The organism is Mesorhizobium sp. YM1C-6-2, from assembly GCF_003666685.1.
Lineage (GTDB): Bacteria > Pseudomonadota > Alphaproteobacteria > Rhizobiales > Rhizobiaceae > Mesorhizobium_K.
In genome coordinates this window covers 1-45,193 of record NZ_RCIZ01000018.1, presented here as the reverse complement: position 1 = coordinate 45,193, position 45,193 = coordinate 1, and the positions used below count along the sequence as shown (strand labels likewise).

49 protein-coding genes and 1 pseudogene are annotated in these 45,193 nt (G+C 62.2%); 35 read left to right on the top strand and 15 right to left on the bottom strand.

The window, feature by feature from the left end; translation table 11 throughout:
• Positions 1-207: hypothetical protein (locus D8676_RS27570; protein ID WP_210210765.1), on the top strand; the 207-nt coding region annotated here is incomplete at its 5' end.
• 71 nt (positions 208-278) lie between these two features.
• Here D8676_RS27570 and D8676_RS25670 read toward each other — a convergent pair.
• The 3 genes and pseudogenes from D8676_RS25670 to D8676_RS25660 all read right to left on the bottom strand — a co-directional run bounded on the left by D8676_RS25670 (position 279) and on the right by D8676_RS25660 (position 3,938).
• On the bottom strand, positions 279-1,706 hold the full coding sequence (locus tag D8676_RS25670) for an arylsulfatase (protein ID WP_121583944.1): 1,428 nt from the start codon (positions 1,704-1,706) through the stop codon (positions 279-281).
• 163 nt (positions 1,707-1,869) lie between these two features.
• A pseudogene (locus tag D8676_RS25665) lies at positions 1,870-2,051 on the bottom strand (amino acid ABC transporter substrate-binding protein); the annotation flags it as partial.
• Between the two features lie 177 nt (positions 2,052-2,228).
• Positions 2,229-3,938: an arylsulfatase gene (locus D8676_RS25660; protein WP_281034300.1), complete on the bottom strand. Its 1,710-nt coding sequence runs from the start codon at positions 3,936-3,938 to the stop codon at positions 2,229-2,231.
• Between the two features lie 1,022 nt (positions 3,939-4,960).
• On the opposite strand from D8676_RS25660, the gene D8676_RS25655 reads away from it, so the two are divergent.
• The 6 genes from D8676_RS25655 to D8676_RS25630 all read left to right on the top strand — a co-directional run bounded on the left by D8676_RS25655 (position 4,961) and on the right by D8676_RS25630 (position 8,914).
• Positions 4,961-5,410, top strand: a complete 450-nt coding sequence (locus tag D8676_RS25655; RefSeq protein ID WP_121583943.1) for a DNA polymerase III subunit chi — start codon at positions 4,961-4,963, stop codon at positions 5,408-5,410.
• 31 nt (positions 5,411-5,441) lie between these two features.
• On the top strand, positions 5,442-6,071 hold the full coding sequence (locus D8676_RS25650) for a hypothetical protein (RefSeq protein ID WP_121583942.1): 630 nt from the start codon (positions 5,442-5,444) through the stop codon (positions 6,069-6,071).
• Positions 6,068-6,928 carry a 23S rRNA (adenine(2030)-N(6))-methyltransferase RlmJ gene (locus D8676_RS25645; RefSeq protein ID WP_121583941.1) on the top strand — a complete coding sequence of 287 codons (861 nt, stop codon included), beginning with the start codon at positions 6,068-6,070 and terminating at the stop codon, positions 6,926-6,928. Before D8676_RS25650 ends, D8676_RS25645 begins: the two co-directional genes overlap by 4 nt.
• A 62-nt stretch (positions 6,929-6,990) precedes the next feature.
• Positions 6,991-7,446 (top strand): hypothetical protein, encoded by a 456-nt coding sequence (locus D8676_RS25640; protein ID WP_121583940.1) that lies wholly within the window; start codon positions 6,991-6,993, stop codon positions 7,444-7,446.
• Between the two features lie 8 nt (positions 7,447-7,454).
• Positions 7,455-8,222: a ribonuclease T2 gene (locus tag D8676_RS25635; protein ID WP_121583939.1), complete on the top strand. Its 768-nt coding sequence runs from the start codon at positions 7,455-7,457 to the stop codon at positions 8,220-8,222.
• Between the two features lie 95 nt (positions 8,223-8,317).
• Positions 8,318-8,914 carry a glutathione S-transferase family protein gene (locus tag D8676_RS25630; protein WP_121583938.1) on the top strand — a complete coding sequence of 199 codons (597 nt, stop codon included), beginning with the start codon at positions 8,318-8,320 and terminating at the stop codon, positions 8,912-8,914.
• 72 nt (positions 8,915-8,986) lie between these two features.
• Here the strand turns inward: D8676_RS25630 and D8676_RS25625 are convergent, their stop codons facing one another.
• Positions 8,987-9,661, bottom strand: coding sequence for an outer membrane protein (locus tag D8676_RS25625; RefSeq protein WP_121583937.1), 675 nt, complete (start codon positions 9,659-9,661; stop codon positions 8,987-8,989).
• A 402-nt stretch (positions 9,662-10,063) separates the two neighbouring features.
• Between D8676_RS25625 and D8676_RS25620 the strand changes: the two genes are divergently transcribed.
• From D8676_RS25620 to D8676_RS25595, 6 genes are all read left to right on the top strand, one after another.
• Entirely contained in the window at positions 10,064-10,828 is a 765-nt protein-coding gene (locus tag D8676_RS25620) for an SDR family oxidoreductase (RefSeq protein WP_121583947.1), read from the top strand.
• Positions 10,825-12,894 carry an excinuclease ABC subunit UvrC gene (gene uvrC, locus D8676_RS25615; protein ID WP_121583936.1) on the top strand — a complete coding sequence of 690 codons (2,070 nt, stop codon included), beginning with the start codon at positions 10,825-10,827 and terminating at the stop codon, positions 12,892-12,894. Before D8676_RS25620 ends, uvrC begins: the two co-directional genes overlap by 4 nt.
• Positions 12,895-12,992: 98 nt before the next feature.
• A complete protein-coding gene (gene pgsA, locus D8676_RS25610) occupies positions 12,993-13,583 on the top strand; it encodes a CDP-diacylglycerol--glycerol-3-phosphate 3-phosphatidyltransferase (RefSeq protein ID WP_121583935.1) in 591 nt (196 codons plus the stop codon).
• Between the two features lies 1 nt (position 13,584).
• Complete coding sequence (gene moaD / locus D8676_RS25605) at positions 13,585-13,839, top strand: molybdopterin converting factor subunit 1 (RefSeq protein WP_121583934.1); 255 nt, start codon at positions 13,585-13,587, stop codon at positions 13,837-13,839.
• Positions 13,840-13,844: 5 nt separating this feature from the next.
• Positions 13,845-14,312, top strand: a complete 468-nt coding sequence (locus D8676_RS25600) for a molybdenum cofactor biosynthesis protein MoaE (protein WP_121583933.1) — start codon at positions 13,845-13,847, stop codon at positions 14,310-14,312.
• Between the two features lie 71 nt (positions 14,313-14,383).
• On the top strand, positions 14,384-15,154 hold the full coding sequence (locus tag D8676_RS25595; RefSeq protein WP_121583932.1) for a YbaY family lipoprotein: 771 nt from the start codon (positions 14,384-14,386) through the stop codon (positions 15,152-15,154).
• 105 nt (positions 15,155-15,259) lie between these two features.
• Here D8676_RS25595 and ndk read toward each other — a convergent pair whose 3' ends face one another.
• Positions 15,260-15,682 carry a nucleoside-diphosphate kinase gene (gene ndk / locus D8676_RS25590; RefSeq protein ID WP_121583931.1) on the bottom strand — a complete coding sequence of 141 codons (423 nt, stop codon included), beginning with the start codon at positions 15,680-15,682 and terminating at the stop codon, positions 15,260-15,262.
• Between the two features lie 223 nt (positions 15,683-15,905).
• On the opposite strand from ndk, the gene D8676_RS25585 reads away from it, so the two are divergent.
• Genes D8676_RS25585 through D8676_RS25570 form a run of 4 tightly spaced genes read left to right on the top strand, consistent with a single transcriptional unit; the run spans position 15,906 to position 19,605 of the window.
• The gene (locus D8676_RS25585) at positions 15,906-16,418 is read left to right on the top strand and encodes a DinB family protein (protein WP_121583930.1); all 513 of its coding nucleotides are present in this window, start codon (positions 15,906-15,908) and stop codon (positions 16,416-16,418) included.
• 49 nt (positions 16,419-16,467) lie between these two features.
• Positions 16,468-18,345: an ABC-F family ATP-binding cassette domain-containing protein gene (locus D8676_RS25580; RefSeq protein WP_121583929.1), complete on the top strand. Its 1,878-nt coding sequence runs from the start codon at positions 16,468-16,470 to the stop codon at positions 18,343-18,345.
• Positions 18,346-18,388: 43 nt separating this feature from the next.
• The gene (locus D8676_RS25575; protein WP_121583928.1) at positions 18,389-19,204 is read left to right on the top strand and encodes an alpha/beta hydrolase; all 816 of its coding nucleotides are present in this window, start codon (positions 18,389-18,391) and stop codon (positions 19,202-19,204) included.
• 47 nt (positions 19,205-19,251) lie between these two features.
• Positions 19,252-19,605, top strand: coding sequence for a DUF2200 domain-containing protein (locus D8676_RS25570; protein ID WP_121583927.1), 354 nt, complete (start codon positions 19,252-19,254; stop codon positions 19,603-19,605).
• Between the two features lie 12 nt (positions 19,606-19,617).
• On the opposite strand, the gene D8676_RS25565 is transcribed toward D8676_RS25570, so the two are convergent.
• Positions 19,618-22,230, bottom strand: a complete 2,613-nt coding sequence (locus D8676_RS25565; RefSeq protein WP_121583926.1) for an adenylate/guanylate cyclase domain-containing protein — start codon at positions 22,228-22,230, stop codon at positions 19,618-19,620.
• 109 nt (positions 22,231-22,339) lie between these two features.
• A complete protein-coding gene (locus tag D8676_RS27515; RefSeq protein WP_183097251.1) occupies positions 22,340-22,513 on the bottom strand; it encodes an aroma-sacti cluster domain-containing protein in 174 nt (57 codons plus the stop codon).
• Between the two features lie 141 nt (positions 22,514-22,654).
• Here D8676_RS27515 and D8676_RS25560 point away from each other — a divergent pair, with 141 nt between their 5' ends.
• On the top strand, positions 22,655-23,329 hold the full coding sequence (locus D8676_RS25560) for an iron-containing redox enzyme family protein (protein WP_121583925.1): 675 nt from the start codon (positions 22,655-22,657) through the stop codon (positions 23,327-23,329).
• Positions 23,330-23,471: 142 nt separating this feature from the next.
• Entirely contained in the window at positions 23,472-25,601 is a 2,130-nt protein-coding gene (locus D8676_RS25555; protein WP_121583924.1) for a molybdopterin oxidoreductase family protein, read from the top strand.
• A gap of 14 nt (positions 25,602-25,615) precedes the next feature.
• Here D8676_RS25555 and D8676_RS25550 read toward each other — a convergent pair whose 3' ends face one another.
• The 5 genes from D8676_RS25550 to purM all read right to left on the bottom strand — a co-directional run bounded on the left by D8676_RS25550 (position 25,616) and on the right by purM (position 28,925).
• Entirely contained in the window at positions 25,616-26,074 is a 459-nt protein-coding gene (locus tag D8676_RS25550) for a DUF1801 domain-containing protein (RefSeq protein WP_245427165.1), read from the bottom strand.
• A 109-nt stretch (positions 26,075-26,183) separates the two neighbouring features.
• On the bottom strand, positions 26,184-26,477 hold the full coding sequence (locus D8676_RS25545; protein ID WP_147448267.1) for a hypothetical protein: 294 nt from the start codon (positions 26,475-26,477) through the stop codon (positions 26,184-26,186).
• Entirely contained in the window at positions 26,459-26,986 is a 528-nt protein-coding gene (locus D8676_RS25540; RefSeq protein ID WP_121583921.1) for a hypothetical protein, read from the bottom strand. The genes D8676_RS25545 and D8676_RS25540 overlap by 19 nt, the downstream gene beginning before the upstream one ends.
• Before the next feature lie 179 nt (positions 26,987-27,165).
• Positions 27,166-27,870, bottom strand: a complete 705-nt coding sequence (gene purN, locus D8676_RS25535; protein WP_121583920.1) for a phosphoribosylglycinamide formyltransferase — start codon at positions 27,868-27,870, stop codon at positions 27,166-27,168.
• Complete coding sequence (gene purM / locus D8676_RS25530; protein ID WP_121583919.1) at positions 27,867-28,925, bottom strand: phosphoribosylformylglycinamidine cyclo-ligase; 1,059 nt, start codon at positions 28,923-28,925, stop codon at positions 27,867-27,869. Before purM ends, purN begins: the two co-directional genes overlap by 4 nt.
• 174 nt (positions 28,926-29,099) lie before the next feature.
• On the opposite strand from purM, the gene D8676_RS25525 reads away from it, so the two are divergent.
• Genes D8676_RS25525 through hdaA form a run of 3 tightly spaced genes read left to right on the top strand, consistent with a single transcriptional unit; the run spans position 29,100 to position 31,532 of the window.
• Positions 29,100-29,657: a CDP-alcohol phosphatidyltransferase family protein gene (locus D8676_RS25525; protein WP_121583946.1), complete on the top strand. Its 558-nt coding sequence runs from the start codon at positions 29,100-29,102 to the stop codon at positions 29,655-29,657.
• Positions 29,629-30,813, top strand: a complete 1,185-nt coding sequence (locus D8676_RS25520) for an AI-2E family transporter (protein ID WP_121583918.1) — start codon at positions 29,629-29,631, stop codon at positions 30,811-30,813. The genes D8676_RS25525 and D8676_RS25520 overlap by 29 nt, the downstream gene beginning before the upstream one ends.
• Positions 30,814-30,818: 5 nt before the next feature.
• On the top strand, positions 30,819-31,532 hold the full coding sequence (gene hdaA, locus D8676_RS25515; RefSeq protein WP_121583917.1) for a DnaA regulatory inactivator HdaA: 714 nt from the start codon (positions 30,819-30,821) through the stop codon (positions 31,530-31,532).
• Positions 31,533-31,637: 105 nt separating this feature from the next.
• On the opposite strand, the gene D8676_RS27510 is transcribed toward hdaA, so the two are convergent.
• On the bottom strand, positions 31,638-32,483 hold the full coding sequence (locus tag D8676_RS27510; RefSeq protein WP_245427163.1) for a hypothetical protein: 846 nt from the start codon (positions 32,481-32,483) through the stop codon (positions 31,638-31,640).
• Positions 32,484-33,021: 538 nt separating this feature from the next.
• Here D8676_RS27510 and D8676_RS25500 point away from each other — a divergent pair.
• From D8676_RS25500 to D8676_RS25465, 9 genes are all read left to right on the top strand, one after another.
• A complete protein-coding gene (locus tag D8676_RS25500; protein WP_147448265.1) occupies positions 33,022-33,285 on the top strand; it encodes a hypothetical protein in 264 nt (87 codons plus the stop codon).
• Complete coding sequence (locus D8676_RS25495) at positions 33,266-35,137, top strand: AAA family ATPase (RefSeq protein ID WP_121583913.1); 1,872 nt, start codon at positions 33,266-33,268, stop codon at positions 35,135-35,137. Before D8676_RS25500 ends, D8676_RS25495 begins: the two co-directional genes overlap by 20 nt.
• Before the next feature lie 1,013 nt (positions 35,138-36,150).
• Positions 36,151-37,077 (top strand): hypothetical protein, encoded by a 927-nt coding sequence (locus D8676_RS25490; protein WP_121583912.1) that lies wholly within the window; start codon positions 36,151-36,153, stop codon positions 37,075-37,077.
• A gap of 408 nt (positions 37,078-37,485) precedes the next feature.
• Entirely contained in the window at positions 37,486-37,866 is a 381-nt protein-coding gene (locus D8676_RS25485) for a hypothetical protein (RefSeq protein ID WP_121583911.1), read from the top strand.
• Entirely contained in the window at positions 37,866-38,501 is a 636-nt protein-coding gene (locus D8676_RS25480; protein ID WP_121583910.1) for a hypothetical protein, read from the top strand. The genes D8676_RS25485 and D8676_RS25480 overlap by 1 nt, the downstream gene beginning before the upstream one ends.
• Positions 38,491-38,667, top strand: a complete 177-nt coding sequence (locus D8676_RS27505; protein WP_183097249.1) for a hypothetical protein — start codon at positions 38,491-38,493, stop codon at positions 38,665-38,667. Before D8676_RS25480 ends, D8676_RS27505 begins: the two co-directional genes overlap by 11 nt.
• Positions 38,660-39,181 (top strand): HK97 family phage prohead protease, encoded by a 522-nt coding sequence (locus tag D8676_RS25475; protein ID WP_121583909.1) that lies wholly within the window; start codon positions 38,660-38,662, stop codon positions 39,179-39,181. The genes D8676_RS27505 and D8676_RS25475 overlap by 8 nt, the downstream gene beginning before the upstream one ends.
• A gap of 113 nt (positions 39,182-39,294) precedes the next feature.
• Entirely contained in the window at positions 39,295-39,651 is a 357-nt protein-coding gene (locus tag D8676_RS25470) for a P27 family phage terminase small subunit (RefSeq protein ID WP_121583945.1), read from the top strand.
• The gene (locus D8676_RS25465; RefSeq protein WP_121583908.1) at positions 39,652-40,017 is read left to right on the top strand and encodes a hypothetical protein; all 366 of its coding nucleotides are present in this window, start codon (positions 39,652-39,654) and stop codon (positions 40,015-40,017) included.
• Here D8676_RS25465 and D8676_RS25460 read toward each other — a convergent pair.
• The gene (locus tag D8676_RS25460) at positions 40,014-40,937 is read right to left on the bottom strand and encodes a hypothetical protein (RefSeq protein WP_147448264.1); all 924 of its coding nucleotides are present in this window, start codon (positions 40,935-40,937) and stop codon (positions 40,014-40,016) included. The two genes, D8676_RS25465 and D8676_RS25460, sit on opposite strands and share 4 nt — an antisense overlap.
• Positions 40,938-41,036: 99 nt before the next feature.
• Here D8676_RS25460 and D8676_RS27500 point away from each other — a divergent pair, with 99 nt between their 5' ends.
• The 4 genes from D8676_RS27500 (at position 41,037) to D8676_RS27120 (ending at position 44,836) form a co-directional block, all read left to right on the top strand.
• On the top strand, positions 41,037-41,237 hold the full coding sequence (locus D8676_RS27500; protein WP_183097248.1) for a hypothetical protein: 201 nt from the start codon (positions 41,037-41,039) through the stop codon (positions 41,235-41,237).
• On the top strand, positions 41,227-43,446 hold the full coding sequence (locus D8676_RS25455) for a tape measure protein (protein WP_183097247.1): 2,220 nt from the start codon (positions 41,227-41,229) through the stop codon (positions 43,444-43,446). Before D8676_RS27500 ends, D8676_RS25455 begins: the two co-directional genes overlap by 11 nt.
• A gap of 88 nt (positions 43,447-43,534) precedes the next feature.
• The gene (locus D8676_RS25450; RefSeq protein WP_121583905.1) at positions 43,535-44,071 is read left to right on the top strand and encodes a hypothetical protein; all 537 of its coding nucleotides are present in this window, start codon (positions 43,535-43,537) and stop codon (positions 44,069-44,071) included.
• Between the two features lie 3 nt (positions 44,072-44,074).
• On the top strand, positions 44,075-44,836 hold the full coding sequence (locus D8676_RS27120; RefSeq protein ID WP_147448263.1) for a hypothetical protein: 762 nt from the start codon (positions 44,075-44,077) through the stop codon (positions 44,834-44,836).
• Between the two features lie 168 nt (positions 44,837-45,004).
• On the opposite strand, the gene D8676_RS27565 is transcribed toward D8676_RS27120, so the two are convergent.
• Positions 45,005-45,193, bottom strand: a 189-nt coding sequence (locus tag D8676_RS27565) for a hypothetical protein (protein ID WP_210210764.1), incomplete at its 5' end; no start/stop codon positions are given.

Below are 45,193 nucleotides of genomic sequence, written 5' to 3'. Positions count from 1 at the left end.
CTGGCCGGGCAGCACGGCAAGCGCCTGCACGGCGCCGCCGATGAGGATCGAGGCGAGGATGGATGTGAGCCGGTTCATGGGAGTTTTCCGTTGTTTTCGCGTGGGGAGGAAGATGCCCGCAAATCTAGGACGGCCGGCGCGGCGAACAAGGATCGGGGTTGGGAGCATTCAGCAGGAGGTCGGAAATTTATTCCAGAAATTCCCTGAGACGAGAACAAAGCTTCCAATGTCTTCGCGCGATGACCCCCACGCCGCTCTCAGCCTTTCCTCGGCGGGTCTTACTTCGGAGGGGTATATGGATCAGGCGTGCCGGGCGCGATTGGCGGATGGAGGCTCAAGCTCTTTTCAAAGTCCGCCACGATCTCCATGGCAGGCCCGCCTATCCATCCGTCAGGCGACAGCGTGGCTCCGTATTCTTCCTTTGGATCGCTGATGAGATCGAAGATCAACGGCACGCCAAGCTTGGTCGGCGGCGACCACCAATCCCGCTCCTCTCCATAGAACGCCAGTTTCCAGTTCTTCCATTTGACCGCCTCCATGCGGTCGGCGACGTATACTGGGAACCCCTCGCGCGCGGAGTGGTCGGATTTTCCGAGCAGAAACTCGCTTTGGTCCAAGCCGTCGATTGCTCGATCCTGGGGTATTGTCGCACCGGAGAATTTGGCGAACGTGGTGAAGGTATCGACCGAATGAACGATTTCATTGCTGACGCGGTTTGCCGGAACGTGGCCGGTCCAGCGAATGATGAAGGGCGTGCAGAGCGAGCCTTCCATATGTGTGAAATAGTACCCCCGCCAAGGACCGGACGTACCTTGAGACGGGAATGTCGGATCGGGGCCATTGTCGCTTGTGAACACAACAATGGTGTCGTCGCTGGCCCCTAATTTCTCGACCGCATCGACCAACTTGCCAACATTCGCATCCATTTCGGCGAGGCAGTCTGCAAAATCTCCGTATCCGGTGCTGCCTGCGAATTCGGGGCTGGGCAGGGCAGGGAAGTGTACCAAAGTGAATGGCACATAAGCATAGAACGGCTTGTCCGCCTCGACCGAGCGCTTCATGAAATCAATCGTTCGCTCGACTATCTTCCCGTCGATCAAGCGACGTTGCTCAAGGTCGTAGACTTCGAGGTCGCTACTTTTCTCGCCCTTTCGCCCTTCCATGATGTGCATGAAGGGAACTCCAGCGGCCTTTGCGCCGGGTTGCGAGGGATACATCGCCTCATCGGTGGTACGCGGAATGCCATACCATTCGTCGAAGCCTTGAGCGTTTGGAAGCCGTCCCTGCGAGCTGCCGAGATGCCACTTTCCGAAGGCACCTGTGGAATAGCCTGCATCCGACAAGGTCTCTGCCAGCGTCACTTCCCACTGGGTCAATCCGTCCAGTTGCCCCGGCAGCGGCACGGAATGAGTGCCGGAGCGAATTGCGAACCTGCCGGTCAGAAAGGCGGATCGGCTTGGCGTGCATTGGGCTTCGACATTGAAGTTGGTGAGGCGCGTGCCTTCAGTGGCGAGCTTGTCGATACGCGGTGTCGGTGCGCCTCGCATGATGCCGCCGCCATAGACGCCCGGCTCGCCATAACCAAGATTGTCGGCAAGGACAAAAAGTATGTTGGGCTGGACATCCTGAGCCCATCCAGAACTCGTAAAGGACAGCGCGCTCGCCAATACGACGCCTATCGTGCCAATCCGAACATTGTTCTTCATGATCCGCCTCCCTGACCACAAGGTCGCGTCGCGGGTAAGTTTGGCTTACCAGCCGCAAGATGTCATCCGGCCTTGAGCGGCATCGTCGCCATTCGTGAACAAGTTTTTCTGCACCTCATGTCGTGAGGTCGGGCGCGACGAAAGGCCGGTATTTTTCGCCCACGACCAGCTCGCCGCTGGGGTCATGGTAGGTGAAGGGCGCGTAGGTGCCCTCGGTGCCGATCTTGATCACCCCGGCCGCCTTGATGGCGTCGAGGTTTTCGCCCACTGGCCGGGCAGCACGGCAAGCGCCTGCACGGCGCCGCCGATGAGGATCGAGGCGAGGATGGATGTGAGCCGGTTCATGGGAGTTTTCCGTTGTTTTCGCCTCGGGAGGAAGATGCCCGCTAATCTAGGACGGCCTTCGAGGCCGGGTCGTTCCGGGATGGCAGCGGATCGGATTGGGCGCGAGCGACGGCCGGGGTAAGGGCGGCCGTCAACAGAACCGGACGCCCCCGTGGCGGGGCGTCCGGCATTGGCGGGTCAGTCGCTACCTGTCTTCATCTGCCGGACCTGCGCCATCACCTGCTCCAGATTGTAGCTTGCAGGGTCCTGAAGCGGCGGGTAGGCGATGTAGGTCTCGAGATGCTTCAGCCACAATTGCTGGCCGATGGGCAGGATGTTCCAGTCATAGACATAGGCGGTGGACGGTGACGCGATGGCGCCGCCCATACCGAAGAGCGTCTTGATCTGCTGACCGACCGAGGTCTCGAATGGATCGCGCTTGATGTTGACGACCTGCGTCCACGAATACGGCATCACCCCGGCGATGAAGCCGGCCGGATCGTCGGACACCATGGCGAAATACATCTTCCAGTTCTTGTAGCGGACCGCTGAGGGCTCCTTGCCGGAGTAGTACAGGAAGGAGTCGCGCGCGGATGGTGCTTTGCCCTCCAGGAACTCGCGCTGGTCGATTCCGTCGAGCGTGGTCTTGACGATCCCCGGGTAGGTGCCGGACTCGATCTTCTTTTTGAGTTCGTCGCCCTTCGGGCCACCGGCGATGTCCACGAGCGTCGGCAACCAGTCGAGCGCCGAGAACATATCGTTGACGACGGTGCCGGGTTCGATATGCCCTGGCCAGCGCACGACGAGCGGTGCACGCATGCCGCCTTCCCAGGTGCTGAGCTTTCCGCCCTTGAACGGGGTGGTGCCGCCGTCCGGGAACGTGATTGTCTCGGCGCCATTGTCGGTGGTGAAGACGACGATGGTGTTGTCGAGTTCTCCCATCTCCTCGAGCTTCTTCAACACGTAGCCGATGTTGTCGTCCATCTGCTTCATGCCGGCTTCGTTGATGCCCCAGTCCTTGCCGCCCGGCTCGCCGACCATGTTCAGATATTTGTCCGGCAGCACCGTGGTGATGTGCATGCGGGCCGGGTTGTACCAGACGAAGAACGGCTTCTTGGTCTTCTCCGGGTCGTTCCGGTCGAGGAAGTCGATGACCTTGGCGGAGATTTCCTCGTCAATGGTCTTTGATCGCTCCAGCGTCAGCGGACCCTCATCCTTGCAGGATTGATTTGCCGGGGATCCGTCGGACGACTCGCAGGCGAGCATCGGACGCGGTGGCGTCAGGCAGGTCGTGGCCTTCGGATCCACGGCCGCCGGGTCTTCCGCTATGCCGGGGATCGGCGTGTTCCTGCAAGGTGGCGCGATCCCCTGCTCGGTCGGGGTCTTGTTGATGTCGGGGAAGCTCACCCCCTGCATGGCGTCGAGGTGATAGAGGTAGCCCCAGAATTCCTGGAATCCGTGGGCCGTCGGCAGGGATTCGGTGGTGTCTCCGAGATGATTCTTGCCGAACTCACCCGTAGAGTAGCCGAGATCATACAGGAACTTGGCGAGGTGAGGCGTGCCGGCCCGCAGGTAGGACGGGCTTCCGGGAATTTCCGGCAGGACCATGCCGACGCGCACCGGCTGCATGCCTGTAATGAAGGCGGTCCGCCCAGCCGTGCAACTCTGCTCGGCATAGTAGGTCATGAATTTCGCACCTTCGTTGCCGATGCGATCTATGTTGGGCGTCTCGCCGACCATCAGGCCTTGGTGATAGATGCTCGGCTGCATCCAGCCGATGTCGTCGCCCATGATGAACAGGATGTTGGGCTTTTGCGTCTCCTGGGCCTGTGCGGGCGACTGCGCGCCCCACAGAACCGTTGCGGCGGCCAGGATTCCAATGCTGCAGTCAAGGATTCTGCGACTCATTTTCACCTCCTCCGGTTGCTTCTGGATAGCCGCCGCCCGAGTTGGAAACTTCCGAGTCTGCGCGCACGCCTGATAGCCAGGCGCCGCGCTCTAGATGACGTTACGGTAGCACCGGCCGGGTCGCGGTGATATTGGCCTTTGGGGAACTTTATTCACTCGCCCAAACAGCCCGCATCGTCTTCCCGTTGTTCTCGCTGGGAACCCGGCCGAAGGCCAGTAGGGCTGGCCGAACGCGATGCCATGGCCGCGTGAATGAATTTTGTTCGCTCATTCGCAACTGGCGATTTTTTCGCCCCGCCAACCTATGGGGCAAGCCACTGAAGTTGCTTTCTCTTCTACGGACCGACGACACCATGCCGGTCGTCTTTCCGTAAAAACTTTTCGCAACTGCACTCACCCGCTCCGGCTCTCCGCGATACTTGGCGCATCGCTCTCGCGGGAACCTGGTGCGCACCGGGTGTCAGGGAGGGCGGCGGTGACCTCCCACCCGTGGAAGCGGTTCCACGGTCCCGAGGGCGCCCGACAGGCCGGCATGCCCGGCGGAGACGGCCAGATTAGCGGCCGGCTCCGCGACGGAGGCAGACGGAGCACCGTACGTCCCGGACCACTGGAGTATCTCGTGGCCGACAGTGACGTGTGCCCGGCCGAAAGCGGCGACAGCCACCGGACGGGGGCGGAGGCCCAAAGCCTTCCGTCGCCTGACGCCAGGGGGTCAGGCTGGGTCGACAAGACCACCCATTACAAAATTTAGACTGGGGGTCACGACCCTCCCGTCTTCCCGACTTTCTTTCAACGGCCAGATCGGAAACGAGGCGTGGCGACGACGAAGCGCGTGGGTGGAGCGCTTCGCCTCTCCCCGTTCACGGGGAGAGGATGCCGGCAGGCAGGTGAGGGGCAGCACAAACTTGTCAGAACGAAGCGCCGCCCCTCATCCGCCCCTTCGGGCACCTTCTCCCCGTGAACGGGGAGAAGGAAAGAAGCCACCCTTCCGCTCTCCCGCAAACATGCTTAAACACAGCCCGATGGCCGAAGTGCTCTTCTACCACCTGACCGAATCCACGCTGGAGGACGCGCTGCCGGGCCTCCTGGAGCGCAGTCTCGGGCGTGGCTGGCGCGCCGTCGTGCAATCGGGCACCGACGAGCGGCGCGACGCGCTCGACCAGCATCTGTGGACCTTTCGCGACGATTCCTTCCTCGCCCATGGCAGCGACCGCGACCCGCACGCCGCCGACCAGCCGGTGCTCCTCACCACCACCGACGCCAATCCCAACGGCGCGCAGATCCGCTTCCTCGTCGACGGCGCATCGCCGCCCGACCTTTCCGCCTATGAGCGCGCGGTGTTCCTCTTCGACGGCCACGACGCCGGCCAGGTCGAGGCGGCGCGTGGGCACTGGAAGACGATGAAGGCGGGCGGCCACGCCGTCACCTATTGGCAGCAGACGCCGGACCGGCGTTGGGAGCGCAAGGCGTGACGCGCCGGATGCGAGCGGACGGGAACTGACCATGCGGACGATCTTTCTCGTGATCCTGCTCGCCGGCGCCGCCATGGGGTTCGGCTATCCCTGGTATGTCACCAATTTCTCCGGCGACGAGATGGGGACCTGGCGGGTCAGCGACGGCGGCGCCTTCCGGCCGATCACCGTCGCGCTGTCCTCCGCCGACGAGCCGGTGCGTGTGCTGGTCGACATGACGGCCGTGGCGCCGCCCGAATTCGCGCGCGGCCGCACCGCGCTGACCCTCACCGCCTCGACCGGCGGCCGCACCGTGCTCGCCGAGACGCTGTCGTTCAACGAGGCCAAGCCGCAGGAGCGGAGCCCGCAGCTCCGCGAAAAGATCTATCGCGACGAGGCCGGCGTCATCACCGGCATCGAGAAGGGCGACTACACCTTCGTCGTCGGGCCGGGCGACGCCGAGGGCATCCAGATCCGCTCGGTCGACCTGACCCTGCGCCGGGGCGCCGGCGCGCTCGACCCGCGCCTGCAGCCGGTCGGCTTCGCCCTGACAGCCATCGGCTTCATCGGCCTGGTGCTGTCGATGCGGCGGCGCAAACGCGATCGCAAGCCGGATGCCGAGCCGGCGCGGCCGCGCTGGGGCAGGGACGCCCGTCCCGATGGGGGCCGTCCCGAGCAATGAACTACCGCCACGCCTACCACGCCGGCAATTTCGCCGACGTCGCCAAGCACGCGGCGCTGTCGCGGCTGGTCGAATATCTGAAGCTGAAGGACAAGGCGTTCCGCGTCGTCGACACCCATGCCGGCATCGGCCTCTACGACCTCTCCTCGGAAGAGGCGCAGAAGACGGGCGAATGGCAGGGCGGCATCGGCCGGCTGCTGCAGGCGAAGCTTTCGCCGGAGGCCGAGGCGCTGCTCGCGCCCTACCTTGCGGCCGTGGCGGCAGAAAACCCTGACGGAGGCGTCGCGCGTTATCCGGGGTCGCCGTTGATCGTGCGTCATCTCCTGCGGCCGCAGGACCGCCTCAGCGCCATCGAGCTCCATCCACAGGATTTCCAGCGGCTGAAAACGTTCTTCGCCGGCGACTTCCAGGTTCGCGCCATCGAGCTCGACGGCTGGCTGGCGCTCGGTGCGCATCTGCCGCCCAAGGAGAAACGCGGGCTGGTGCTGGTCGATCCGCCCTTTGAGCAGGCTGGCGAGTTCGAGCGGCTGGTCGACGGGCTCGTGCGCGCCCACCTGCGCTGGCCGGGCGGCATCTATGCGCTCTGGTACCCGATCAAGGACCGCGCCGCCGTAAAGGATTTCCGCGAGAGCCTGAAGGCGTCGGGCATCCCGAAGATCCTCGACGTCGCCTTCGAGGTCCGCCGTCCCTCGCGCGAGGCGCGCTTCGACGGCAGCGGGCTCGTTGTCGTCAACCCGCCCTTCGTCTTCGAGAAGGAGATGCGCGTCATCCTTCCCGAACTCCACAAGGCGCTCGCCGAGGAGCCGCAGGCGCGCTGGTCGCTGGACTGGCTGGCGGGGGAGGCCGCGCCCGCTTGACCGCGCCCTTCGCAGAAACGATTATGCGCAAGGCTCAACGCCAAAGCCCAGGAGAGGCTCACATGCACCGCTTCGCCCGCCGCGTCACCCGTCCCGTTCTCGCCGCGCTGCTTGGCCTCGCGGCCGCCGTCGGGGTTACGCCCGCCGTCCAGGCGGCCGACCTCGGCGTCTATTCCGGCTACAGCGATTCGGGCGCCTGTTCGCAAAGCTGGGTGCTCGGCAGGATCACCAGCCGCTTCGCCTACCAGGTCCGCCATGTGCCGAACCTGCCGCTGGTGGCGATCAGCGATTTCCAGAACATCCGCGAGAATCGTTATCTGCCCGCGCAGGAAAACTGGCCGATCGGCCGCACCTATTGCGGCGCGCAGGTCATCCTCTCCGACGGCAACGCCCGCGACATCTGGTACCTCATCGAGGAAGGCCAGGGCTTTGCCGGCGTCGGCAACAATGTCGAGTTCTGCGTCTCCGGCTTCGACCGCTGGTTCGTCTACAACGGCGCCTGCCGGGTCCTTCGCTGATCGCTGGCATGCGGCGCAGCCGGGCCGGGCTCGCGGCGCTCGCGCTGGTTCTCCTCGCCGGCTGCAGCCAGGAGGCGGAACAACCCTCCGACACAAAGCCGCCGACGCCCATCGCGCAGACCGCGCCGTCCGATGCGCCGGCCGGACGGTCTGAAAGGCAACCGGCCCCGTCACGGCTGCCGATCGGCCAAGGCTTCGATTTCTACGTGCTCTCGCTGTCCTGGTCGCCGAGCTACTGCGAAGCGGAAGGCGAGGACGCGAACCGGCAGCAATGCGCCACCGATAGGCCCTATGCCTTCGTCGTGCACGGGCTCTGGCCGCAATTCGAGCGCGGCTTTCCGGAACGCTGCCGCACCGACGAGCCGGACGTATCCAACGCGACGTTGCGCACGCTCTACGACATCATGCCGTCCGCCGGCCTCATCCGCCACCAGTGGCGAAAGCACGGTTCCTGCGCGGGTCTCGATCAGGACGACTATTTCGCGGTGTTGCGCGCCGCCCGCGAGACGGTCAGCATTCCCCCGGAATTCCGCCGTCTCGACGCCTACAGGACGCTCGATCCGGATGACGCCGAGAGAGCCTTTCTGAAGGCCAATCCGTCGCTTCCGGGCGATGCCGTCGCCGTCACCTGCGACCGGCGCTATCTGCGCGAGGTCCGCATCTGCATGACCAAGGATCTGGAGTTCCGCTCCTGTCCGGAGGTCGACCGGCGCGACTGCCGGCTTTCCAAGGTCGTCATGCCGCCGGTGCGGGCAGGCAAGGGGCGGGGCGGATAGTTGCCTGGCGGATAGATTCTCCGCGGCTGGCCTTTGCCTGTTGTCCGCCAGTGCTTAACGTCCGCGCCGTCGCAAACCATTCTCTGGAAAGTCAGATGGCAAAAGTCCTCGTCGCGCCCGCTTCGCCCTACAGCTGCAAGGTCCGCATGGCGGCGGCCTATCTGGATATTCCGCTGGAAGCGGTCCTGGTGGAGACGTCGAGCCCGACGGAAGAATTCCTCAAGGCCAACCCGCTCGGCAAGATTCCGGTGCTGATCGCCGATGACGGCGAGACGATCTTCGACAGCCGGGCGATCACGCAGTACCTGAACCGGCAGTCCGGTAACAAGCTCTTCCCGCGCAATCCGGCCAAGCGCACTGATGCCGAGCGGCTCGAGGCATTGGCGGACGGCATCGCGGATTGTGCGCTGGCCCATGTCTACGAGCGCCGTTCGCGGCCGGAGGAGATCGTCCATCTGCCCTGGCTCGACAAGCAGTGGGGCAAGGTGACGAATGCGCTCGACGCGCTCAACGCCAATCCGCCGAAGCTCGGCAAGAAGATCACCGGAGGGCAGATCGCGCTGCGCTCGGTGCTCGGCTATCTGGACCTTCGCTTTGCCGGAAAGTGGGAGAAGGGCCGCAGTCGGCTGAAGCGCTGGGCCGCGCGCTTCGACGAGAAATTCCCGGAACTGAAGGCCCTGCTGCCGGCCTGATCGACACGTCGCTACCGCCAAAACAAAACCGGGCGCCGAGGCGCCCGGTTTGCCGTAAGAGGATTGTGCCGATCAGAACTTCATGCCGAGGCCGAAGGTGACACGGTGGTCCTTGTCGTCGACGTCGGCCGATCCGCCGGCGGTCGTGAAGGTATCGCTGCCGAAGTCGGTGTAGCGGTACTCGACGCGACCGAACACGTGCTCGGTGACCATGATGTCGGCACCGGCGCCGGCCGTCCAGCCGATCATCGTGTTGCTGTCGCTGACGCCGCCGCCCGAGACCTCGAGGTCCTTGGCTGCGCCACCGGCGGTGGCATAGAGCAGGACGTTCGGCGACACGACATAACCGAGACGCGCGCGCAGCGAGCCTTCGACCCCGGACTCGGAGGTCAGGCCGGCATTGCTGCCTTCTTCCCAGCTATAGCCGATGTCGGCTTCCGCGCCGGCCACGATGTTGCCGGACTGCCAGTTGTAACCGGCGAAACCGCCGAGCAGGAAGCCATCGGTGCCGATCGTGTTCGTTCCGATCGGCGCGTCGACTTCGGTTTCACCGGAGAAGCCGTAGCCCAGCGAAACACCGGCATAGGGGCCGGACCAGGTGTTGAGCGGCGGCTCTTCCATCGGGACGGCGGGCGCCGGCGGCGCTTCCATCACGACGTCTGCCGCGAACGCTGGGACGGTGCCGAGAAGGGCCACCAGCCCAAGCGCCGCCACGGCCGGCCGAGCGATTTTGACGTTGTTCTTCATTGTTTACTCCATGACCACGAGACACGTGGGTTCGATAAGCTGTCCCGACCCGCCGGGGGGAAGAACGGACCGGTCGCCTGACGGTTCCGAATGTCATGCCGAAATGTGGCCCGAACGAACCTGAAATGGGGTCTTTGGCCGGCGCCAATGAGGCTGAACCTTGACGTGTCCTTCTCGCAACAGCCTGTGTCAGGAGAGTTCGTGCCGTGATGCCGCAGGCCGCTTGGTGCAAGGCGTTGCGCACTCTATATCAGCTTGGCCTGTGGCAGCGCGCCGCAGCCCTTGACGGCGCGATTTCGGGCAATCGGTCACAAAGTCGTCAAAAGGGAAAACGGACTTTTAATATGCGGCTGCCGCATTCGCGATCCAGCTGCCGAAAACGGAAGCTGCAAGGATTCGATGATGACGGGAGCCGCTCGCACGGCATTGGTGACAGGCGGAGCGAAACGTATCGGCCGGGCGATCGTGGAAGACCTTGCTGCACATGGCTTTGCGGTTGCCATCCATTGCAACCGGTCTGGCGGGGAGGCGGGCTCGCTCGCCGAGGAAATTCGTGGCGCGGGAGGGCGCGCAGTTGTTGTCGAGGCCGATCTCACCGATGCAACGGCCACCGCCGCACTGATCGCCGAGGCGTCGAAGTCGCTCGGGCCCATCGGGCTGCTGGTCAACAATGCATCGATCTTCCGCGACGATTCCGTCCGGGATTTCGATCCCGCCGTCGCGGATCGCCATTTCGCCATCCACGTCACCGCGCCGGCGATCCTGGCGCGGCGCTTCGCGGAGGCGCTGCCGGCCGGGGAGGAAGGGCTGATCGTCAACATTATCGACCAGCGCGTCTGGCGCCTGACGCCGCGCCATTTCTCCTACACGCTTTCGAAATCCGCGCTCTGGGCGGCGACAAGGACGATGGCGCAGGCGCTGGCACCGCGCATACGCGTCAACGCGATCGGTCCCGGCCCCACCCTGGCCAGTACGGTGCAGGGGGCGCATGATTTCAGGGCGCAGATCGACGGACTGATCCTCGTGCGGGGACCGGAACTCTCCGAATTCGGCGCAACCATCCGCTATCTTTGGGACGCGCGCTCGGTAACCGGGCAGATGATCGCTCTCGACGGCGGCCAGCACCTTGCATGGCAGACGCCCGATGTGACAGGCATGGTGGAATGAGTCCGCGAAGAGACATACCGGGACACGGCGACAGCACGAAGGCGGCGGACGATATTGCGGGTTTCGTCCCCGGCGACGAGGCAGACGACGAAGACGCGATTGTCGATGAGCCTGAAGCAGCGCCGGCGTCCAGCGTAGACCTGCCCTTCACGTCGATCGACTGGACGGCACATGCCGGCGATGCCGACGGCAAGGTGGGAGCCGAGGTGATCCAGACGCTGGTCAGGCGGCTGCCCAACGCGCCTGGCGTCTATCGCATGATGAATGCCGCCGGCGACGTGCTCTATGTCGGCAAGGCGCGCAGCCTGAAGAAGCGCGTGACCAACTACGCCAACGGCCGCTTCCACACCAACCGTATCGGCCGCATGGTGCGCGAGACGGCGACGATGGAGTTCGTCGTCACCCGCACCGAAATCGAGGCGCTGCTGCTCGAAGCCAACCTGATCAAGCGGTTGCGGCCTCGTTTCAACGTGCTTTTGCGGGACGACAAGTCGTTCCCCTACATCGTGCTGACCGGCGACCATCCTTCGCCCGGCATCTTCAAGCATCGCGGCGCGCGCTCGCGCAAGGGCGATTATTTCGGGCCCTTCGCCTCGGCCGGCGCGGTCGGCCGCACCATCAACTCGCTGCAGCGCGCCTTCCTGCTCAGGACGTGCACGGACTCGGTCTTCGAAAGCCGGACCCGGCCTTGCCTTCTCTACCAGATCAAGCGCTGTTCGGGGCCGTGCACCGGCGAGATCTCCGCGGAGGACTATGCCGAACTGGTGACGGAGGCGAAGGATTTCCTTTCGGGCCGCAGCCAGAAGGTGAAGACCGAGATTTCCGAGCAGATGCAGGAAGCAGCCGAAGAGCTCGATTTCGAGCGCGCCGCGGTCTATCGGGACCGGCTGGCCGCGCTGTCGCACGTGCAGAGCCACCAGGGCATCAACCCGCAAGGCGTCGAAGAGGCCGATGTCTTCGCCATCCACCAGGACGGTGGTCATGTCTGCATCCAGGTCTTTTTCTTCCGCACCGGCCAGAACTGGGGCAACCGCGCCTATTTCCCGAAAGCCGATCCAGCGCTGGAGGCACAGGAGGTGCTGTCGTCCTTCCTCGCCCAGTTCTACGACGACAAGCCGTGCCCGCGCACCGTCATGCTGTCGCACAAGGTCGAGGAGGAAGAAATCCTGGAGCAGGCGCTGGCGACAAAGGCAGGACACAAGGTCTCGATCATCGTCCCCCAGCGCGGCGAGAAGAAGGATCTGGTCGACCATGCGGTGCAGAACGCGCGCGAGGCGCTCGGACGCCGGCTTGCGGAGACCTCCACCCAGACGCGCCTGCTTGCCGGCTTCGCGGAGGCTTTCGGCCTGGACAAGCCGCCGCGCCGCATCGAGGTCTACGACAACTCGCACATCATGGGCACGAATGCCGTCGGCGCCATGATCGTCTCGGGACCGGAAGGTTTCGTGAAGAACCAGTACCGCAAGTTCAACATCCGCTCGACCGACATCACGCCCGGCGACGATTTCGGCATGATGCGGGAAGTCATGCAGCGGCGCTTCTCCAGGCTGGTCAAGGAGCACGGCGCGCAGGAAGCGGACGGCGTGGAGGACGCGGAGAACGGCGCCTTCCCGGCCTGGCCCGATGTCATCCTGATCGACGGCGGTCAGGGCCAGATGACGGCCGTGCGTGCGATCCTGCAGGAACTGGGAATCGAGGACCGGGTGGTTGCGATCGGCGTCGCCAAGGGCCAGGACCGCGAAGCGGGACGCGAGCGCTTCTTCGCCAAAGGGAAGGCCGCGTTCACGCTGCCGGTGCGCGATCCGGTGCTCTATTTCGTGCAGCGGCTGCGCGACGAGGCGCATCGTTTTGCGATCGGCTCGCATCGTGCCCGCCGCAAGAAGGAGATGGTGAGGAACCCGCTCGATGAGATCAGCGGCATCGGGCCGGCCCGCAAACGGGCGCTCCTTCTGCATTTCGGCACCGCCAAGGCGGTCCGCAACGCGGCGGTCGAGGACCTGATGGCGGTGGACGGCATATCGGAGTCGGTGGCGCGCCTCGTCTACAACCATTTCCACGAAAATTGATTGTCCCTGCGGCGAATCGTGTTGGTCCATAGAATTCAGGCAGTTGACCCCCTACATCGGCTTCTGATTTCAGTAGGGCAGGAGGAAGTCTGAAAAACATGGCCAAGCGCGCGTTCAACCTGCCGAATATCCTTACCTACGGACGGATACTGGCCGTACCGCTGGTAGTGCTTTGTTTTTTCCTGGAAGGCCGGCTGCAGTCGAGCGACTTTGCCCGCTGGTCGGCGCTGGTCATCTTCATCGTCGCCAGCATCACCGATTATTTCGACGGCTATCTGGCCCGCGCCTGGCAGCAGCAGTCGAACATCGGCCGCATGCTCGATCCGATCGCCGACAAGCTGCTGGTCGCCACCTGCCTGCTTCTGCTGGCGGCGGACACAGACCGTACGATCGCCGGCTGGTCGCTGTGGGCGGCGATCATCATCCTTTGCCGCGAAATCCTCGTCTCCGGCCTGCGCGAGTATCTGGCGGCCCTGAAGGTGAGCGTGCCGGTGACGAAACTCGCCAAGTGGAAGACGGCGATCCAGATGATCGCCATCGCCGTCCTCTTGGCCGGCCCGGCGCTGGACAAGATAGTGCCTTATTCGACCGAGACCGGCATCGTGCTGCTCTGGGTGGCGGCGATCGTGACGCTCTACACCGGCTATGACTATTTCCGCGCCGGCGCCAAGCACATCATGGACGAGTGAGATGACCAAGCTCGTCTATTTCGCCTGGGTGCGCGAACGGATCGGCAAGCAGGAGGAGGACGTGTCGTTGCCGGCCGATGTCGTGACGGTCGAGGACCTTCTGGCATGGCTGAAGAGGCGCGGCGAAGAATATGCGCACGCGCTGAGACACTCCGAGGTCATCCGCGTCGCCCTCGATCACGAGCATGTCGACCATCGCCAGAAGTTGGCAGGCGCCGGCGAGATCGCGCTTTTCCCGCCGATGACGGGCGGCTGAAGGTCATGACCGCCCCCATCGTTCCGGTGGTCCGCATACAGGCAGCCGACTTCGACGTGGCGGCCGAGATCGACAGGTTGAGGACAGCCGGCGACGTCGGCGCTGTCGTGACCTTTTCGGGCATCTGCCGTGACGAGGAGGGTGCGCTTTCCGCTCTGGAACTGGAGCATTACCCAGGCATGGCCGAGGCGGAGATCACGCGCATAGGCCGCGAGGCGGCTGAACGCTGGCCACTGGCCGGCCTCACCGCCATCCACCGCTATGGCAAGATCCGGCCGGGCGAGAACATCGTGCTCGTCGTCGCCGCCTCGAAGCATCGCCGTGCCGCCTTCGAGGCGGCGGATTTCCTGATGGACTACCTGAAATCCCGCGCTCCCTTCTGGAAGAAGGAGCATCGCGCGGATGACGCAGAGGGCGGCTGGGTCGACGCCAGGGAAGCCGACGAGGAAGCCGCCGCGCGCTGGAAAAAGTAGGGTGCGGCCGGCAAGGCCACGGAACAGACTTATTCGTCGTGGAACCTCGCCGCTCCATTGGAGGATGTCGGATGCTCGGCAGGCTTGCAGAACTGTTCTTTTTCGGGCTGGCCCCACTGATGCTTGGCGGCCTGCTGATGCCGGGCGCCGTCGCGGCCGAGGAGGTTGCGATCACCGGCGAGGTTTCCTACCGCGAGCGGATGGCGTTGCCGCCGAACGCCGTGCTTACGGTGCGCCTTTTGGACGTATCGCTGGCCGATGCGCCGGAGACGGTGGTCGGCGAGCAGAAGATCGATCCGGCTGGGCAGGTCCCCATCAAGTTCGAGATCAAGTTCGATTCAGCCGTCGTCCAGGCCAAGGCCACCTACGCCTTGCAGGCTCGCATCATGGTCGAGAACCAGCTTTGGTTCATCAACGACCAGCGCTATGCGGTCGATCCGCTCAAGCCCGAGCCAGCGCAGATGGTGCTGAAGATGGTCAAGCAGAGCGCCGATGCGGCGCCCGCCACCCTGTTCGACACGAACTGGCTGGCCGAGGACATCAACGGCAGGGGCGTGATCGACAACGCCCAGTCGACCTTCAGCGTCACGCGCGACGGCAAGGTGGCCGGAAGCGGCGGCTGCAACCGCTATTTCGCGCAGGCCGAAATCAAGGACGACAGGATCGAGATCGGCAAGGCCGGCGCGACCATGATGGCCTGCGCCCCGGCGCTGATGGACCAGGAGGGGAAGTTCCTCGCCGCCCTCGAGAAGGCTGCAACCTTCAGGATCGACGGCGACGGCAAGCTCTTTCTCGTGGACGCCGATGGCGCCGACATCGTGCGGTTTGCGAGCCAAGGCTGACGTCCGCCTGCACACCGGCATCAGGCCACAACAAAAAAGCCGGCGCTGAGCGCCGGCTTTTTATTTTTGGATCAATCGCTTGGAGTGATCGGCGGACTCAAGAAGTCAGCCGACGATCTCGGTGTCCGAGAACCAGTACTTGATCTCCTGAGCGGCCGTCTCGGGCGCGTCGGAGCCGTGTACGGAGTTTTCGCCGATCGACAGGGCGTGCACCTTGCGGATCGTGCCCTCGTCGGCGTTGGCCGGATTGGTCGCACCCATCACTTCGCGGTTCTTGGCGATCGCGTTCTCGCCCTCGAGAACCTGCACGATCGTCGGCGCCGAGGACATGAACTCGACGAGCTCGCCGAAGAAGGGCCGGTCCTTGTGGACGGCATAAAAACCCTCGGCCTCGCGGCGGCTCATCCACACGCGCTTGGAAGCGATGACGCGCAGGCCGGCATCCTCCAGCATCTTCGTGATCGCGCCGGTCAGGTTGCGCCGGGTCGCGTCCGGCTTGATCATCGAGAAGGTGCGTTCGATCGCCATAGTCGTTCCTTGTGTCGGTTTGAGCGTGGCGGGCTCTATACAGGCGGTCGCACGGCTTGCCAAGCGCCGGGCGTTGCGACGGGCTCATGGCTAGGATCGAGACGGCACGGTCTGCCACCGACGCCGCCGTCGACAGGCAGCCGGGCACGATAGCCATTGGCGTTGTTTCCGGTTGCGGTCTATCAGGGATGCGCATAGCCGCCGTCGGGGAAGGGGAAGCCGCGTGAAACAGCATTTTCTGATGTTCGCTACATACAACGCCTGGGCCAACCAGCAGGTCTACGACGCGGCATCCGGCCTGACGAAAGATGAATTCACCCGCGATGTCGGCGCCTTCTTCAAGTCCATGCGCGGCACGCTGAACCACCTGCTGGTGGCCGACAAGATCTGGCTGAAGCGGTTTACGGGCGAGGGCGACGCGCCGGCAGCGCTGGACACCATCCTCTACATCGATTTCCCGAAATTGCGGGTCGCGCGCGAGATGGAGGACAAGCGCCTGGTCGACTGGATAGGCTCACAGAGCGAAAAGGCGCTTGCAGGCCGCTTCACCTACATGACGGTGACCGACATGCGCACCGTCTCGCAGCGGGTGGCGCCGGCGCTGGCCCATCTCTTCAACCATCAGACCCATCATCGCGGTCAGGCGCATACGATCCTGACGGTGCTGGGCAAGGAAGCGCCTACGCTGGATTTGATATATTTCCAGCGTACGGAAGAAGGGCGCGCCTTCGCGTGAGTGTTGCGGCCTTGCGATTGCCGCTTCGGCGGTGCAAAAGCCGCGGACCATGCTTGTTATCAACGACCTTTCGCTCCGCATCGCCGGACGCCTCCTGCTCGACCATGCCTCGCTGACCTTGCCGGCGGGCACGAAGGCGGGTCTCGTCGGCCGCAACGGAACCGGCAAGACGACGCTCTTCCGAGCCATCACCGGCGACCTTGCCTCGGAGACGGGCTCCATCAGCCTGCCCAAGAACACGCGCATCGGCCAGGTCGCGCAGGAAGCGCCCGGCACCGAGGAGCCGCTGATCGACATCGTGCTCAAGGCCGATGTCGAGCGCGCCGCGCTGCTCGAAGAGGAGCGCACCGCGACCGACCCGCACCGCATCGCCGAAATCCACATCCGCCTTGCCGACATCGACGCGCACTCGGCGGAGTCCCGCGCGGCGACCATCCTCGCCGGCCTCGGCTTCGACGACGAGGCACAGAAGCGGCCGGCGTCCTCCTTCTCGGGCGGCTGGCGCATGCGCGTCGCGCTGGCGGCGGTGCTGTTCTCGCAGCCCGACCTGCTGCTCCTCGACGAGCCGACCAACTATCTCGACCTCGAAGGCACGTTGTGGCTGGAGAACTACGTCTCGAAATATCCGCACACGGTGCTGCTCATCTCGCATGACCGCGATCTCCTCAACCGCGCCGTCAACTCGATCGTGCATCTCGACAAGCAGAAGCTGACCTTCTGGCGGGGCGGCTACGACCAGTTCGACCGGCAGCTTGCCGAACAGCGCGAGCTGCAGGAGAAGGGCCGGGTCAAGCAGGAGGCGCAGCGCAAGCATCTGCAGTCCTTCGTCGACCGCTTCCGCGCGAAGGCTTCCAAGGCGCGCCAGGCGCAGTCGCGCATCAAGGCGCTGGAGAAGATGAAGCCGATCGCGGCCGTCATCGACGACACGGTTCGGCCATTCAGCTTTCCGGAGCCGGTGAAGACGGTCGCTTCGCCGATCATCGCGCTCTCCGGCGTTGACGTCGGCTACGCGCCCGGCAAGCCGGTGCTGAAGAAGATGACGCTCCGGATCGACGCCGACGACCGCATCGCGCTGCTCGGCGCCAACGGCAACGGCAAGTCGACCTTCGCCAAGATGCTGGCGGGCCGCCTGAAGCCCGAGACCGGCACGATGACGGTTGCGCCGGGGCTGAAGGTCGCGATCTTCGCCCAGCACCAGCTCGACGACCTCAGGCCCGAGGAGAACGCCTACGAGCATGTGCGCCGGCTGATGCCGGAAGCGCCTGAATCGAAGGTGCGCGCGCGGGTCGCCAATTTCGGCCTGTCGACGGAGAAGATGAACACGCCCGCGAAAGATCTGTCGGGCGGCGAGAAGGCGCGTCTGCTGATGGGGCTCGCCGCCTTCGACGGGCCAAACTTATTCATCCTCGACGAGCCGACCAACCATCTCGACATCGACAGTCGCGAGGCGTTGATGCTCGCGCTGAACGATTTTCCGGGCGCGGTGATCCTGATCAGCCACGACCGCCATCTGCTCGAAGCGACCGCGGATCGGCTCTGGCTGGTCAAGGACGGCGTCGTGAACCCGTATGACGGCGATCTCGACGATTACAAGACGCTGGTGACAGGCGTTTCCAGCAACAGCCGCGAGCGGCGCGAGGCGGAGAAGGCCTCCAAGGCCGACCGTCGCCGCGAGGCCGCCGCCCGCCGCGCCGCGGCGGAGCCGCTCGCCAAGGAAATCCGCGCCACCGAGGCGCTGATGGACCGCCTGCGCAAGCGCATCGACGCGATCGAGGATCAACTCGCCGATCCGAAACTCTACGAGAAGGATCCGAGCGCTGCCACGCAACTCGCGAAGGAACGTTCCGAGCTTTCGGCACAGCTCGCCCGCAACGAGGAGAAGTGGCTGGAGATGTCCAGCGAATACGAGGAGGCGACGGTGGAATAGGGCTGCCGTCTTTTCCGGCTGAAGCGCAATCGGAGGATGCGCGATGTCGTGGAAGCTCGATGAAATGGTTGGCACGTCGGCGGGACCGGTCGCCGCGGGCTCCACCGGGGCCGGGCCGGCGCTGGTGCTGACGCATGGCTGGCCGTGGTCGTCCTTTTCCTGGCACCGGGTCATCCCGGAGCTCGCCAGGCATCACCGCGTCCACTGGTACGACATGCCGGGTTACGGCCGTTCGGGCAAGGATCCCGCGCAGCGCACCTCGCTCGACGTGCAGGGCGAGGTGTTCGCCGAGATGCTGGCGCACTGGAAGCTCGCCAGGCCCGCGGTGGTCGCGCATGACTTCGGCGGCGCGACTACGCTGCGCGCCCACCTGCTGCATGGCTGCGAGTTCGAGCGCTACGTGCTCATGAACGTCGTCGCCATGCGGCCGTGGGGTTCGGAATTCTTCGCCCATGTCGGCCGCCATGTGGACGCCTTCCTCGGCCTTCCCAAGCACATCCACAAGGCCGTGGTCGAGGCCTATATCAGGGGCGCCCTTGCGTCGGGGATCGACGACGACGACTTTGCCAGGCTGGTCGAGCCGTGGCTCTCCGACGAGGGGCGGCAGAGCTTCTACCGCCAGTTTGCCCAGGCCGACGAGGAATACACGGCAGAGGTCGAGCCGATGTTCGGCAAGGTCCGGTGCCCGACTGCGATCCTGTGGGGCGAGGACGATCCCTGGATACCGATCGAGCGCGGCAGGGCGCTGCACCGGCTGATGCCCCGCGCTATCTTCGAGACCTTGCCAGGCGTCGGCCACCTGCCGCAGCTCGAAGCGCCGGGTTCCGTACTGAAGAAGCTGTCGCGTTTCCTGGCATGATGAGTTGAAGATGGGCGCGGTGGGAGGAAGATAAGGGAGGAGGACTCGTGGCAAAACACCGAATTTACACGATCAGCTTCGCAAGCGTTTATCCTCATTACGTGGCGAAGGCGGAGAAGAAGGGACGCACGAAGGCGGAGGTCGACAGGATCATCTCCTGGCTGACAGGCTACGGCCAGAAGGCGCTGGAAACGCAGCTTGAGAAGCGGACCGACTTCGAAACCTTCTTTGCGAAGGCTCCAAAAATGAATCCCTCGCGCGCGCTGATCACAGGCGTGGTTTGCGGTGTCCGTGTCGAGGAGGTCGAGGACCCGCTCATGCGGGAAGCCCGCTACCTCGACAAGCTGATCGACGAACTCGCCAAGGGAAGGCCGATGGACAAGATCCTGCGACAGGAATGAGCTTGCTGTCGCTCACGACAGCGTAAGAGCGATGGCCTGGTCCCGGGACAGGGATCTGCCCGCAGCGTATTCATCGGCATAAGCGGCGCCGAGCCGCCCTTTGGCATCGGCGATACTTTCGTCGAGTTCCGCTTGATCGGCGGGTTCGAAGTGCACGTCCAAACTTGACAAAAGCGAGTCGACCGCACCGAACAATCGTGCCGCCTGCTTTGCGTCGCCCAACTTCAAAGCCAGTCGCCCCTTCAAGGCAACATACAAATTGATCATCATCGGATAATCGTATTCCTGGGCGAGTTCGAATACATTCTTCAATCGTTGTGAAGCCTGATCCCAATCTTCCTTGTAGATATGTACGTTTGCCAAGTTCAAAAGGAGAGCGCCAGTCCAATATAGATCGTGATCATCCTGCATCAAACTCAGTGCTTCCTCGTAACACTGCGATGCAGCATCGTAGTCTCCTCCTGCGCGGGCGCCCTCTCCCAGGGCGATCAGCGCCAGTGCGATACCGTGCGGATTGCCCGCCTCCTTTTGTTTCTCGAGCGCAGTCATAATCATTTCGGGCCCTTCCATACCTCCTTCTGTCACGGCCTTCGTAATACCGAGGGTTGTCATCGACCCGGCCAACTCATCGTCTTGGCCTAAACTCCGATACAAAGCATGTGCGCGCTCGAACAAGGGCAGGGCGCCCGCATAGTCGCCGGAAATCATCTTTAGCCAGCCATATACATCCAGGATCGTCGCCCTTTCGGATGGGTTGGCATTCTCCGGAAGTGACGCTGCAGCGCGTTCCAGCCAGGCAAGTCCTTCAGTGAACCGCCCTCTTGGAATCCAATACCAAAGCAGGGCTTTGGCGAAGCGTCCCGTCATTTCGGTGAGGCCGGACTCCAACGACCAGGAAATGGCAGCTCTGATGTTGTCTTCTTCCGATAGAACCCGGGTGACATGTCCCCGTTGACCCGGCCCAACGAAACCCTTCGCCATGCTCTCTACGACGCCTAAAAAGTACGTCGCGTGAACCGATTTCAATTGTTCCGCACGGTCAGCCGGCAACAGTTCGATGCCGAACTTCCGGATGGTCTCAAGCATACGAAATCGAGGTTCGCCGCCGAAGTTCTCGGCAATGAGCAGGTTCTTCTCACACAGCGAGGAGACGACTTCCAGGAGGTTTTCGCCTCGAAGGAATTCCGCGGATTCCAAGCGAAAGCCGCCCGAAAAAATCGAAAGTTCGGCAAACGCTTTCTGCTCGGCGCTTCCCAGCGATCGGTAGCTCCAGTCCACTGCGTTCTTCATGGTGCTGTGCCGTTGGTCCGCTTTGCCACTCCGACCAACCACGTCCAATCCCGCGGAAAGCCTGGACAGCAATTCTCGAACGCTCAGGAACTTGAGCCGGGATGCGGCCAATTCCAAAGCCAAAGGGAGACCATCCAATCTCCTGCAAATTTCAGCCACCGTCTCCGCATTGTCGTCGGAAAGGCTGAATCCCGGTACGACCTGTTTTGCCCGATCTTCGAAGAGCAGAGTTGCCTCGCTTGGCGAAGCCTTGGCGCCAGTCAGCACCAGCGGCGCTACGCGGTATTCTGTCTCCATTTGGACATGAAGCAGTTCGCGGCTCGTAATCAGCAGCCTCAAATTCGGGCAGGCGCTGGCGATCTCGCTTAGCTGTACGGCAGCGCTTGCGACCTGCTCGAAATTGTCGACCACGATCAGAGTCTTCGCGCTTCCTATGATCCTCTTCAGCCCATCAAGAAGGGAGCGCCCCGGGAACTCCAAAACGCCGAGAACTTGCGCGATGGCGGGCAGGACCAGGCTCTCTTCGGCAATCGCCTCCAGGGAGACAAAAAAGACACCGTCCGAAAAAAAGTCCTGCAACCGTTTGGAGATCTCGATTGCGAGTCTCGTTTTTCCCGAACCGCCAGGCCCCGTCAGGGTAACGATATGCCCGGAGGCATCTTTCAGCAGTTCGCTGATTTTCGCGATATCCCGGTCCCGCCCGACAAATGAATTCGTGCTGGTTGGGAGGTTGGTCATGCGCGCGTCAACCGAACGCAGGCGTCGTTCGACGACCTCAGCGCCAGGGGCGACTTCGTACAGATGCTCGGGATATTGCAGGTCGCGAAGCCTGTGAACCCCGACATATCTGACGTCGAATTCATTGAATTTTTCGGACGTCCTCAGCGCAGCCATGGTTGCGCTCGAGATCAATATCTGCCCCCCGTTTCCCGCGTCTGAAATACGTGCCGCCCTATGAACGTCGATGCCGATATAACCAACCTTCGGATCGCTGACGGGTATCGGCCGCCCAGTATGCAGTCCCAGGCGCACCATCACCTTGGCTCCGAAAGGCCAGGGTTCGCCAGCCATAGCCCTCCGGATCTCGACGGCAGCAGCCACGGCATCGGAAGCCTGCTCGAAGGTTGCAAAAAAAGCATCCGAGTGAGCGATCACTTCGACGCCATGATTTTTCGTCACGGCGGTTCTCAGAAGAGCGAAGTGCTTTTCGAGGATCTGGTCGTACTCTCGGCCGTATTCACGAACCAGGTTCGTGGAGCCTTCGATGTCCGAGAACAGCAGCGTCAGTTCCGCCGCCGGCACGACTGTTGCAGCCCTAACGGAGAGATTGCTCATGCGCAGACACCGTCATTCGGCCTCACAATCGCATTAGTAAAGGCAATAGCCTACTAGCTTCAGGTTGCCCTGGCCTTCAAAAAGGAATTTTGACTCAAGTGCCGTCGAGCTAGAACATCATCGGGCGAATTGGCCAATCAAAGAAATTAAGCTTGCCCTTGATATCTATTAGCGTCTTGATCTCTTGCTCGGTCAGCTTCTGGTTTATAAGGTCCCTTTGCTCATCCGTCAGGAATTCTGTGTTCAGAAGTCCTTCGTTCTCCAGCCTCTCGACGTTTGTCATTGCGGTCCACTCCCTTCAAGGTGCCTAAAGCGGCTTTGGCAATTGCACTATGCGGGTGTATTGTAGATGCCAATGTAAGGACTGTCGGTCGGCGCCCCTCATACTAAGCCAATTGTCGCACTCCAACGATTTCGGTGCAATATGAGAAACAGCGAACTCCTCCGCTTCAAGATACAACTTGCAAGTGCAGAGCTGGCCAAAAATCTGGATAAACTTTGGGACAGTCCCGACGTTACGCGCCTGTTTCCCGAGTTTCTTATTTTAATGCATCAGGTTATCCGGGCGAGCGTGCCGCTTATGGAAAATGCTCGCGCAAAAACGATGAATTCCTCGGACGCTCTCAGCAATAATTTGACATTGTACTTTGACGAACATGTGCGCGAGGAGGAGGATCATGACGAGTGGACGCTTCAAGATCTTGAGACAGCAGGTTTTGATCGGGCCAGGATAACAAGCAGGATGCCGTCGCATAACGTGGCGGCCTTGGTTGGAAGCCAGTATTACTGGATCAACCATTATCACCCGGTAACCCTTCTGGGATATATTGCCGTCCTCGAAGGAAGTGCGAATGGGTCGACGCATATACACGAACTCATGGAGCGCGTTGAACTTCCTTCGTCTATCTTTCGCACATACCTGATGCATTCCGAGGTCGACGTCGACCACAAGGATGAGCTGTATCACGCGATCGATGATCTGCCGCTTGAGGAATCCCACATATCCGCGATTGGGATGAATGGGATCTATACGGCAGCGTGTCTTGGCAGGTGTGTTTCGGATATTTTGAATCCGGGACATTCAACGCAGTTAAACTGAGAATTTTTGCCGTTTTAATGTATCTGTTTTCTTTGGTGGAATGTCACTTGGTAGGCCCCGTCTCGCCGAGACAGGAAGGGCGGTTAGCATCGCGGCCGGGCTGGCCCTACACGTGGCCGGAATTTCCGGTTAAGTTCCGCGGATGAACCAGCACGCCACCGTCAGCCAAGCCAAGCTGAAGATCGGCCATTCGGCCTGTCCGCATGACTGCCCGTCCACATGCGCGCTCGATGTCGAGTTGCTTTCCGACAATCGCATTGGGCGCATCCATGGCGACCGGACGAACAGCTACACGGCCGGCGTCGTCTGCGCCAAGGTCGCGCGTTACGCCGACCGCGTCCACCATCCCGATCGCCTGCTGAAGCCGCTGGTGCGTGCCGGCGGCAAGGGGGAGGGCAACTGGAAGGAGGCGAGCTGGGAAGCCGCGCTCGACCTGGTGGCCGAAAAATTCATCGCAGCGGAAGAAAAGCTCGGAAGCGAAACCGTCTGGCCCTATTTCTACGCCGGCACGATGGGGCTTGTGCAGCGCGACGGCATCGAGCGGCTGCGCCATGCGAAAAAATACTCGGGCTTCTTCGGCTCGATCTGCACCAATCTCGCCTGGACCGGCTGGTACATGGGGGCAGGGGCGCTGCACGGCTCCGACCCTCGGGAGATGGCGAAGTCGGATTGCGTGGTGATCTGGGGCACCAACGCCGTCGCCACCCAGGTCAATGTGATGACCCACGCCGTGCGCGCCAGGAAGGAGCGCGGCGCGAAGATCGTCGTCATCGACATCTACGACAATGCGACGATGAAGCAGGCCGACATCGGGCTGATCGTGAAGCCCGGCACGGACGGCGCGCTCGCCTGCGCGGTCATGCATGTGTTGTTCCGGGACGGCATGGCCGACCGCGCCTATCTGGAGAAATACACGGACGATCCGAAGGGGCTGGAGGCGCATCTTGCGACCAGGACTCCCGAATGGGCTGCTGCCATAACCGGACTGCCGGTTGAGGAAATCGAGGCCTTCGCCCGCCTCGTCGGCACCACGAAGCGCACCTTCTTCCGGCTCGGCTACGGCTTCGCGCGCCAGCGCAACGGTTCGGTCAACATGCACGCCGCGCTGTCCATCGCGGCGGTCGCCGGCTGCTGGCAATACGAGGGCGGCGGCGCCTTCCACTCCAATTCCGGCATCTTCAAGCTGGACAAGGGCCTGCTCGAAGGGACCAGGCTGCGCGATCCCAATGTCCGCTATCTCGATCATTCGCGCATCGGACCGGTGCTGGTGAATGCGCCGGACGCGCTTTATGGCGGCCCGCCGGTGACGGCGATGCTGATCCAGAACACCAACCCGGCGAATGTGGCGCCGGAGCAGCGGCTGGTGAGAGAAGGGTTCCTGCGCGACGACCTCTTCACCTGCGTGCATGAGCAGTTCATGACCGACACGGCCAAGGTCGCCGACGTCGTCCTGCCGGCAACCATGTTCCTCGAACATGACGACATCTACCGGGGCGGTGGCAACCAGCATATCAATCTCGGGCCCAAGCTCATCGAGCCGCCGGAGGGCCCCCGCACCAACCATTTCGTCATCGAGGAACTGGCGAAGCGCCTTGGCGTCTCGCATCTGCCAGGCTTCGGCATGACCGAACGCGAGCATATCGACGTCATGCTCGGCAAGCGCGGGCTCGGCGACTTCGCGTCGCTGAAGGAACAGAAATGGCTGGACATGCAGCCGGATTTCGAGACCGCGCATTTCCTCAAGGGTTTTGGGCATCCGGACGGAAAATTCCGCTTCAAGCCGCAATGGGTCGGCGGTGCGGCGCCGAACAAGCCGCCCAGGAACATGGGCGTCGCTTTCGGCCCCTATGACCGGTTGCCCGAGTTTCCCGACCATGTCGACCTGATCGAGGTGGCGGACGAGGAGCATCCGTTCCGGCTGGCGACCTCGCCAGCGCGCAGCTTCCTCAACTCGAGCTTCGCCGAGACGCCGATGTCGAAGGCGCGCGAAATCCGGCCGACATTGCTCGTGCATCCCAACGATGCGGATCGTCTGGGGCTCGCCGACGGCGACCGCGTCGAGATCGGCAACAAGCGCGGCGAAGTCGTGCTGCACGCAAAGCTCTTCGACGGGCTGCGGCAGGGTGTGGTGATCGCCGAAGGCATCTGGCCGAACGATGCCCATGAGCGGGGTGAAGGGATCAACGTGCTCACCGGCGCGGACGCGCCTGCGCCCTACGGCGGCGCTGCCGTCCACGACAACAAGGTCTGGGTGAGGCGCCCTGCCGGGTAAGGCGCGGGACGCTGCTAGCGTTTCCGCACATGATAGGTAAGCGCAAGCCCGATGCAGTGCTTCAGCGCTTCGGCATCCCGCGTGTCGCCGGACTTGAAGAGCAGGGCGCGGGTGCCTTCGTAGGTGAAGACATCAGGATAGATTTCGGCAAACTGCCGGGTCAGGTCTGTGTTGCAATTGACGAAGAGGGCGTAGTCATGGGCAGCGGACTTCGGCACACCTAGCCTGATTGTGCTGCCGCTGCCGGTCTCGGCGGTCAGGTAGGCGGGCTGCCCCCACTTCAACGTTTCTTCGATGCGTCCGACCGCCGGGTTCGCGGCAGCCACGTCAAAGATCGTCGAGCGCAGGGCCAGCAGGTCCTCGCGCGCCCCGGCGGGCAAGGCATCGAATGCTTTTCCGACGTCGGACGCTGCGAATTGAGGCAGGATCACGTGGCGTTGTCCTGTTGAGATTTGGACGATGCGGGACCGCACCGTTTCCTGTCAACGTGCCTGCACAAAGCTCCTGACAGCCTGCGTTCAGGGGTGATGCGCACCAGCGCCTCGAAGTCGGGCAAGGCGGCCCGCCGATCGTTAGGGCGGATCACGTCTGCGGTTGCGGCTCGTCCTCTACGGCTTCTGGCGGTTTTACGACTTCGGCCGGATCCTGCTGGGCTTTCTGTTTGTCGTCTTCGGATTGGACCTTCTGGCAGGTTTTGTTTTCCACGCAGTCAGCCGACGTTTCCGTCTCAACGTCCGTCTCGATTTCCGGGGTGTCGCCCGGTTCGGCAGCACTAGCCTGCGCCCATGCAGACGATGCCGACAAAGCAACGAAACCGATCAAATACAGAGATCTGACGATAGGCATTGCCGCCTGCCTCAGCAGTTGCTTCTGCAAGCAGAGGCGTTTCGGCTTTGAACGAGGCCAGTATAAGTATCGACGACTTCGTCGGTGCACGAGCCGGATTGGTTGATGACCCGAAGAAGCATTCTCTGATCGAGGAAGCGCTGGCACATCACGAACGATGCCTGGGCCACGACCATGGCTGGCTCGCCGTCCCCCGCATAAGCGTTCAGAGTGAACAGGTCCGCCAGAATCGCCCGGGAGGAGAGCCTTTCCAAATCCACCCAGTAATAACGTCCATTGCTGTCGGGAGGTATGACCTGAACGACAATATCGCCGGACTTACAAATAGTGGCGTCGACCTTAATATTCTTGGGCGTCACGAAGAATCGTTCAGGGGCATTGGCGCAGCTTAAGTTTCTTTGCCAAAGCTCACTCTGCCTTTTGTACGCTTCAAGCTGATCGGCGGGAACATCTTCCCGCCAGGCTTCTGCATACCTCAACCATTGGGGAGCCGCAGTGATCAGGGCGACGAGGAAAACCAGCAAGGCAGTAAAGAGCAACCATGACCACCGACGTTGCGGGGTGGCGGGTTGGGAGTCCCCGGAAGGCTCTTCTCGCGCGAAAGCCATGGAGCAGCCTATCTTAGCTAGGGCTAATCCTAGCAAAGAACAGACAAGGTGTCGATCACAAAGGTACTGTCACAATAATCGGGTGAGGAAATGCGGAAAGCATAGGTCCGCTATGGCGTTATTCTGGCAAGCTCCTCAAGATCCAGAACATCCGCTACTGGATTTGGCGCCAGAAGTGTTTGCGCGCGCATCTCCGTCAATTCGGAAAATCTGGTAGCTCCGTTAACCATCGAAGCCTTGCCGTCGGCAACCAGCCGTAACGCAAGCGGATAGAGTTCGTGCTCGGCCTTGAGCACCCGCGCTGCGAGTTCGGCCTCGCTGTCGCCGGTCAGCACGGGTACTGCGGCTTGCGCGATGATCGGGCCGCCATCCGTCTCCGCCGTCACGAAATGCACCGTGCAGCCGTGGATACGCAAGCCGGCCTCAAGGGCGCGGCGATGCGTATCCAGCCCCTTGAAGTTGGGCAGGAGCGAGGGATGGATGTTGATGAGGCGGCCTGCCCAGGATTCGACGAATCTTGCTGTCAGCAGCCGCATATAGCCGGCGAGGCAGACGATGTCGGCGCCGAGCACCTGAAGCGCCGCATCGATCGCGTCTTCGTGCGCGTCCTTGCTTGGATAGTCGCCGCGCGGGATCGCCGCCGTGCCGATCCCCCTGTCGGCCGCGAAGACCAGACCGGGCGCATCGGGAACGTCGGATATCACGCCGACGATCTCGGCCGGATAGGATGAATCCTCGGCGGCCTCGATCAGTTTCGCCATGTTGGTTCCGCGGCCCGAGATCAGGATCGCGACCCTTTTGCGTGTCCCGGTCATAGCGCGATCGAGCCTCTATAAATGACGCCGGCGTCGCGGCGCGGAACGATGCGGCCGATGGGCGTCACCGTCTCGCCGGCCTCCTGAAGAACGGCCGCGACCTGCGCCGCCTGACCCGAGGCGACCGCCAGCACCATACCGATGCCGCAGTTGAAGGTGCGCATCATCTCGTTGGCCGCGACGCCGCCGGTCTTTGCCAGCCACGAGAAGACGGGCGGCACTTCGATGGCGTCGAGATCGATCTCGGCTGAAAAATCCTTCGGCAGGACGCGCGGAATATTCTCCGGGAAACCGCCGCCGGTGATGTGCGCCAGCGCCTTGATGCCGTGCGTGCCGCGTATGGCGCCGAGCAGCGGCTTCACATAGATGCGGGTCGGCTCAAGCAGCGCCTCGGCAAGAGTTTGCCCATCGGCGAAGGGCGCGGCGTCGGCCCAGCCGAGCCCGGATGCCGAGACGATGCGGCGGACCAGCGAGAATCCATTCGAATGCAGGCCGGAAGAGGCGAGGCCGAGCAGCACGTCGCCCTCGACGATGTCGTCGGTCGGCAGGAGCTGGCCGCGCTCGGCCGCACCGACCGCGAAACCCGCGAGATCGTAGTCGTTGCCTTGATACATGCCGGGCATTTCGGCCGTCTCGCCGCCGACAAGTGCGCAGCCCGCCCGGCGGCAGCCTTCGGCGATGCCGCCGACGATCGCCGCGCCCTGGTCGGGGTCGAGCTTGCCGGTGGCGAAATAGTCGAGGAAGAACAGCGGTTCGGCGCCTTGCACGACGATGTCGTTGACGCACATGGCGACGAGGTCGATGCCGATCGTGTCGTGCTTGCCGGAATCGATGGCGATCTTGAGCTTGGTGCCGACGCCGTCATTGGCGGCGACCAGGACGGGATCGGAGAAGCCGGCGGCCTTGAGGTCGAACAGTCCGCCGAAGCCGCCGATCTCGCCGTCGGCGCCGGGCCGCCGCGTGGAGCGCACGGCCGGCTTGATCTTCTCGACCATGAGGTTGCCGGCATCTATATCGACGCCGGCCTCGGCATAGGTGAGCCCGTTCTTCGTCATCGCTCCATCCTGCGCGGCTGTCGTTTGGGCTCTTCGCATGAACGGGTTCCGCCCGCAAGCAGCCGCACCTGCCTCTGCCCTGCAAACGGCGACCGGGGCACATCAATACCGTGCATCTTGCCGGATGCGATCCGCCCGACCATCTATCGCGAACAAGAATGGAGAAGCCGCAGCGTGACCGCCGCCAACATGATCACGATCCTGCGTTTGATGCTGGTGCCGGTGGTCGTCTACTGCATGCTCACCATGCAATGGCACCTGGCCTTCGCCGGCTTCCTCGTCGCCGGCGTCTCGGATGCCGTCGACGGCTTTGTTGCCCGTCGGTTCAACCAGCGCTCCAAGCTCGGCGGCTATCTCGACCCGATGGCCGACAAGCTGCTGCTGGTCAGCGTCTTCGTCGTCCTGGGCTTCATGGACAAGCTGCCGCTCTGGCTGGTCATCACCATGGTGAGCCGTGACGCGCTGATCGTCTGCGCGGTGCTGTTGTCGAGCGTCATGGCTATTCCGGTGGAAATAAAGCCGCTGATGGTTTCCAAGGCCAACACGGCCGCACAGATCGTGCTCGCCGCCGTCGTTCTAGCCGAACTCGCCTTCACAGCCGATTTCGGGCCGATTCGTCCGGCCCTCATTATCCTGTCGGCCCTCTTGACCGTGGCTTCGGCGGGAGCCTATCTCGTAGCTTGGTCGAGGCACATGAGCAAACATGGCGAAGGCGGACCGGACGCCGGATAACGAAATAGCCGAAGCACTGATTGCCGCAAACTTTCGCCGCCAAATCCGCTTCTGGCTGTTGGCGGCGGCGCTTTTCGGCCTGTTTGTCTATTTGTTCGCTGCGATTCTGCTGCCTTTCGTGGCCGGCATGGCACTTGCGTATTTCCTCGATCCCGTTGCCGACAGGCTGCAGCGGACAGGGCTGTCGCGCACCGCCGCCACGCTGCTGATCCTGCTGGCTTTCGTCGTGGCGCTGGTGATCGCCATGATTGTGCTGATACCGATCCTTGCGACCCAGCTCGCTGATTTCCTTGCCAAGATGCCGGAATATCTGGCCGAGCTGCAGACGCTGATCACCAGCTTCAGCCCGGAATGGCTGGAGCGGCGCTTCGGCCTCGACGCCTCGAGCCTGCGCGAGGGGTTGAGTTCGCTGCTCAACGCCAGCGTCGGTTTCATCACCACGGTTTTCCAGTCGATCTGGAGTTCGGGCGTGGCGCTGTTCAGCATCGCCGGTCTGTTCGTGGTGACGCCGGTGGTCGCCTTCTACATGCTGCTCGACTGGGACCGCATGGTGGCGACCGTGGACAGTTGGGTGCCGCGCGACCATGTGGAGACGGTTCGCGCCATCGCCACCGACATCAATGCGGCGACTGCCGGCTTCGTGCGCGGGCAGGGCACGCTCTGTCTCATCCTGGGCATCATGTATGCCGTCGGGCTGACGCTGACGGGGCTGAATTTCGGCATATTGATCGGGCTCTTCGCCGGGCTGATCAGCTTCATTCCCTATGTCGGCTCGCTGGTCGGCCTGGTGCTCGCCGTCGGCGTCGCCTTCGTGCAGTTCTGGCCGGACTGGATCATGGTCGTGGCGGTCGCCTGCGTATTCTTCATCGGCCAGTTCATCGAGGGCAACATCCTGCAGCCGCGCCTGGTCGGCAAAAGCGTCGGCCTGCATCCGGTCTGGCTGATGTTCGCGCTGTTCGCCTTCGGCGCCCTGTTCGGCTTCGTCGGCTTGCTGATTGCGGTTCCGGCCGCCGCCGCGGTTGCCGTCCTCGTCCGCTTCGCTATCGCCCGCTATCTGGAATCGCCTCTCTATCGGGGACATGCCGACGAGGAGGTCGCCGTCGCGGCAAAACCGAAAGCCGGCCGCGGCCGCAGGCGTCCGGATCAGGACGGTTGAGCGGCATGGCGAACTCCGGAAAGCCGCGGCAGATTCCGCTGGATCTCGGCCACAGGCCGGGTCACTCGCGCGACGAGCTCGTCGTCTCCGACGCCAACCGGCAAGCCGTGGCCCTGATCGATGCCTGGCCGGACTGGCCGGCTACGGTCGTCGTGCTTGCCGGCCCGGCGGGATCGGGAAAATCGCATCTCGCCGCGATTTGGGCAGCGAACGCCAATGCCGTCTTCATCGAGCCCTCCGAAATCGAGGCTTGGGTGGAAGACGCGCCGCTGACGCATCCCGTCGTGATCGACGATGCCGACGTGCAGCTCGATGAAAACGGCCTTTTCCATCTGATCAACGCCGCGCGGGCGGCGGGAACGCACGTCCTGCTCACCTCGCGCCTCTTTCCGTCCGCATGGGGCGTGCGCCTTCCCGACCTCGCGTCGAGGCTCAAGGCGGCGGCGACGGTGGAGATTCTCGAGCCCGACGATCTTCTGCTGGCCGCTGTGATCACCAAGCTCTTCGCCGACAGGCAGGTGGAGGTCGAGCCGCATGTCGTGCAGTTCCTGGTCAGGCGAATCGAGCGGTCGCTGTCCACCGCGATCGACGTCGTGGACCGGCTGGATCGCGCGGCGCTCGAGCAGAAGACGCGCATCACCAGGTCTCTGGCCGCCCACGCCGTGAATGCGCTCGACCTTGGGCAAGCGGAACTGGATCTCGATGGCGGCGGCGACTGACGAGCCGCGTGAGGCTGGTTCTACGTTTCCGGACCGGCCCTGACGCTTCTGCCAAAGAAAAAGCCGGGATAGGCTCCCGGCTTTTCCGCGTTTATTGGCCCATTGTCAGGGCGTTGGCTCTGCGGTTTCGGTGCTGTCGGGCTCGGTCGCCTCGGCGGTTTCCAGGACCGAGCGCATTTCGTCGATCTTGACGTCCAGAACGCCTCTCGCCCAACCGGTTACCTCGTCGTCCACCGGCTTGTTGGCCATGCCTTCAAGCGCTGCCTGGAGCGACGCGTCGTCGGTCCCCTCGGCTGCAGCGTCAGCCTCGGCTTGAGCGGTGGCGGCGTCTTGTGCGGCACTTGCCACCACGCCCTCTTGTTCCGTGATCTGTCCCTGCAGAGCTGCGACTTCCGATGAAGCCTGCTGTTCCTCTTCCGTCATATCGGTAGTCAGAGCGTCGAGCTGCTCGTTAAGCCCGTCCAGCGTGGCCTGTTCGTCGGCGAGCGTCGCATTTGCGTCGGCAAGCGCATCCTGCGCAATTTGGCTTTGGGCCGAGGCCGCCACAAAAGCCTGAATGGCGGCGAATTTCGGGCTCTTGGAATTGATGTAGGCGTTGACGTTCCGCTTCAGCGAGTTCAGCCGGCCAAGCTTGGCGTTGAGGTTGGTCTCTTTTGCAGGCTTCTCTTGCTTTGCTACCGCTGCGACTTGAGATTTCGCCGCGGCCTTGGTCGCCTTTGCGTTCGTCTTGCTGACGCTCGCCTTCGTCTGTCCGGCCGCGGATGCGGACTTGCCGCGCGCGCCACCGTTCCCGGAGGATTTGCCACCCCCGTTGCCTGCGCCCCCACCGCCGCCGCCGCCTTTTCCTCCCCCGTTCCCACCTTTTGCGGCAAGCGCCTGGTCCGAGCCCAAGCCGTCGAGCGTCAGACCAAGGGGTAGGGCGGCCAAGGCAATGCCGCACACCAAGGTCATTACAGCGGTCCTAGTATGACGCATGGAAGAATCCTCCAAATTTTGCAGCGCATAAGCCCTCCCCGGCACACGTAAAATAAACTCTAAGGAATGCGGCAAAATCTTATCGAACGGACCTTTGTCGAAGAGCCCGGGACTTTAGTCCCCCGGTGTTTGTACTTTTGGCTGTATTTCGAGGTCGTGCTCGTCGTGTTGCAGCGCAGATCGAGTCGGGTGGGCCGGGAGAACGCCGACCGGACTTGAGCCACCGGGACTGCGACAGGGCCCGGCCTCGTCGGCCACAACCAATGCGCGGAAACAGGGAATGAGGAGCGTCAGGCTGACAAAAGGTCTAACTCGAGCCAGGGCCGTTTCCGCCCAATATGCTCGGTTGAGAATCTTGGCGATCCCGGCAGGATTGACAGTCGCTATATATTTCAATGGGTTAGACCGCCTAACCTAGCGAAAAGGCAACATAGAATCTCATAGCGTTTTTCCGCTGTTGCCTAACCTAAGTACCCGCCGACGAACGGCGGCTCACCATCCAACATAGGAAAATATGATGCGCATTCGATCAGCGCGGCCGGTGCTTCAAGCACCATCGCCGCGGGGATTTCGCACGCGTGCGAAGTTCAACATCCAAGTGACTGACGATTTGATGATCTGCGACTGCACCCTCGTCGAGGCGCCAGACGGTCGCGTCATCCTGTACGGGCCAGGGCGCGAGGGCAACTCGCTTTCCGTATCGCCTGAGACCCGTCGCGAAATTGTTGAGATGGCGCTGGCCGCCGTGGAGATGAAGCATGCCGCAGCCGCAATATGATTCCAAAAAGCACCCACACCGTGCCGCGTTTTACAAAGTGGACGACTTGGCTGGCTCACTTTGCGGCGATGTCGTGCTGGTGGCAGACCCTGATAATCTCGACGGTCTAAAGCGCGAGGATCTAATCAAGATCGCGCATTGGTCGGACATGGAAGAGGCCGACATCCCGCGCCTCGCCGTACTGACGGACAGCTTCTTCCGCTTCATCGACGAAGGCCAAGACGCCAGCGTCGTCACGCTTTGGCGCGGTGGGACTCCGATTATCCAGCAAATTGACGGCGAGCCTTGCGAGGCGGCTGTCGACCTTGTGATGGATGCCGTTACCGGCTCGTCCGAGCTACGGGAGAAATGGCACGGCCTTCCGCCCCTTGAGGCAGAGATCGAGAAAATCGCTTATCAGAAGGGCCTGCCGTCAAGTAACCGCCCGAAGTGGTTGGAACGCGAGGCGCGGCGTCGGCTAGAGGCTCGCAACATAGACCTGGATGAGCCGGAAGAGCCGATCGCCAGCAATGACAATAAGCCCGACGACGTTCGCCTTCGTGAGATGTTTGGTGCCGGCACGATGGGCTTCGACGGCGACACGCGGCGGCACTTCCTGTCCAACTGTTGGCACGAGGGCAAGCTGGGCGTAGCGGTCATCGGACCTGACGGAAAGCCGCTCTTCACGCCGTATCAGCAACAGCCGCGCCCGCCCATAAAAGCTACGCCATTCACCCTGCGTGATCCGGCTAGCCTGCCGCCCCGCGACTGGCTGTTCGGCAAGCACTACATCCGCCGCTACCTGACATCGACCGTCGGTGCCGGTGGTGGCGGAAAGTCATCACACGCTATTTCCGAGACGCTCGCGATGGTTACAGGGCGGCCTCTGCTCGATCCTGATGGGGCGCGCTCGGCGCCACTGCGGGTCTGGTACGTGAATGCCGAAGATCCCCAGGATGAAATCGACCGTCGCTTTCACGCCGCGGCGAAACATTTTGGCGTGACGGCTGACCAGATTGCCGATCGGCTTTTCACCGACTCCGGCCGCGACCAGGGGTTCGTGATCATGCGCCAGGAAGGGCGCGGCTTTCAGGTTTGTCAGCCGCTCATTGACGAGATGGTGGCGGAAATCACCAGCAGGCAGATCGACGTCGTCATCATCGACCCGCTCATTTCCACTCACGAGGTGCCTGAGAACGATAATGGCGCGATGCAGCGCGTTGCCAAGGCGTGGACGGAAGTTGCCGACCGCGCAAACTGTGGTGTCGAGGTGATCCACCATGTCGTCAAGAATAGCGGAGAGGCGACAGCCGATAGCGCTCGCGGCGGTGGCGCCCTGAAGGACAAGACCCGCGGCATGCGCGTCATCAATGCCATGACGGGTGCCGAGGCGGAGAAAGTCGGCTTGGAGAAACCAGACGGCTATTTCCGCATCGACCACGGCAAGGTCAATCTCGTTGCATCAGGTCGCAGCGCCTGGCGGCATATCGCGTCCGTCCCGCTCGGCAACGGCAAAGGGCTACTCACGGCCGGTGACGAGATCGGTGTCGTCGAACCGTGGCGCTGGCCTTCCGCGGATGCGCTGGCCGAACGTGCTGCAGAAGCGCGTGCCGCAGTGGTGGCCGATGTACCGGAGGAACTGCTGGCAGGGTTGAAGGTGAGGCTGGAGAATGCCGACCACAAAGCTGATCCGAAAGGCAAACCTTGGGCTGGCGATGTCGTCATGGAGTTAGCTGGAGTCACCGACCGCAAAGAAGCGAAGTCGATGCTCGATGCTTGGGTGGCTATGGGAGAATTGAAGGTCGTTGAGCTATACGATGCGACCGCTCGCAAGCCTCGAAACTTCGTGAAACCAGCCGCTGCGCCAACGTAAAAATCGTCGGCGCAAAGGTGTTGGCGCATCGTCGCAAATCACACTGCGCCGACAACCATATCCCTTGTGGATAGGTTGTCGCGCGCATGAGTGAGAGAAAAAATAGTGTTGGCGCAAATGGCCTTCGGCGCAGGGTGTCGGCGCAGCCCCCTTTTTTAGTCGCGCTACGGGCGGCAGCCCCAGCGCAGACAGCAGCCTGATCAGCTTGGATGGGTCAGCAACGCCAGCCTCTTTGCTGCTCGTCGGCGGCGTCTCGGCGATGGGACGTAGAGCGATCGATCAATGGCCGAGCGATGGCGCCACACATATCCGAGCCGAAAAAACCAGCGGATCACCGAAGTGCCTCAAGTGTGCGGAAAACTACCAGGCGCGAAAAAACACGAAATAGCCGAGCACGGAAATCGTAAGAAAAACGGAGGTTCTCATAAAAATATCAAAAGCTACGGGGTTCATGGTGGTCGTCCTTATTATTGTTGTTTTCGACAGCTTTGCACGATAGCACGCCGGAAATATTTTGTCGGGGTAAATAAAATTCTGTCGCGCGTAGACAGAGCGCCCTCGCAGCCCTGTCAGGCTCGGCGAGGGCGCTTCGGAACGGTCCGCGACGAGGCGGGCCGCTCTAGCTAGTGATTGTCGGATTGGGAGGTAGTCTCGGATTAGATGGGGCGGGCGCGCGCAAATTCAAGATGCACCGGGGGCATCCTACTCCTTCCAGGCGTCGACTGCAGGAACGGCGGGGCAGTCGAGCGTTAGCGCTAATACAGATTTTCCCCTCGCGTGCGCGCAACGCGCGCGCGTACGCGTGAGGGGAGTGACGTAACGTAAGGTATAGGAACGTATTAGAAACGCGGGCAGAAACACAGGGTGTGGCTCCGAAGTAACGCCGAGACTATATATTGTGTTCGTTACGAAAAATGACGCAATCCAACCCTATATGTAGTGGCGCTAACCGCACGTCCGAAGCGACGGCGGACTTCCGGCAACGTCCGGCTATCCACCTGGGGAACTCATACATGACCGAAATCATGCTCGCGGTGCGTCCGCACGTATACGTCAATGCGTGTGCGGCGGCCCGTATTGGGATACGCGGAACAGAAGCTTACGAACGAACCGAGCCAGAAATCGTCGCTACCCAACCGGCTCGCCGGACCCCGACAGCGGCCAACGACGACACTCCGATTTTCGACATTGCGCGAGAGATGCCTCGCTTGGTCGATGATCCCGACGACATCGATCCTGTGCAGGCGCCTACGCGCCAGCGGCCTCGCGGTGCGCTATGCTTCCGATACGGCGCGGACGGCCCGACTGTCGACTGGCGGGTGGACGCACAAGCCGGCAGGCTGACGTCCAACCGCTTCAGCGGTCAGGCTGCCAATGACAACCTGGATTGGCCGCTGGCGAAGCTGCTGCGGGCAGAGGGCGCCGACTATCACCTCTCCCTGGCCGAGCGTTACCGCGACCTCTGGAACGCGGCGAACATGCCACATGACCTTGTCGGTCGTGATTTGGCGGACAATGTGTATTTGATGGTCGAGATCGAGGAGGACGAGTCCACGGGCGCTCGCAGGAACAAGGGTGTAAAAAAGGTGGTCGGCAAGAAGGCACGGCTCGACGTTGCCGCCACGCGGGCTGTTGCAGCCGACCCGGATAAGACGAAGCGCAGGTCGAAGCCCATACCCAAGAAGTGGACCGGAGACTGGCCGCTTCTTCATGCGATCGACTGTGGCCGTGAACTTGCTTCCGCGCAGACCGCATTGGGCTGGTTGCGGGAAGCCTTCGAGGCCGCTGTGGTGTTTGGCGCCACGTTGGAGTCGGTCGGCCGAGGGCATGGTGTCGGAAACAAGGCCGGAGCCAAAGGTGCTGGCCGAGCGCTCGTCATGCTGGGGCTTCAATGCGTCGACGAGTTCTGGCGCAAGCCAGCCAGGCGAATGGCCGCCTAGTGGGCATACCCAATTCCTGCCCCCAACGGGGAAAGGGGAGAGAACAGTTTCAGGGCTGGTCCCTGACGCTGGACGCACCCACGGGCAGCATCCAGCGACAATTGCGCGCTTCCCCCAGGTGGCGCGCTTTTCGGAAGGGCAGCGAACGCGCCCGCTCGTCTTTCCATCGCCCGCTCATTGGTCAAGTAGGCCAGGGCGGGCGTTCTCTTTTTGCTTGTCCACCTAAAACTCTTAATCATGAAAGGGGCCACATGGATGGCCAATCCTAATCGCGCCTTTACGTCGCTTGATCGACACCTAGGCTTTCCCAGAACTAGATCCAAAACGACCGCGCGAGGCCTTCAGGAAGGCGTCGCATGGCCACTTGGCGGCCCCGGTGCTGCACCTGAGCTATCGCCGTCGGATGTTATGTCCTTGGTCATCGCCTTGGCGATCGACGGGCCTTTGCATAAGGCCGCCGACGCAGTGCGCACATACCGCGGGCTGACGCCGGGTGGTGCTTCACTCGATGATGCTCCTGTCCACCTGCCGACTGCCGGCGAGTACCTGGACGCGTGGGCGCAGCTTGTCTTGGAGGACGATGCGTCGGTCCTTCGCCGCGACCAGATCGAGGTCGACATGGCGTTTCCCGCCATTGCGATTCACAGCGCCGCGGGAACCAAGCGCTGGCAGCCGGTCGGTTCGCTTCCGAACCACTGGCAATCCACCGGCCATCGCCGCTCCACTACCATCAACGGCGCCGCACTTGTCGACGCTCTCAAGGAACTGTTTCCGAAGGAGAAAAATTGATGGCGATCATGGGACGCCGCGCGGCACGCGCGACCGAGATGACACACCCAGGCCCGGCGAAAGTACCGGGGCGCAAACCGGCGAACGATTTCGTAGTGCCGTCGCCATCCGGCCTGGTACCGGAGCTAGGGAAGCTCGACGCCGCAGAGATCGCTATTAGCGATGCCGTTAGGAACGATCGGGCCGAGTTGAAGGTGCTCGAGCTTGAACTGAAGGCCGATGACAGCCCGGAGCTTCATCCGGAGGTCGCCGCACTTCTCGGCGATGAAACCTCGCCGAAGGCCACCAAGCGCAAAGAAATCCGTGAGCTACGCCACAAAATCGCAGTAGCTGAAGCTGCCGTCATCGAAATCCAAAAGCGCCGCGTTGCGCTCGCTACTGAAGCCGGTCGTGCTGTCACGGCCGCAGTCCGTCCCGAAGCCGAGCGCGTGGTTGGGAATCTCGTAAAGGCGCTGGAACAGGTTGATGCTGCCCACCAAGAGCTTGGCGATCTTCTGCTTGCCGTTGAGGCGGAGGGTGTCTCCACGGGCGGCTTTGGCCCGATCAAGCCGCATTTTCTCGGCGACCATCGCGAGGATCTGCGACGGATCCGGAGCTACATCAAAGAAGTGCGGGAGGCCGGCTATGCAGGCTGAGCATAGGGAATACGCCACCACCGATCTTAAGGGCCGGCGCCGCCCAACCTTGCGTCTCGTCAAACTGCCGGGCGAAAAGCGGCACGTCGAGCGCTCGGAATCGGCGATCTACTTCGCCAGGAAACTGCAAATCGACAAACGCGAGCGCAGGATCCGCAATGGCTGAAACCATCTCGGGCTATGCGATCCAATGGCGCCGGCCCGCAGTTATCGGCGGGCTCTTCGAGGAGTCGTTCGATCGCGGCGCATTCGACAAATCCCTACGGGAACATCCCGACGTCGTCGCACTATGGTCGCACGACTCGGCTCGTCCCCTTGGACGCGTGGCGAACGGAACACTCGCGTTGCGCTCGGACAACATCGGTCTTCACTACATCCTGACGCCGAATGCGGACTCGCCCATGGGGCAGGAGGCGTTGGCTACGGTTGGTCGCGCCGATGTCGGTCAGGTTTCCGTCGGCTTCTCCTCGATGGTTGAAGAGTGGTCGGACACTGACGACATGCCGCGCCGTCTGATTACCGAGGCGCGGCTTCATGAGTTGTCGCTAGTGGTTTGGGGCGCGTATGGCGATGACACCAGCGCTTCCCTGTCGCGCACGGCCGCGCCTGACAACGCCAGCAGCGCCCTGCGCCGGCTGCGTGAGAAGGCGGAGCGGCAGCACCGGCTGCGCGGCATCTGACGGCGAGGGAGGGGTATAAGCAATCCTTCCCACATCGCCCAAGGCGGGAACGGTGCGGGTCCTTCGTACGCATGCGGCATGCCCCGGTTCAAATAAAAATTCAGGAGTCCGGAATGCCGGAAAAGAAAGGCGTTGCGGCGCTTAGGCCGCCTGCGCACCTCGATAAAACCACGGCGAAATGGTTCAAAACGGTGCTTGACGAGTACGAACTGGAGCCACACCACGTCCGGCTGCTCACTCTCGCGGCCGAAGCATGGGACCGGTGCCAGGCGGCCCGTACCATCATCGATAGCGATGGCATGACTTACACCGACCGTTTTGGTCAGCCGAAACCGCGGCCCGAGATCGCCATTGAGCGCGACTCGCGCATCGGCTTCGCGCGCCTCATTCGGGAACTTGCCCTCGACGTCGAGCCGCCGCCAGAATCGCCGCGGATGGCCAGGACGCGAGACTATGGAGCACGACGCTAAATGCCGGTTCGCAAGCGTGTAGATCGCCGTAAGGCTGCGGTGCCGGAATGGGATATCGAGATGGATCTCGAAATCGGTTGGCTATCTGACAAGACCGATGAAGAGATGCGGCAAGCTTGGGAGCGCTATCGCGATTACCTGATGGCTTTGCCGCGGGCGGCAGGATCACGGCCGGTGGCCTGGTGGTGGTTTGAGCGCGACATGAACTCTCCCTCCGGCCGTGATGAAACCGACGCACTCTTTGAGATGGGCGAACTCGATGAGGATGAAATTGCACAGGTTCGCCGCGACTGGGCGAACATGCCACCTTCGTTACAGCCGCGGTGCTTGGCCCTGCGGGCAGCGGAGGGGTTTAGGCTTGCCTAGGCCAAGGCCTCGGCAAGCCTATCCTTCCACCCGCCCGCATGAATGATGCGATCTTGGTGGTGGTTGCCGCTGAGCACCTGCGCCTTCGATAGTTGCGACACTTCTTGCCAGTTGTCGCCGAAGACGTAGATGGCATTATCTCGGCGGATGCTCTCTAGGACGACAGTTCCACTCGAAGCGAATTCATAGGCAAGGTAATCATTGAACCCTCCTTGACCCACAAAAATCCGACTAGGTCCGTGCCCGCGGATAGTCTCGGCCCTGTCCATAATCACCGCTATGGTGTTGTCGGAGGCTCGGCGTAGCACCTGACCGATGTTTTCTCGAAGCTGCGGCCATGGATATTGGCCTGGCGGCAACAGCTTCCAATTTACGCTTTGTGTCTGCGGCGGCTGATATAGGTGGATATCTTCGGTGATTAGGTCGCAAACACCGAAAGCCTCAAGATGAAGATTGATGATGTGCTTAATTGCCTCGTGATTGGCTGCGGTAGCCACTATGGTTGGCGACGCAATTAGCTTGCGGTTCGCCACCGTGACCACTTGAAATTCTATGGATGGCGGATCGATCAACTCTCTTGGATAGCAGTCACGGTTTACGTCACGAAAGTCCTCGTGCTCCTCGTATTGGTTCCGACCAATCCACTGTCTCCATTTCCATTTGACCGTGCGAATGTACCGAGACTCTTTTGGCTGATCTCGATGCACAAGCCATTTGCCTTCGCTGTTGAATCTGGAAATAGGTCCGACGATTGAAGGGAGTATTTTGGTCCCATTCGCTGAGTTATTGGATAAGCCTACTCGCGTCAAAGTCGCCGCCGGGAGCCCCGTAACATCGGTAACTATGCGGATCTCCGTCCCATTTGGAATTTCAGCAAGATAGTGATCGATATTTATAATTCGGCGTTGTTCTATACGCATTGATCCCTCCCGTCCCAAAGTAGATCATCGCTTAAATCTCGAAAGAAGGAAAGCCGGCGATGCTTTCCTCACCGGACAACCCCTCACAGGAAATCTACCATGGACAACTTACAACGCTGCTTGCTGGCAGCGAGTGCACTTGCGCGCCATCTTGAAGGCCGCGGTACCACCACCGATGAACTCTCAGACGCCTTCCTTGCTGAAGCCATCGGCGCCAGCAACGCAGTCCGCGGCCGACTGGCTACCGCAGAGCGCCTGCGCTTCCTGGCTGATTATCTGGAGGCTTCCATTGAGCACTGACATGCAGCGGCTCGTCGTCGCGCTCGAGGCCAAGATCGACAAGTTCGACAAAGCCCTCGCGAGAGCGAACGGAACAGCCAACAAACGCGCGAAGGCCATTGAGTCGCGCTTCGTTCGAATGAACAAACTGGCGAGCACGTCGTTCGCCGCGCTTGGCACTAAGATCGCCGGAGCTTTCGCTGTTGCGGGCGGCATCCGCGGCGCACAACAGTTGCTGGACACCTCCACGCGCATTCTGAATGCGCTGAGGGTGACAGGCCTTGAGGGTGTCGAACTAAAGAAGGTTTACGACCGTCTTTTCGACAGCGCGCAAAAGAACGCTGTGCCGCTTGAGGACATGGTCACTTTGTATAGCCGCGCCAGCATGGCCGCGGAGAATCTTGGCGCGAGCCAGGCTGATCTTGAGAAGTTCACCAACAACGTTGGCGTTGCGCTTCGCGTGTCCGGTAAGTCCGCCACAGAGGCGTCCGGTGCGCTGCTGCAGTTGAGTCAGTTGCTTGGCGGCAACGTCGTGCAGGCGCAGGAATATAACAGCCTTATCGACGGCGCGTACCCATTGCTGCAGGCTGTTGCGGCCGGCCTTGAGGAGGCTGGCGGCGACGTCGGCAAGCTCACTCAGCTTGTGAAGGCAGGCAAGGTTCCGACCAAAGCATTCTTTGATGCCTTCCAAGCCGGCTCTGTGGTTCTGGAGGAAAAGGTCGCGTCGTCGACGCTGACTGTGTCGGCCGGTTTCACCAAGATTTACAACTCACTTGTCGACGCAGTCGGCAAGATCGATGAGGGTACGGATTCATCCAAGAAGCTTGCCAATGCGCTCGACCAGATCGCAAAGGCCATCAATTCGATTGACCTTGGATTTGTTGAGGACGAACTGGCCGGCATAGCCAGCAAGATCAACAAAACGATCGAGGATTGGAACCGGTGGGTTAAGGCGTATCTGGCTGTCAAGGAAGCTCTGGCCAACGGTGACCTGGTTGGCGCCGCTGATGCTGCTGGAGATTTCTTCCTCGATACGACGACTGCCGAGCAGAAGGTTGATGTCCTGCAGCGCGAGGTCGAACTTCTGCAAGCTGCGATCGAGCGGAACGTCGAACTCAGTGCGGATAACACAGAGGCCCTCGCTCGGCTCGCCGAGGTGCAGGCGGCGATCAACGCCATCAACGCCTCCGCGGGATCCGGCAATGACGCAGACGTGCGCAACGCCATCAACGGCATGGTTCCGTTCAACCCGCTTTCTCCTGTGTCGACGCCAGCGAAACCTGTGAGCCTGAAGAACTACAAACTCGACGGCGACGACAAAGACAAGAAGTCCCGCCGCAATGAATGGGAGCGCGAGACTGCGCAGATCAAGGAGCGCACTGCGGCGATACAGGCTGAGACGGCCGCAATGGCTGGCCTTAATCCGCTGATCAACGACTACGGCTTCGCGCTTGAGAAGGCGAGAGCGGTAGCCGAACTAGAGAATGCCGCGCTTGCCGCCAAGGTGGAGCTTACCCCGCAGGTAAGGGCGTCGATCGATAGCCTGGCGACGTCATATGCGCAGGCGACGGTGGATGCCGAGCGGCTCGCGGAAAGCCAAGACTTAATCCGCGAGCGCGCGCAGGACATGGCCGATCTCGGAAAGGATGTTTTTGGTGGATTTATCTCGGATTTGCGCAACGGCACGAGTGCCGCGGAGGCGCTGAATAATGCGCTGGGCCGCATCGCCGACACTTTGATCAACAACGTGCTCGATGCGCTGTTCCAAATCAATGGTGCGGGTGGCAGCGGTATATTTGGAGCATTGATTTCGGGCGCCTTTGGCGCTGGTGCCTTTCCGGCTGCTCCAGGCGGTGGTCTGTACGACTCGGGCGGCTACACGGGCCCCGGCCCGCGCAAGAAGGCGGCTGGCATCGTCCATAAGGGCGAGGTGGTTTTCAGCCAGGACGACGTACGACGCCATGGGGGAGTCGGCGCTGTTGAGGCTATGCGGTTGCGTGGCTACTCCGCGGGCGGCCCTGTAGGTATGCCTAGCGTTCCGTCTCCCGGTAGGCGTGCTGCCAACGACAACAACGCCGGCATCGCCGACATTCGCGTTTGGGTCGACCAGGATGGCAACTGGCAAGCTGCCGTCGATCGGCGTGCGCGCGCTCAGGCGCAGCAAGTCACAGCGAATGGGCTGAAGGCCTACGATAAGGGCAAACAACGCCAGCAGATGACAAGCGGCTAGGCGCCTCCATCCACCACTGCAGCACCAACCCTCTGCCGCTCAGGGCGGAGGGTCACTTCGCTTATTCAAAATCAAGAGGGAACATCAAATGACGATACGCACGCGCGCGCAGCTAAACGCTGACGCCGATACCTACATTAATGACAACACGACGGGCGACGTCACTCCGGCCAAGGTTCGTCAGCGCATCAAGGACCTGGCGGATAGTGCGCTGCTGGCTAGCGATCTAACGGCCGCCACGGGCAAGACGACGCCTGTGGACGCGGACACGCTGCCGATCAACGATAGCGCGGCATCGAACGTCCTGAAGAAGGTGACGTGGGCCAATATCAAGGCCACGTTGAAGACCTATTTCGACACGATATATCAGCCGGTTGCCGCAAAGCTCACGACACTTGCCGGGCAGACATGGGCGGCCGATCGGTTCACGTACTACACCTCGTCTTCTGCGGCTGCGATTGGCACGATAACCGCTGCGGGCCGCGCTCTGATCGACGACGCTGACGCAGCCGCTCAGCGGACTACGTTGGGCATCGGATCCATGGCTACACGCGCCGTGACGATCTCGACCAGCGATCCGTCTGGGGGCGCCGATGGTGATGTCCACCTCAAATACACGGCTTGAACCATGAGCATCGGAGTAAAAGTCTCGGGCGCATGGAAAGACGCCACGCCTTACGTGAAAGTTGGCGGAGTTTGGAAGCCTGTTTCGCAGGCCTATGTGAAGGTTTCGGGGGTCTGGGAGGAGTTGTTGAACAGTTTCGATCCGTCTGGATCGCAATCGTTCACGACGCCGGGCGCTGACAGCTTCGTCGTCCCGAACTATTCAACGTCGCTTATCATCGACCTGTACGGGGGTGGCGGCGGCGCTGGCGGCGCGGCGACGTCGGGTGCTGGCAACGGCGGCGCGGGTGGCGCATCGACTTGCACGGGCGGGCTATCGGCCGGCGGCGGCTCTGGCGGTACAGGTTCGAATAGCGGTTCGGCCGCGGGTGGTTCGGGCGGCACGGCGTCTGGCGGTGACACAAACACCAATGGTGAAGCTGGAAACGCAGATGGCAACGGGCATGGTGGCGATTGCCCCGGCCCGAACGGCGGTGACGGCGCGTTGCCGCCTCCCACGAACAGTGGCAACGGTTTCAGCAACAACGGATTGACCGGCAATGCACCGGGCGGCGGAGGCTCGGGCGGTATCCTGTCCGGCTCAAGAACTGGTGGTGGCGGCGGTTCCGGCGCTTATGTCCGCAAGACCTACACCGTTGGGCAGCTAACTCCCGGCGCAATCCTGACGTTGAACATTGGCGCTGCGGGCACCTCTGGCTCCTCTGGCGGTGGTGGGCGAACCGGCGGCGCGGGCGCTCGCGGGCAGATCGATATCAGTTGGACCTGATCGGCCCGGCCTCTCCCAACTGGCGGGTGGCTGGCTCATCCTAAGCCGGAGATTGTTGGACGCGAGTATAGGCGGCCCGGCCGCTCCGGCGTTGTGGGCGCAGGGTTGTGAAGCAGCCGGGCCTGTGAGCCGAGAGCCCCCAGCCCACTCCATAAGCATGGTCTAATTTCAATGCGCGTCCAGTGCATACCCGTTTATTTGCTGACGCGAGATCGGCGATCCGACAAGCCCGGAAATCACTTCCGGCCGGTCGACAAGTTGCCGCGATCGCCAGACGCATTGGCTGGTGATGAGGAGCAGAAGAAGCGCCAGGCCGGCGAGGACCCGCATCACCGTGCCAGCGAAAAATCGAATTAG

Coding starts and splice junctions, on each gene's coding strand:
- uvrC (WP_121583936.1), top strand. CDS start 10,825: ATGAGTCCGCGAAGAGACATACCGGGACACGGCGACAGCACGAAGGCG.
- D8676_RS25465 (WP_121583908.1), top strand. CDS start 39,652: ATGCCGGTTCGCAAGCGTGTAGATCGCCGTAAGGCTGCGGTGCCGGAA.
- D8676_RS25450 (WP_121583905.1), top strand. CDS start 43,535: ATGACGATACGCACGCGCGCGCAGCTAAACGCTGACGCCGATACCTAC.
- D8676_RS25490 (WP_121583912.1), top strand. CDS start 36,151: ATGACCGAAATCATGCTCGCGGTGCGTCCGCACGTATACGTCAATGCG.
- D8676_RS27505 (WP_183097249.1), top strand. CDS start 38,491: ATGCAGGCTGAGCATAGGGAATACGCCACCACCGATCTTAAGGGCCGG.
- D8676_RS25655 (WP_121583943.1), top strand. CDS start 4,961: ATGGCCGAAGTGCTCTTCTACCACCTGACCGAATCCACGCTGGAGGAC.
- D8676_RS25480 (WP_121583910.1), top strand. CDS start 37,866: ATGGCGATCATGGGACGCCGCGCGGCACGCGCGACCGAGATGACACAC.
- pgsA (WP_121583935.1), top strand. CDS start 12,993: ATGGCCAAGCGCGCGTTCAACCTGCCGAATATCCTTACCTACGGACGG.
- D8676_RS25560 (WP_121583925.1), top strand. CDS start 22,655: ATGAGAAACAGCGAACTCCTCCGCTTCAAGATACAACTTGCAAGTGCA.
- purM (WP_121583919.1), bottom strand. CDS start 28,925: ATGACGAAGAACGGGCTCACCTATGCCGAGGCCGGCGTCGATATAGAT.
- D8676_RS25500 (WP_147448265.1), top strand. CDS start 33,022: ATGATGCGCATTCGATCAGCGCGGCCGGTGCTTCAAGCACCATCGCCG.
- D8676_RS25620 (WP_121583947.1), top strand. CDS start 10,064: ATGACGGGAGCCGCTCGCACGGCATTGGTGACAGGCGGAGCGAAACGT.
- D8676_RS25645 (WP_121583941.1), top strand. CDS start 6,068: ATGAACTACCGCCACGCCTACCACGCCGGCAATTTCGCCGACGTCGCC.
- D8676_RS25635 (WP_121583939.1), top strand. CDS start 7,455: ATGCGGCGCAGCCGGGCCGGGCTCGCGGCGCTCGCGCTGGTTCTCCTC.
- D8676_RS25485 (WP_121583911.1), top strand. CDS start 37,486: ATGTCCTTGGTCATCGCCTTGGCGATCGACGGGCCTTTGCATAAGGCC.
- purN (WP_121583920.1), bottom strand. CDS start 27,870: ATGACCGGGACACGCAAAAGGGTCGCGATCCTGATCTCGGGCCGCGGA.
- D8676_RS27120 (WP_147448263.1), top strand. CDS start 44,075: ATGAGCATCGGAGTAAAAGTCTCGGGCGCATGGAAAGACGCCACGCCT.
- D8676_RS25470 (WP_121583945.1), top strand. CDS start 39,295: ATGCCGGAAAAGAAAGGCGTTGCGGCGCTTAGGCCGCCTGCGCACCTC.
- D8676_RS25460 (WP_147448264.1), bottom strand. CDS start 40,937: ATGCGTATAGAACAACGCCGAATTATAAATATCGATCACTATCTTGCT.
- D8676_RS25565 (WP_121583926.1), bottom strand. CDS start 22,230: ATGAGCAATCTCTCCGTTAGGGCTGCAACAGTCGTGCCGGCGGCGGAA.
- D8676_RS25650 (WP_121583942.1), top strand. CDS start 5,442: ATGCGGACGATCTTTCTCGTGATCCTGCTCGCCGGCGCCGCCATGGGG.
- D8676_RS27500 (WP_183097248.1), top strand. CDS start 41,037: ATGGACAACTTACAACGCTGCTTGCTGGCAGCGAGTGCACTTGCGCGC.
- hdaA (WP_121583917.1), top strand. CDS start 30,819: ATGGCGAACTCCGGAAAGCCGCGGCAGATTCCGCTGGATCTCGGCCAC.
- D8676_RS25580 (WP_121583929.1), top strand. CDS start 16,468: ATGCTTGTTATCAACGACCTTTCGCTCCGCATCGCCGGACGCCTCCTG.
- D8676_RS25495 (WP_121583913.1), top strand. CDS start 33,266: ATGCCGCAGCCGCAATATGATTCCAAAAAGCACCCACACCGTGCCGCG.
- moaD (WP_121583934.1), top strand. CDS start 13,585: ATGACCAAGCTCGTCTATTTCGCCTGGGTGCGCGAACGGATCGGCAAG.
- D8676_RS25625 (WP_121583937.1), bottom strand. CDS start 9,661: ATGAAGAACAACGTCAAAATCGCTCGGCCGGCCGTGGCGGCGCTTGGG.
- D8676_RS25555 (WP_121583924.1), top strand. CDS start 23,472: ATGAACCAGCACGCCACCGTCAGCCAAGCCAAGCTGAAGATCGGCCAT.
- D8676_RS27515 (WP_183097251.1), bottom strand. CDS start 22,513: ATGACAAACGTCGAGAGGCTGGAGAACGAAGGACTTCTGAACACAGAA.
- D8676_RS25600 (WP_121583933.1), top strand. CDS start 13,845: ATGACCGCCCCCATCGTTCCGGTGGTCCGCATACAGGCAGCCGACTTC.
- D8676_RS25630 (WP_121583938.1), top strand. CDS start 8,318: ATGGCAAAAGTCCTCGTCGCGCCCGCTTCGCCCTACAGCTGCAAGGTC.
- D8676_RS25595 (WP_121583932.1), top strand. CDS start 14,384: ATGCTCGGCAGGCTTGCAGAACTGTTCTTTTTCGGGCTGGCCCCACTG.
- D8676_RS25575 (WP_121583928.1), top strand. CDS start 18,389: ATGTCGTGGAAGCTCGATGAAATGGTTGGCACGTCGGCGGGACCGGTC.
- D8676_RS27510 (WP_245427163.1), bottom strand. CDS start 32,483: ATGACCTTGGTGTGCGGCATTGCCTTGGCCGCCCTACCCCTTGGTCTG.
- D8676_RS25475 (WP_121583909.1), top strand. CDS start 38,660: ATGGCTGAAACCATCTCGGGCTATGCGATCCAATGGCGCCGGCCCGCA.
- D8676_RS25520 (WP_121583918.1), top strand. CDS start 29,629: ATGGCGAAGGCGGACCGGACGCCGGATAACGAAATAGCCGAAGCACTG.
- D8676_RS25660 (WP_281034300.1), bottom strand. CDS start 3,938: ATGAGTCGCAGAATCCTTGACTGCAGCATTGGAATCCTGGCCGCCGCA.
- ndk (WP_121583931.1), bottom strand. CDS start 15,682: ATGGCGATCGAACGCACCTTCTCGATGATCAAGCCGGACGCGACCCGG.
- D8676_RS25640 (WP_121583940.1), top strand. CDS start 6,991: ATGCACCGCTTCGCCCGCCGCGTCACCCGTCCCGTTCTCGCCGCGCTG.
- D8676_RS25670 (WP_121583944.1), bottom strand. CDS start 1,706: ATGAAGAACAATGTTCGGATTGGCACGATAGGCGTCGTATTGGCGAGC.